This window comes from Pseudoduganella sp. HUAS MS19 (genome assembly GCF_053615455.1).
The window spans coordinates 4,993,173-5,049,712 of sequence record NZ_CM132133.1; the positions used below are offsets into that span (position 1 = coordinate 4,993,173).

General features: G+C 63.0%; 51 protein-coding genes (2 of these 51 cut by a window edge). 12 read left to right on the top strand and 39 right to left on the bottom strand.

The features are described 5' to 3' along the window. Positions 1-535 carry the 5' portion of a sulfite exporter TauE/SafE family protein gene (locus tag ACWBU6_RS22875; RefSeq protein WP_452645641.1) on the bottom strand. It extends 230 nt beyond the left edge of the window, so 535 of the gene's 765 nt are visible here — the first part of the coding sequence; the start codon lies at positions 533-535; the stop codon falls past the left edge of the window. A 72-nt stretch (positions 536-607) separates the two neighbouring features. Between ACWBU6_RS22875 and ACWBU6_RS22880 the strand changes: the two genes are divergently transcribed. Further along, positions 608-1,522, top strand: a complete 915-nt coding sequence (locus ACWBU6_RS22880) for a LysR family transcriptional regulator (protein ID WP_452645642.1) — start codon at positions 608-610, stop codon at positions 1,520-1,522. Here ACWBU6_RS22880 and ACWBU6_RS22885 read toward each other — a convergent pair. Both ACWBU6_RS22885 and ACWBU6_RS22890 read right to left on the bottom strand, forming a co-directional pair. Continuing rightward, positions 1,511-2,347: an HDOD domain-containing protein gene (locus ACWBU6_RS22885; RefSeq protein ID WP_452645643.1), complete on the bottom strand. Its 837-nt coding sequence runs from the start codon at positions 2,345-2,347 to the stop codon at positions 1,511-1,513. The two genes, ACWBU6_RS22880 and ACWBU6_RS22885, sit on opposite strands and share 12 nt — an antisense overlap. An 8-nt stretch (positions 2,348-2,355) precedes the next feature. Then, a complete protein-coding gene (locus ACWBU6_RS22890; RefSeq protein ID WP_452645644.1) occupies positions 2,356-4,383 on the bottom strand; it encodes a methyl-accepting chemotaxis protein in 2,028 nt (675 codons plus the stop codon). Positions 4,384-4,617: 234 nt separating this feature from the next. Here ACWBU6_RS22890 and ACWBU6_RS22895 point away from each other — a divergent pair, with 234 nt between their 5' ends. After that, the gene (locus tag ACWBU6_RS22895) at positions 4,618-5,343 is read left to right on the top strand and encodes a substrate-binding periplasmic protein (protein ID WP_452645645.1); all 726 of its coding nucleotides are present in this window, start codon (positions 4,618-4,620) and stop codon (positions 5,341-5,343) included. Here the strand turns inward: ACWBU6_RS22895 and ACWBU6_RS22900 are convergent. Further along, a complete protein-coding gene (locus tag ACWBU6_RS22900; protein ID WP_452645646.1) occupies positions 5,337-7,544 on the bottom strand; it encodes a TonB-dependent receptor in 2,208 nt (735 codons plus the stop codon). The genes ACWBU6_RS22895 and ACWBU6_RS22900 overlap by 7 nt on opposite strands. Before the next feature lie 135 nt (positions 7,545-7,679). Here ACWBU6_RS22900 and ACWBU6_RS22905 point away from each other — a divergent pair, with 135 nt between their 5' ends. Then, the gene (locus ACWBU6_RS22905) at positions 7,680-10,772 is read left to right on the top strand and encodes a ligand-binding sensor domain-containing diguanylate cyclase (RefSeq protein ID WP_452645647.1); all 3,093 of its coding nucleotides are present in this window, start codon (positions 7,680-7,682) and stop codon (positions 10,770-10,772) included. Positions 10,773-10,789: 17 nt separating this feature from the next. Here ACWBU6_RS22905 and ACWBU6_RS22910 read toward each other — a convergent pair whose 3' ends face one another. From ACWBU6_RS22910 to ACWBU6_RS22940, 7 genes are read right to left on the bottom strand one after another with little or no spacing between them, the layout of a single operon-like run. Next, positions 10,790-11,377 carry a hypothetical protein gene (locus ACWBU6_RS22910; protein WP_452645648.1) on the bottom strand — a complete coding sequence of 196 codons (588 nt, stop codon included), beginning with the start codon at positions 11,375-11,377 and terminating at the stop codon, positions 10,790-10,792. Position 11,378: 1 nt separating this feature from the next. Continuing rightward, the gene (locus tag ACWBU6_RS22915; RefSeq protein WP_452645649.1) at positions 11,379-15,053 is read right to left on the bottom strand and encodes a pilus assembly protein; all 3,675 of its coding nucleotides are present in this window, start codon (positions 15,051-15,053) and stop codon (positions 11,379-11,381) included. A 17-nt stretch (positions 15,054-15,070) separates the two neighbouring features. After that, entirely contained in the window at positions 15,071-15,700 is a 630-nt protein-coding gene (locus ACWBU6_RS22920; protein WP_452645650.1) for a pilus assembly PilX family protein, read from the bottom strand. Then, positions 15,697-16,803, bottom strand: coding sequence for a PilW family protein (locus ACWBU6_RS22925; protein ID WP_452645651.1), 1,107 nt, complete (start codon positions 16,801-16,803; stop codon positions 15,697-15,699). Before ACWBU6_RS22925 ends, ACWBU6_RS22920 begins: the two co-directional genes overlap by 4 nt. Before the next feature lie 8 nt (positions 16,804-16,811). Beyond that, positions 16,812-17,180, bottom strand: a complete 369-nt coding sequence (locus tag ACWBU6_RS22930; protein ID WP_452645652.1) for a type IV pilus modification PilV family protein — start codon at positions 17,178-17,180, stop codon at positions 16,812-16,814. A gap of 11 nt (positions 17,181-17,191) precedes the next feature. Further along, positions 17,192-17,782, bottom strand: a complete 591-nt coding sequence (locus tag ACWBU6_RS22935; RefSeq protein ID WP_452645653.1) for a GspH/FimT family pseudopilin — start codon at positions 17,780-17,782, stop codon at positions 17,192-17,194. Further along, positions 17,782-18,228, bottom strand: coding sequence for a type IV pilin protein (locus tag ACWBU6_RS22940; RefSeq protein ID WP_452645654.1), 447 nt, complete (start codon positions 18,226-18,228; stop codon positions 17,782-17,784). The genes ACWBU6_RS22935 and ACWBU6_RS22940 overlap by 1 nt, the downstream gene beginning before the upstream one ends. A 214-nt stretch (positions 18,229-18,442) precedes the next feature. Between ACWBU6_RS22940 and mutS the strand changes: the two genes are divergently transcribed. Both mutS and ACWBU6_RS22950 read left to right on the top strand, forming a co-directional pair. Continuing rightward, positions 18,443-21,118 (top strand): DNA mismatch repair protein MutS, encoded by a 2,676-nt coding sequence (gene mutS, locus ACWBU6_RS22945; protein WP_452645655.1) that lies wholly within the window; start codon positions 18,443-18,445, stop codon positions 21,116-21,118. Then, positions 21,115-22,062, top strand: coding sequence for a hypothetical protein (locus tag ACWBU6_RS22950; RefSeq protein ID WP_452645656.1), 948 nt, complete (start codon positions 21,115-21,117; stop codon positions 22,060-22,062). Before mutS ends, ACWBU6_RS22950 begins: the two co-directional genes overlap by 4 nt. A 34-nt stretch (positions 22,063-22,096) precedes the next feature. On the opposite strand, the gene ACWBU6_RS22955 is transcribed toward ACWBU6_RS22950, so the two are convergent. Next, positions 22,097-22,648, bottom strand: coding sequence for an FKBP-type peptidyl-prolyl cis-trans isomerase (locus ACWBU6_RS22955; RefSeq protein ID WP_452645657.1), 552 nt, complete (start codon positions 22,646-22,648; stop codon positions 22,097-22,099). 57 nt (positions 22,649-22,705) lie between these two features. On the opposite strand from ACWBU6_RS22955, the gene ACWBU6_RS22960 reads away from it, so the two are divergent. The 3 genes from ACWBU6_RS22960 (at position 22,706) to ACWBU6_RS22970 (ending at position 24,884) form a co-directional block, all read left to right on the top strand. Further along, the gene (locus ACWBU6_RS22960) at positions 22,706-23,830 is read left to right on the top strand and encodes a ribosomal protein uL16 3-hydroxylase (RefSeq protein ID WP_452645658.1); all 1,125 of its coding nucleotides are present in this window, start codon (positions 22,706-22,708) and stop codon (positions 23,828-23,830) included. An 11-nt stretch (positions 23,831-23,841) separates the two neighbouring features. Further along, complete coding sequence (locus tag ACWBU6_RS22965; RefSeq protein ID WP_452645659.1) at positions 23,842-24,312, top strand: DUF7931 domain-containing protein; 471 nt, start codon at positions 23,842-23,844, stop codon at positions 24,310-24,312. Positions 24,313-24,599: 287 nt separating this feature from the next. Further along, on the top strand, positions 24,600-24,884 hold the full coding sequence (locus ACWBU6_RS22970) for a hypothetical protein (RefSeq protein WP_452645660.1): 285 nt from the start codon (positions 24,600-24,602) through the stop codon (positions 24,882-24,884). A 174-nt stretch (positions 24,885-25,058) separates the two neighbouring features. On the opposite strand, the gene bamC is transcribed toward ACWBU6_RS22970, so the two are convergent. The 9 genes from bamC to ACWBU6_RS23015 all read right to left on the bottom strand — a co-directional run bounded on the left by bamC (position 25,059) and on the right by ACWBU6_RS23015 (position 32,995). Beyond that, positions 25,059-26,213: an outer membrane protein assembly factor BamC gene (bamC, locus tag ACWBU6_RS22975; RefSeq protein WP_452645661.1), complete on the bottom strand. Its 1,155-nt coding sequence runs from the start codon at positions 26,211-26,213 to the stop codon at positions 25,059-25,061. Positions 26,214-26,226: 13 nt separating this feature from the next. Further along, the gene (dapA, locus tag ACWBU6_RS22980) at positions 26,227-27,105 is read right to left on the bottom strand and encodes a 4-hydroxy-tetrahydrodipicolinate synthase (protein WP_452645662.1); all 879 of its coding nucleotides are present in this window, start codon (positions 27,103-27,105) and stop codon (positions 26,227-26,229) included. A 74-nt stretch (positions 27,106-27,179) separates the two neighbouring features. Beyond that, entirely contained in the window at positions 27,180-27,737 is a 558-nt protein-coding gene (locus ACWBU6_RS22985) for a class I SAM-dependent methyltransferase (RefSeq protein ID WP_452645663.1), read from the bottom strand. Next, positions 27,730-28,932, bottom strand: a complete 1,203-nt coding sequence (locus ACWBU6_RS22990; RefSeq protein WP_452645664.1) for a tryptophan--tRNA ligase — start codon at positions 28,930-28,932, stop codon at positions 27,730-27,732. Before ACWBU6_RS22990 ends, ACWBU6_RS22985 begins: the two co-directional genes overlap by 8 nt. Before the next feature lie 4 nt (positions 28,933-28,936). Beyond that, positions 28,937-29,602 (bottom strand): site-2 protease family protein, encoded by a 666-nt coding sequence (locus ACWBU6_RS22995; protein ID WP_452645665.1) that lies wholly within the window; start codon positions 29,600-29,602, stop codon positions 28,937-28,939. Between the two features lie 75 nt (positions 29,603-29,677). Continuing rightward, the gene (locus ACWBU6_RS23000; protein ID WP_452645666.1) at positions 29,678-30,301 is read right to left on the bottom strand and encodes an L-threonylcarbamoyladenylate synthase; all 624 of its coding nucleotides are present in this window, start codon (positions 30,299-30,301) and stop codon (positions 29,678-29,680) included. Positions 30,302-30,304: 3 nt separating this feature from the next. Then, positions 30,305-31,174, bottom strand: a complete 870-nt coding sequence (gene htpX / locus ACWBU6_RS23005) for a protease HtpX (protein ID WP_452645667.1) — start codon at positions 31,172-31,174, stop codon at positions 30,305-30,307. 69 nt (positions 31,175-31,243) lie between these two features. After that, positions 31,244-32,077 carry a 3',5'-nucleoside bisphosphate phosphatase gene (locus tag ACWBU6_RS23010; protein WP_452645668.1) on the bottom strand — a complete coding sequence of 278 codons (834 nt, stop codon included), beginning with the start codon at positions 32,075-32,077 and terminating at the stop codon, positions 31,244-31,246. Between the two features lie 42 nt (positions 32,078-32,119). Beyond that, positions 32,120-32,995, bottom strand: a complete 876-nt coding sequence (locus ACWBU6_RS23015; RefSeq protein ID WP_452645669.1) for an alpha/beta fold hydrolase — start codon at positions 32,993-32,995, stop codon at positions 32,120-32,122. Between the two features lie 98 nt (positions 32,996-33,093). On the opposite strand from ACWBU6_RS23015, the gene ACWBU6_RS23020 reads away from it, so the two are divergent. After that, complete coding sequence (locus tag ACWBU6_RS23020) at positions 33,094-33,618, top strand: gamma carbonic anhydrase family protein (protein ID WP_452645670.1); 525 nt, start codon at positions 33,094-33,096, stop codon at positions 33,616-33,618. Between the two features lie 5 nt (positions 33,619-33,623). Then, a complete protein-coding gene (hslO, locus tag ACWBU6_RS23025) occupies positions 33,624-34,571 on the top strand; it encodes an Hsp33 family molecular chaperone HslO (RefSeq protein WP_452645671.1) in 948 nt (315 codons plus the stop codon). A 121-nt stretch (positions 34,572-34,692) separates the two neighbouring features. On the opposite strand, the gene ACWBU6_RS23030 is transcribed toward hslO, so the two are convergent. Together ACWBU6_RS23030 and ACWBU6_RS23035 are read right to left on the bottom strand one after the other, a co-directional pair. After that, complete coding sequence (locus ACWBU6_RS23030) at positions 34,693-35,829, bottom strand: hemin-degrading factor (protein ID WP_452645672.1); 1,137 nt, start codon at positions 35,827-35,829, stop codon at positions 34,693-34,695. A gap of 13 nt (positions 35,830-35,842) precedes the next feature. Next, positions 35,843-38,077 carry a TonB-dependent receptor domain-containing protein gene (locus ACWBU6_RS23035; protein ID WP_452645673.1) on the bottom strand — a complete coding sequence of 745 codons (2,235 nt, stop codon included), beginning with the start codon at positions 38,075-38,077 and terminating at the stop codon, positions 35,843-35,845. Between ACWBU6_RS23035 and ACWBU6_RS23040 the strand changes: the two genes are divergently transcribed. After that, positions 38,076-38,807 carry an energy transducer TonB gene (locus tag ACWBU6_RS23040; protein ID WP_452645674.1) on the top strand — a complete coding sequence of 244 codons (732 nt, stop codon included), beginning with the start codon at positions 38,076-38,078 and terminating at the stop codon, positions 38,805-38,807. The genes ACWBU6_RS23035 and ACWBU6_RS23040 overlap by 2 nt on opposite strands. Here ACWBU6_RS23040 and ftsB read toward each other — a convergent pair. From ftsB to ACWBU6_RS23060, 4 genes are all read right to left on the bottom strand, one after another. Next, positions 38,804-39,112, bottom strand: coding sequence for a cell division protein FtsB (gene ftsB, locus ACWBU6_RS23045; protein ID WP_452645675.1), 309 nt, complete (start codon positions 39,110-39,112; stop codon positions 38,804-38,806). The two genes, ACWBU6_RS23040 and ftsB, sit on opposite strands and share 4 nt — an antisense overlap. A gap of 48 nt (positions 39,113-39,160) precedes the next feature. Continuing rightward, entirely contained in the window at positions 39,161-40,444 is a 1,284-nt protein-coding gene (gene eno / locus ACWBU6_RS23050) for a phosphopyruvate hydratase (protein WP_130310935.1), read from the bottom strand. Positions 40,445-40,549: 105 nt separating this feature from the next. After that, positions 40,550-41,404, bottom strand: a complete 855-nt coding sequence (gene kdsA / locus ACWBU6_RS23055; protein WP_452645676.1) for a 3-deoxy-8-phosphooctulonate synthase — start codon at positions 41,402-41,404, stop codon at positions 40,550-40,552. Continuing rightward, complete coding sequence (locus ACWBU6_RS23060) at positions 41,401-43,086, bottom strand: CTP synthase (protein WP_452645677.1); 1,686 nt, start codon at positions 43,084-43,086, stop codon at positions 41,401-41,403. Before ACWBU6_RS23060 ends, kdsA begins: the two co-directional genes overlap by 4 nt. Positions 43,087-43,222: 136 nt before the next feature. Here ACWBU6_RS23060 and ACWBU6_RS23065 point away from each other — a divergent pair, with 136 nt between their 5' ends. Continuing rightward, complete coding sequence (locus tag ACWBU6_RS23065) at positions 43,223-43,657, top strand: PRC-barrel domain-containing protein (protein WP_452645678.1); 435 nt, start codon at positions 43,223-43,225, stop codon at positions 43,655-43,657. On the opposite strand, the gene ACWBU6_RS23070 is transcribed toward ACWBU6_RS23065, so the two are convergent. From ACWBU6_RS23070 to ACWBU6_RS23125, 12 genes are all read right to left on the bottom strand, one after another. Then, positions 43,654-44,121, bottom strand: a complete 468-nt coding sequence (locus tag ACWBU6_RS23070) for a GNAT family N-acetyltransferase (protein WP_452645679.1) — start codon at positions 44,119-44,121, stop codon at positions 43,654-43,656. The two genes, ACWBU6_RS23065 and ACWBU6_RS23070, sit on opposite strands and share 4 nt — an antisense overlap. Next, positions 44,105-44,953, bottom strand: coding sequence for a hypothetical protein (locus ACWBU6_RS23075; protein ID WP_452645680.1), 849 nt, complete (start codon positions 44,951-44,953; stop codon positions 44,105-44,107). Before ACWBU6_RS23075 ends, ACWBU6_RS23070 begins: the two co-directional genes overlap by 17 nt. A gap of 38 nt (positions 44,954-44,991) precedes the next feature. Further along, positions 44,992-45,909, bottom strand: coding sequence for a hypothetical protein (locus tag ACWBU6_RS23080; protein ID WP_452645681.1), 918 nt, complete (start codon positions 45,907-45,909; stop codon positions 44,992-44,994). A gap of 97 nt (positions 45,910-46,006) precedes the next feature. Then, positions 46,007-48,574: a hypothetical protein gene (locus ACWBU6_RS23085; protein WP_452645682.1), complete on the bottom strand. Its 2,568-nt coding sequence runs from the start codon at positions 48,572-48,574 to the stop codon at positions 46,007-46,009. Between the two features lie 3 nt (positions 48,575-48,577). Continuing rightward, positions 48,578-50,449 carry a hypothetical protein gene (locus tag ACWBU6_RS23090; RefSeq protein ID WP_452645683.1) on the bottom strand — a complete coding sequence of 624 codons (1,872 nt, stop codon included), beginning with the start codon at positions 50,447-50,449 and terminating at the stop codon, positions 48,578-48,580. 19 nt (positions 50,450-50,468) lie between these two features. After that, a complete protein-coding gene (locus ACWBU6_RS23095; protein ID WP_452645684.1) occupies positions 50,469-51,554 on the bottom strand; it encodes a polyprenyl synthetase family protein in 1,086 nt (361 codons plus the stop codon). Then, positions 51,496-52,857 carry a hypothetical protein gene (locus ACWBU6_RS23100; protein ID WP_452645685.1) on the bottom strand — a complete coding sequence of 454 codons (1,362 nt, stop codon included), beginning with the start codon at positions 52,855-52,857 and terminating at the stop codon, positions 51,496-51,498. Before ACWBU6_RS23100 ends, ACWBU6_RS23095 begins: the two co-directional genes overlap by 59 nt. A 39-nt stretch (positions 52,858-52,896) precedes the next feature. After that, the gene (locus ACWBU6_RS23105; protein ID WP_452645686.1) at positions 52,897-53,292 is read right to left on the bottom strand and encodes a hypothetical protein; all 396 of its coding nucleotides are present in this window, start codon (positions 53,290-53,292) and stop codon (positions 52,897-52,899) included. A gap of 13 nt (positions 53,293-53,305) precedes the next feature. Beyond that, entirely contained in the window at positions 53,306-54,226 is a 921-nt protein-coding gene (locus tag ACWBU6_RS23110; protein ID WP_452645687.1) for a hypothetical protein, read from the bottom strand. Further along, on the bottom strand, positions 54,219-54,833 hold the full coding sequence (locus ACWBU6_RS23115) for a papain-like cysteine protease family protein (protein ID WP_452645688.1): 615 nt from the start codon (positions 54,831-54,833) through the stop codon (positions 54,219-54,221). Before ACWBU6_RS23115 ends, ACWBU6_RS23110 begins: the two co-directional genes overlap by 8 nt. Beyond that, positions 54,830-55,468 (bottom strand): hypothetical protein, encoded by a 639-nt coding sequence (locus ACWBU6_RS23120; protein ID WP_452645689.1) that lies wholly within the window; start codon positions 55,466-55,468, stop codon positions 54,830-54,832. Before ACWBU6_RS23120 ends, ACWBU6_RS23115 begins: the two co-directional genes overlap by 4 nt. Before the next feature lie 323 nt (positions 55,469-55,791). Beyond that, positions 55,792-56,540, bottom strand: partial view of an error-prone DNA polymerase gene (locus ACWBU6_RS23125; RefSeq protein WP_452645690.1) — the 3' end only. It continues 2,404 nt past the right edge of the window; the window shows 749 of its 3,153 coding nt (coding positions 2,405-3,153); its start codon lies beyond the right edge, outside the window; it ends in the stop codon at positions 55,792-55,794.

Below are 56,540 nucleotides of genomic sequence, written 5' to 3' on the forward strand. Positions count from 1 at the left end.
TCAAGGTGCGCGGCGCATTCAGGTCCTTCAGGTCGCGCCGGTCGATCAATCCCCACATCGCCATCATCATGATCCCGACCGCACCGCCGAAGTAGCCGCCGTACACCCCCAGCGCAAACTGCACCAGCAGGACCAGCGGGGCCCGCACCTGGCAGCGTGCACGCCAGGCCTCGCCAAGACGCCGCCCGAAGGCCAGCGTAATCGAAGCCGCCAGCAGCAGCCATGGCAATAGATGCGCAAAGGCAGCCGGGGACGTCCGCAGCAACAGCAAGGCGCCGGCCAGGCCGCCGCACAGGGTGGCGGCCAGCAGGACCCGCAGCGCCACCCCGCCCACAGGACGCAAGCCATCGCGGTAGGCCCAGGCGCTTGCCAGCCCTCCCGGAAAGAGTGCGACCGTGCTGGAAGCATTCGCCTGAACCGGTGGCACACCCACAGCAATCAATGCCGGCAAGCTGACAAAAGACCCGCCCCCGGCCAGCGCATTCATCGCTCCGGCCAGCATCCCAGCGAAGAAAGTCAGAATCATCGCATCCATGGCAAGGATCTTAGGCGGCTGGCCGCGCCCCGGCAATCTGGCAATTCCGGTGCTAAACTTCGGAAAATCCGAATGCTGGAGACTTCAATGCGTTTCGACCTGACCGATATGCGACTCTTCCTAACCGTGGTCGAATGCGGCAGCCTGACCCAGGGCGCGCGCACCATGCACCTGGCGCTGGCCTCGGTCAGCGAACGCATTGCCGGCATGGAGGCGGTGCTGGGCGCACCGCTGCTCGAGCGCAACCGCCGCGGCGTACGCGCCACCGCGGCAGGCGAGGCCCTGGTGCGCCACGCGCGCTCGATCCTGGGCCAGGTCGAACAGATGCGCGGCGAGTTGCGCACTTACGCCACCGGCCTCAAGGGCCGCATCCGCCTGCTGTCCAATTCCGCCGCGCTGGCAGCCTTCCTGCCGCCGCACCTGTGCCGCTTCCTCGCCGCCCATCGCGACCTGTCGATTGACTTGCTGGAGCGCCCCAGCGTGGAGATCGTCCAGTCCATGGTGGACCGGCGCGCCGACCTCGGTATCGTGGCCGACATTACCGACTTCGGCCCCCTGCAGACCCACCTGATCGCCAGCGATCAATTAATGGTTGTGGCCAGCCATGCCCATCGCCTGGCCCGGAAAACTGCCGTGACGTTTACCGATATCCTCGACGAGCCGATCGTCGGCATTGCCGATACCGCGCTGGAAACCCACCTCGCGGAACGCGCCTCGCGCCTGGGGCACCAGCTCGACTACCGAATCCTGTTGCGCAACATCGACCATGTGGCCATGCACGTCGAGGCCGGCATCGGCATTTCAATCTTGTCCGGCGCGATCGCGCGCCAGCTGGGGCGCGGCCTGGCCGTTGTGCCGCTGTCGGAAACGTGGGCCACCCGCCGGCTCTATCTGTGCGCACGCGACTTTTCGACACTGACGCCGCATGCAGGGCTGCTTGCCCGGCAACTGCTGGAAGATGCGCCGCCTGCCGTATCAGGCCAGTAGCGCCACACCCATCGAGCGTGCTTCGGCCGCGGCGACGTCCAGCAATTCTGCGAGGTCCGGGAAATTTTCCAGGCATTGCACGATGTCGTAGCGCCGCACCAGGTAATCGTCTTGCGGCACGGGCAGCGGCGACAGCACTGGCGACAGGTGCCGCGCCAGCAGCAGGGTATCGCGCAAGCCGGTTGGCGGCAGGCTGACGGCGCTGTCGCGCAGGGTAATGATGGCGGCGCCCACTGCATCCGGCACCTGCAGCTTGCGCAGCACTTCGCGCGCCACGATTTCCTGCACCGGTCCCAGGCGCGATCCCATGTCATCGAGCAAGCCGGACACCTGGTCGGCCTGCGACAGCAGGAAAAAGTTGCCCGCCTCATGCACAATGCCGGCAAACAGCGCCGTATCGGGATCGGTGCGGGTGATATGGCGTGCCACCTGGTAGGCGATGGCTGCCACGTGGGCGGAATACTTCCACAGCTGTTCGGCGCGTTCGCGCAGCTCCGGGTCGCGGATGCGGGCGCCAAACTGGCGCACCACCATGGCGGCGGCCAGCGAATACAGGTTGCGGTAGCCTAGCCGCAGCACGGCGGCGCGTGCGCCGGTGATCGCCGGCGCGCCATCGCGCCGGAACACCGCGGCATTGGCCAGGGCTACTGCGCGCGCCGCCAGCACCGGCTCGCCCAGCACCTTGCGTACGATTTCATCGTCGTGGCAATCAGGGTCAGCCAGTGCAAGCTGCAATGCCAGCGCGGCATTGACACTGGTGGGGAAGACCAACTCCCCACGCTGCACTTCCGAAATGATGGCGGCTAAGTCCCTGAGCTTCTCCATGCAGGAAATTATACCGATGCCGTCCGCAATGCGCGCACATTGCTTGGCATGCGGCGTTTGGCAGGGGCCGTGCGGGCCGCCATGGCTGCCGAACCGCTGCCCTCATTTCCCAGTGTGAAGATGCTGATCGATTTCACCAGCATCTGCGCCTGGTCCTGCAGGCTGGCCGAGGCAGCAGCAGTCTGTTCCACCAGCGCCGCATTCTGCTGCGTGGTGTCGTCCATCTGCGTCACGGCCATATTGATTTGCTCGATGCCGTTACCCTGCTCGGCCGACGCGGTGGCGATTTCCTGCATGATGGCGGTGATGCTCTGCACGCTCTTCAGCACATCCTGCATTGCCAGGCCGGCCTCCCCGACCAGGCGGTTGCCGGTTTCGACCCGGTCCACGCTGTGGTTGATCAGGTCCTTGATCTCTTTGGCAGCGGAAGCAGAACGCTGCGCCAGGTTGCGCACTTCGGAGGCCACGACCGCAAAGCCGCGCCCCTGTTCGCCGGCGCGCGCAGCTTCCACTGCAGCGTTGAGCGCGAGAATATTGGTCTGGAACGCGATACCGTCGATCACGCCAATGATGTCCACGATCTTGCGCGAACTGTCGTTGATCTCGCCCATGGTCTGCACCACTTGCGATACCACTTCCCCGCCCTTGCTGGCCACGCCGGACGCCGTATGCACCAGCTGGTTGGCCTGGCGCGCATTATCGGCATTCTGCTTGACGGTGGAAGTCAGTTCCTCCATCGACGATGCAGTTTCTTCCAGGTTGGAAGCTTGCGATTCCAGGCGTGAAGAGACGTCTGCGTTGCCGGTCGCAATATCGCGGCTGGCGGCATTGATCTGGTCCACGCTGGCACGCACGTCGGACACGATGCCGCGCAAGCTCTCGCTCATGGATTTGAGGGAGCGCAGCAGCTGCCCTACTTCGTTAGGCGGGCCAACATCGAAATCGCTATCGAGTTTTCCCTTAGCCACCTCGTCCGCCACGGCGATGGCATGTTGCAGCGGCACCGTGACCGAGCGGGCGATCAGCATGCAAATCCAGGCCGCCAGGGAAAACAGCGCCACCATCGAGACGATCATGATCCAGCGCTGCCTGGTAAAGCCGGCGATCTTCTCCTTCAGCATCTCGTCGATGACCTTGGCGGCAGCCTCGTTGACGGCAAATTGCATATCGATCGCCGCCGTCGTCTTGGCCACCCATTCTTCGCCCGAGTATGTCAGCGGATCGGCTTTCACGATCTGCTCCGTGCCCAGGTCGACGATCTTGCGTGCAGCATCGGCCGCATCGCGCAGCTGCGCGCCCAGCTTGGCGTCGATGGCCGGGTTGGCGGTAGCAGCTTTGGCAAAGGCGGTCATGGTCTGGTCCAGGCGGTCGGAAACGCGGGCCATGATGGCCGCCTGGGTCGCACGGTCTTCAGGCGTGGCTTCCTTCTTGGCCAGCAGGCCCGCGCCTTTGGCGCGCGTCTTGCCGGTTTCCTCGGTCAGCCAGGGGAGCTGGTAGAACATCGACTGGATCAACTGGTAGGTGTCCTTGTCGGGATCGAGGCTCAGGCCATACGCATCGCCGATCAGCTCATTGACCTTGAGCAGCTTGGGCATCAGCCCGGTATGCCCGGCATAACTTTGCGGCACGGTAACCTTGCCTTCGGCCACGTTGTTGCGCAGCGTTTCCCACTCCTGCTTGGCGGCAGCAAAAGCGTCAATGATGGCCTTATCGCCCAGCGCCACTACGGCCTTCTCCAGCCTGCCGTAGGCTGTGTCCGCTTCTGCCTGTTTGGCGCGGCGCTTTTCCGCTGCGGCGGTAACACCGCCCAGCACCAGCGCCGACAAGCCGCGGTGCTGCTGCGTGTATTGCACCACCTTGAGGCCGTCCGCCACGATGGGCAAGCCGTCGTGCTCGCCTTCGTAGGCATGCAGTACCTTGCCTGCCTCGCTCATGTAGAGGAAGGCGGGGATGATCGCCAGCAGTGCCGCGATCAGGCCCAGGATCATGAACTTATGACCCAGCTTGAGTTGACCGAGAAGGGAGGTAGGATTCATGGCAGTTTCCCAAAGAGAAGATTGGTAGATAGTGCGTTGCGGCACCGCGATACCTCTTGCTTTGATCATATGCCGATTTATGGTCGGGCGTTACAATCCGTGAGAATTAACCACACAATTCTCTTTCTCCATCACCATTTCTGTTGCAGGCGCGCGAAACAATTGCCAATGAAGAATTTAACTTTCATGATGCAAGTACAAGCACTTTGCTATAGTGCGTCTATGAAATTTCTCATGCCGTTACTGATGCTGTTTATGGCGTTCCTGGCGCCTGCCGCCCGGGCCGAGACAGTGACTGTGTACACCAGTGCCAACTTCGCGCCCCTGGTGATCGACGGCACCCGAGGTATCTATTACGAAGCAATCGACTACCTGAACAAGCAAGCCACCGACGGCACCAGCTTCCGTCTGGCTTACCTGCCCCGCAAGCGCTTGCAGATGAGGCTGGAAGACGGCACGCTGGACGGCATCGTTATCGGCATGATGCCCCAATGGTTTGACGACGTCGCACAGAAGAAATACCTGTGGACCACGGCGTTCGCCATAGACCACTTCGTGCTCGTCTCGCGCAGCGAGCGTCCGGTGCTGCCGGACGCGCATGGCGGGCTGGCCGGCAAAACGATCGGACTTACCCTGGGCTATGTGTACCCGGCGTTTGAGGAATGGATCCAGCGCCACGGCCTGGTGCGCCAGGATGCAATCAGCGAGGAGATCAACCTGGAGAAGCTGCGCCGCGGCCGCATCGATTGCGTGGCCGTGTCGGAATCGGCGGCCCGCTATTTCGTGCGCCAGCACGGCTTGCACGGCAGCCTGACTTTTGTCGACTTGCCGGGCCGCGCGACGGAACGCCGCTTCCTGGTGCCGATGGGCCGCCATGACTTGTTCGACAAGGTGGCCCCCATCGTCAAGCGCATGCGCGAAGATCCGCAGTGGCTGCGCATGACATCGAAATATCAGTAACTGAACCTCAGCTGCACGCCGTAGCTGCGCGGCTCGTTGACAACGCCGGTAAAGTTGTTGAAGTCGATGGCTGCCACGGCCACCAGCTTGTTCGTGGCGTTGCGCACGAAAGCTGCCGCTTCGAAGCGTTCGCGCCGGTCCTTGTATCCCAGCCGCAGGCCACCTTCAAGCAAGGGCCGCGCCTTATATTCCGCCGCCTCGTACAGGAAGAAGTTGTATTTGCCGCGATACGCCCAGTCGGTGTATGCAAACAGCTCGCCATTGCGCCAGGGCTGGCTGTAGCGCAAGGTGGCGTTGGCGATCCAGCGCGGCGAGCGCGGCAGCGGGTTGCCGTCGATGAAGACGTTGTTGGGCGCGCTGCCGCGCGGGTCGCTTACCGTGCAGCCATTGCCGCAGGGGATCACGAACAGGCCGGCATCGCGGATCCGCGTCGCGTTATAGCTGGCGCCAAGGCTGGCCGTCCATTCGCTGTTGGGTCGCAGCAGCCATTCCACTTCGACGCCCTGCCCGCGCACCTTGGCGGCGTTGACCAGGCGGTTCTGGTTGACCACGCCGCTGCCGGCGGTGAGCTGCATATCGTCCACCGCGTAGCGGAACAGGGCCAGGCCCAGGCGCGCGCGGCGCTGCATGAACTCCTGCTTCCAGCCCGCCTCCCAGCTCAGCGCCTGCTCGGCGCGCGCCACGGAAATGCTGTTGCCGAACAGGATGCGGCCCTGCACCGATGGCGCGCGGTAACCGGTTGCAACGCGTGCATACACGTGGCTGTCCGGCGCCAGCGCCTGCGTCGTGCCCAGGTCCCAGCTGAAGTCGTTGCCGCGCGGGGCCGCCGCCAGTCCGGCAATCGGCTGCGCTCCCGGCGCCGGCTGCGGGCGGGCGGCAAAGAAATCCTTGCGGTCCTTGGTGTAGCGCAGGCCGGCGCGCAGCAGCAGGCCAGGCCGGGCGCGCCACGACAAGGCGCCGAAGGCAGCCAACGAACGGCTGTCCTGCTCCTGCCAGGCGTAGGCATTCTGGCGGTTGCCGTTGAAGGTGTCGAAGCTGAAGCTGTCGATCCTGATCTTTTCCTTGAAACCATAAACGCCGGCCAGCCAGCTCCAGGCCTGCGCCGGGTCCGATTCCAGCCGCAGCTCCTGCGTCAGCTGCCGGTGCTGCGGCAACGCATCGGCGGTTTCGGACGGGAACGGAATGCGGCCCGGTCCCATTGGCAAATGCGACAGCGAGCCGTAGCCTGCGTCCACGTCGGCACGGCTGAAAAAGCGCGCCCGCTCCCAGCCAGAAATGGCATGCAGGCTAAGGCCATCGAACTGCCAGCGCAGGCGCAGGCTGGCGCCGTTCGACTTCAGCGACTGGTGATTCATGCCGTCAGTCGGCAGGCTCGCGTAATCAAAGCCGGGCACCAGCGCGTTGCTGCCTTTCTGCAGGATATTGGCGCGGAACAGCGTCGCCCGTCCGCCCATGCGGCGGCCATGCGCGTTCAGCAGCGCGCTGAAGGCCGGCCCTGGCTGGTACAGCAATTGCGCCCGCGCCGCGTTGTCGTGGTAGCCCTCGAATTCCGTGGTGGCTGCATTGGGGCGGTCGTTGAAGACGCGGTTGGCGCGGTGCTGGCTAAGCAAAGAGACGCGCAATGCCAGCGTTTCGCCAAGCGGCGTATTGAATGCGCCCTCCGCATTGCGCAAGCGGTCCTTGCCAAAGCCGGCGCTGGCGTACCCTTCCTGCCGCAATGCCGGCCGCGCCGAATCGAACTTCACCACCCCGGCCGGCGCATTGCGCCCGAACAGGCTGCCCTGCGGACCACGCAGCACTTCCACCTGCTGCAGGTCGAACAGCGGGAAGGATTTGAGCAGCGGGCTTTCCTGCACCACCTCGTCGTACACCAGGCCGACCGGTTGCGCGGCGTTCAGGTCGAAGTCCGTATTGCCCAGGCCCCGCAGGTAGAAGCGCGGGAAGGAACGGCCAAAGTCGGACTCGATATGCAGGCTGGGCATGCGCGCAGCCAGGTAGCGCAAGTCGCGGCCACTGGCCGCCAGCACATCCAGCGCTTCGCCGCGCAGCACGGAAACGTTGAACGGCACATCCTGTAGCGGCTCCGCGCGGCGCTGCGCCGTGACGTAGACGCTTGGCAGCGCGCTCTCTGGCGCCTGCTGCGCCCCCGCCAGCGGCCATGCCGCCAGCCCCGCCACACCGATCGCCCACCATGCGCGCATGCTGCCTCCCGTGTGGTGTCATGCTAGCAGAGTTAACTGAGCATGGCATAATGATAGTTTCAATTTAACCATCCCCAGGCAATGCATCCGCTGCTGCGCTCCTCCATATTGGCCTGCCTGCTCGCTGCAGGCACTATGGCATCGGCGCAACAACGGCCTGGCCTGGTGTCGTTCCAGCGCATCGCCATGGCGGACCAGGTGCCGGCCCACCTCAGCACGGCCATGGTGCAGGACGCCCAGGGTTTGCTGTGGATCGGCACCCAGGATGGCCTGGTGCGCTACGACGGCTATGGCTACAAGGTATTCCGCCCGCAAGCCGGCGATCCGGCTGCGCTGGGCGGCAGCTATATCCGCGCCCTGCACGCTGCGCGCGACGGCCGGCTGTGGGTTGGCACCATCAGCGGCGGCCTGTCCGTGTTCGATCCGCGCACCGAGCGCTTCACGCAGTACCGCCACGATCCGCTGCGCCGGGACAGCCTGGCCAACGACCGCGTGGAAAGCATTGCCGAACTGGCGGGTGGCCTGCTGTGGCTGGCCACCGACAACGGGCTGTCGGTCCTCGATCCCGCCAGCGGACGCTTCACCCATTACCGCCACGTGGAAGGCGAGCCCAGCAGCCTGGCCAACAACCAGTTGCGCGCCGTCCTGCTGGACCGCGAAGGCCGCCTGTGGGTGGCCAGCGATGCCGGCTTGCAGCGCTGGCTGGGCGACGGACGCTTTTCCGCGCCGCTCGGACCGGCCAATGCGATCCGCCTGTTCCAGGACAGCCGGGGCCGCATCTGGATCGGCAGTTCGCGCCAGGGCGCTGCCGTGTACGACCCCGCGGACGGCACGGTGCGTGCCGTGGCCGGCCTGGGCCACTTCTGGATCTACAGTATCGCCGAAGCGCTGCCGGGCGAGATCTGGCTCGGCACTTTCGGCAAAGGCATCGACGTGGTCGACGGCGCCAGCCTGGCCGTGGTCGACCGCCTGCAATACGACAGCACCAGCACCGCCAGCATCGGCAACGACCGCATTGGCGCCCTGCTGCTGGACCGCTCCGGCCTGGCCTGGGCCGGCACCTGGGGCGGCGGCATTGCGCGCCATGATCCGGCGAGCCGTGCCTTCCTCAAGCTGCGCCACAGCCCATCCAACCCGCGCGGTCCCAGCCATCCCGCCATCGTGCGCGCGTTGGAAGCGGCCGACGGCAGGCTTTGGCTGGGAACCAATGGCAATGGGGTCGATGTGCTCGACGCCGGCGGCCAGTTGGTGGCGGGTTTCCGCCCCGATCCCAGGCGCGCCGATGCGCTGGCCGACGGCGCCATTACCTGCCTGGCGCAAGGCCCGGACGGCAGCATGTGGGTGGCGACGCTGGATGGCACGCTGCACCGCCAGCGCCCCGGCCGGCACGGCTTCCAGCGTTTCGGCAGCGCGCAAGGCTTGCCGGGCGGGCCGATCCGCGCCATGGTATTCAGCGCCGACGGCGCATTGTGGACCGGCGCCCAGCAAGGCCTGGCGCGCATCGGCCAGGACGGCGCCGTGCGCGCCTGGCGCCACCGGCCCGGCGACCCGGACAGCCTGTCCGGCCGGGAGGTGGAATCGCTCGCCTTCACCCGCGACGGCACATTGTGGATCGGCACCAATGACGGCCTGAATGCCTTCGACACCGGCAGCGGCAAGGCGCGCCGCATCTACCGCGATCCGGCGCGTGCCGACAGCCTGCCCGACAACTGGGTGCCGGACCTGATGGTCGACAAGGATGGACAGCTGTGGCTGGCCACCCAGTCCGGCGCCGCCATCCTGCGCTCCTTCGACGGCAAGGCCGCGCACTTCGACCGGCTATCGAACCGCTTGAAGCTGCCGCCCCACCCGCCCGAGTCGCTGCTGCAGGATGCGCAAGGCCAGGTGTGGCTGGGCAGCCGCGTGCGCATCGACCCGCTGACCTGGCGCTGGCGCAGTTTCGAGCGCGCCGACGGCAATGAATTCCGCACCCTGTACTACGCCAGCCGCGTGCGCACGCGCAGCGGCGACCTGCTGTTCGGCTCGCCGGAAGGCTTGCTGCGCGTGCGCCCGCACCTGCTGCGCCGCTGGGAATACAAGCCTGCCGTGACGGCAACCGCGCTGACCATCGACGGCATCGAGCAGCCCGGCGCCGGCATCCTGGCCGCACGCACCCTGGCGCCCGGCCAGCGCGACCTGCGCCTGGAATTTGCCGCCCCCGACTTCAGCGCACCGGAACAGCAGCAGTACCGCTACCGCCTGGACGGCTACGACGCGGGCTGGGTCAACGTCGACGCGCGCCAGCGGGTGGCAGCCTATTCCCACCTGCCGCCGGGCGACTACCGCTTGCGCGTCCAGGCCAGCAACCGCGCCGGAATGTGGAGCCCGCAGGAATGGACGCTGGCCCTGCACGTGCAGCCGGCCTTTTACCAGAGCTGGTGGTTCCGTACCGCCTTGTGGCTGCTGGGCGCGCTGGGCCTGGCCTTCCTGTTCCGCCTGCGCCTGCACGCCCTGCGCCGCCGCGGCGAACGGCTGGAGCGCCTGGTGGCCGAACGCACGGCCGAACTGGAAGCGGCCTCGCGCCGGCTCGAGCAAGCCAGCCTGACCGACCCGCTGACCGGCCTGCACAACCGGCGCTACCTGGAGCAGACCATCCAGGCCGATTTCGACCTGGCGGCGCGCCGCCATCGCAGCGTGCCGCCGGAGCCGCAGGCGGACCTGGTGCTGTTCATGCTCGACCTGGACCACTTCAAGCGCGTCAACGACCAGCACGGCCATGCTGCCGGCGACGCAGTGCTGCGGCAGACCGCCGGCCTGCTGCGCGACTGCATGCGCAGCTCGGACCATATCGTACGCTGGGGCGGCGAAGAATTCCTGCTGGTGGCGCGTTTCATCGACCGCAACGACGCGCCTGCACTGGCGGAAAAGATCCGCCTGGCCATCGCAGCCCATGAGTTCGCGATCCCCGGCGGCCAGCTGCTGCGCAAGACCGTCTCGATCGGCTTTGCCAGCTTCCCGGGCATGCCGGGCCGCTCCAGCGCGCTGACGCCGGAAGCGCTGCAGCGCCTGGCCGATGCCGCCCTGTATGCCGCCAAGCACACCTGGCGCGATGCCTGGGTCGGCGTGCAGGCGCGCAGCGGCGAAGCGGGCCTGTCGCGCTTCCTGGCCGATCCGGGCAGCGCCGTGGAAGCGGGCGACGTCGCGCTGCTGGTGCCGCCGCAGCGCGGCCGCATCGTCAACTGGCATTAAGCCGGGCCGCTTCGGCCTTAGAGTCCCGCGTTGCGAACCACCCGCAACTCCAGCTGCAATTGGCTGTGCACGGCCATATGGCCGATGCGGGCCGGCAGGAAACGCACGTGCCGCAAGGCGGCCAGCAGTTTTTCCTCCTCGTCTTCATTGCCGTCGGCGCCGACAACTTGCGCGCGCACCACCTCGCCCAGCGCATTGATCCAGAAGTGCGCGGTGATATAGCCACCGCTGGTGTCGGGCAGCTCGAGCAACTCGCCGCGCGTCAGGCCGCCTGCCACGGTAGGCGGGCTGGTCAAGTCGTGCAATGGGAAAAATTGAGGAGGGGCCTGGTCGTGCTCCGCCTCGACCGGCGGTTCGGGAAGTGCTGCCGGCACCGCTGGCTGTGGCCGGCCCGGCGCTGGGGCATTGACGGGTGTGACGGGAGTGGCGGCCTGGATGGACGCTGCTGCCGGTGCCGGCAGCAGCGCCACCATCAGCGCCGCGCGCGGCGGCTGTGGCTGCGGTCGGGAGGCGCTGCCATCACCACGGGCGCCGAACAGGAAAGCAAGGTGGGCCAGCACCGTCAGAAGCAAGGCGCCGGCCTTGCCCCACGGTGCATGCCGCATCTTACTTGCCCAATTCACGCCACTGCAGGCGCCTGGTCTGGACTTCGTTTCCATTACCGCCATCACCTGGTTTTGGCTTGTTCATGCCAAAGGTTTTAGGGCGTTTGCCATCGGCAGTCACGGCAACGATGACAGGCTTGCCGCTTGGCAGCTTGCTCACGGTCATACCCACAATCGGCGAGGTCAGCCTGGTACCCAGGGGCGCCTTGTCGTTTACCGGGCCACCACTGCCATTGAACTGGTACAACCAGCTATAGCCACCCGGCTGGCAATCCGATGCCGCCGGTACCACGGTCGGCACCAGCAGGGTGCCTTCGAACAGTTGCGGATCGACAGCAACCCGTTCGCCGGCGCTTGGCAGCTCGATGTACCAGCCGGAATCGCTCGACCACTCGACTTTTTGCGGGTCGACGCTGCTGCGGCTGACATCCGACGAAGTCATGCGCTGCTTGACGAAGGAGTTCAGCGACAGGTTCTTGGTGTCTTTCAGGTCATCCTTCAAGCCAACCACGATCTGCGGCACCACCGAAACGTTCTCTTTCGGCACCACCAAGTCGGTAGTGCCCAGGAAGCGGCCGGTACCGAAGTACACGATCACCGACTCGTCCGGACCTTCCGTCAGATCCGGCGCCGCCATGATGGGCCGGCTCTCACCGACGTTGATCAACTGGGTCGCGGTGCCGGCCTTCAAGTCGAAGCGCCACATATTGCCCAGCAGGTCGCCGCCATACGCTGCAACTGCCGTGTTGTCGTCGTTGAACTTGAGCGCAGCGATGTTGATGCGGGCCAGCCCGCTCGGGCTGGTCTTGGAACCGGCGCTGGTTGCGATGTCCCTGACGCTGGCCTTCATCTTCGGATCGGACAGGTCCAGCACAAAGACGTGGCCCTTGCCGTCGCCGTCGTACTTGCCGCCTTCCGCGATATTGTTGTAGCCGGAGGTGATGACCGCTACCCATTTGCCATCGACCTTGGTGATGTGCGCCGGGCCAAAGCTGTAGCCCAGGTTCGGGTTGTCTTCGGCAGTGTAAGTCCACAATACTTTCGGCGTTGCCGGGTCGGTGATGTCCAGTGCGTAGTAGCCGCGGCCACCCTTGCCCATGGCGCCGATCAGGACAGTCCGCCACTCGGTGCCGATCTTGACGTCGGAGACGGTCAGTGCGCCGTCCAGGTAATAGCGGTGGCGGTCGGCATAATCGTTGTTTGCCAGTTGCCACAGGTCAGGCAGCACCATCGGCGGAATATAGGCCCAGCGCTCTTCGCCGGAATCGGCGTCGAAAGCGTGCAGCATGCCATCGTTGGCGGCAGCATAAACGGTACCGGCGCGATCGGCGTGCTTGGACACGAAGTCGGCATAGCCGGCATCCTTGAAGCCGAACGGCGGATCGCGCACAAACACCGGCTGGGAGTGAACGAAGTCGCCCAACACCTTGTCGCGCTCACGGTACAGGCGCTTGTTTTCCTTATCGACCAGCACTTGCGGATCCTGCCCGCGCAGGAATTTCACCAGCGCGTCGGCATTGCCGGCCTTGACTTGCTCTGGGGTCCAGGTCTTGTATTGGCTCAGCGACTTCTGGACTGCTTCGTTGAAGAAGTCCTCCTGAGCTTGCGCCATACCGGCCGTGGTGAATGGCACCAGGGTATTGGTGGCATCCGAGGTCCAAATCGTGCGGGTGTCGCCATCCGCCGTGATCTTGGCACGCAGCTTGACTGCCGCCTGCCATTTCGGATCGCCCATCACCTCGCCGGTCGTGGTGTTCATGGCATAGGCGCTCAATTCGCCATCCCATGCGCCGGTGCGGTAGTTGGCGATATAGATGCTGTTATCGCCTTCGGTCGGCTGCAGGTTACTGGTGGCCGCCGCGGCGCCGCTACCGTCGGACTGGCCGATGCTGCTCATGGCCTGGTGCAGGCTGTCTTGCAGTGCCGCCGGATCCTTGGCGCTGAAATAGGTGCCGCGGCCGCTGACGGCGGCGTGCCACAAGTCGTCGATGGTCTCCGGGGTATTCTCGGTCGGCGCCGGCCAGTTCTGGGTGCCTTGCAGGATCTTGAAGTACTCGCCCGCCTTGGCCGTCTTGTAGTCGCTGCGGAAAGGCAGCGTGCCTTCGAGCCCCAGCCCGAGGGTAAAGGTCGTCATGTGCTGGTGGTTGGCCACGTCGCCGATGTTCGCTGCGCCGCCCGCACTTGGGACGATGTTCTCCATATTCGGACGCAGGTCATTGTTGTAATAGTAGAAGGCCACGTCGGCCAGCGAAACCTGGTCGGCAGCGACATGTTTCGAACCGGTCTTGTACGGGGCATACGATGGCCGCGGGGCCTTGCTGATGTCGCCGTCCTGGTCCGCCATCACCACGGTCCGCTTATCGTCGATATGCAAGGCCGCATTGCCGTTCCAGTAGCCGTCCGTGGCCAGGATGGCGAAGTTGCGCTGGCACGCCGCCTGGATCGGGTCAGGACCGTTCGGGAATGCCAGGTTCTTGCCGAACTTATACAGGCGGCCGACTTCGTTCAGCGCCGCGCGCAGCGGCGTGCTGGTGTCGGGGTTGAGCTTGTACAGCTCGCTGTAGAACGATTTCTTATGATCGCCTTCAAACGGCTCGATCGGAACCGCGATGGTGGCGTTATCAATGGTCATCATGCCCATGCGAGCATGGAAGAAGTTGGCGTCAGTCTTGTCTTCCGTGACCGGCTTCGGCGTGCCGCGCACGTCCTTGAACGCCAGGCCGATTGCCGATTTCGCCATTTGCGCGCGCGTACGGTACCAGGCGTACCAGCTGGCAAAGTTGGTGATTTCCTCCTCGAAGCTGCAGCTGCTTGCGGCCTTGCAATCGGTGCGGCTGGCCGCCTTCGGATAGCTGCTGCGGGAAGGAACAATGTCGACCCGTTCCCATTGGCTGAAATTGACCATCGTGTGGGTGTTATCACGGGTCGCCTGGCAATTGCCGCCGTTGGCTTCGCACCACTTCACCGTCACGTTGTAATAATACGGCGCGCCCGTAACAACGCTGGCTACATAGTTCGTCCCGTTCGGATAAGCGTAGGTCGATCCATTCAGCGCATTAACGCAGTTTCTGCCGTTTCCATCGCACCAAACGCGGTCAGGGAAGTTTGCCTTCTCGCTGCCGATTGTGGCCAGGTTGATGGTGTCGCCCGCCTTCAGCTTGGGACAGGCAGTGCTAGGGCCGCAGGGGTAGCCCAGGTCAGTCTGGCCATAAGTCCATTCGACGCGCTGCTTGCCGTAACCATCGCTTGGAATCCCTGCCCATGGCGAGTTGTAGGCTGTCCGTGCCGCCTTGGTGGCGTCGGGCCGACGGGTACCATCGTGATCGACCGGCCAATCGTAACGCACCGCAGGGTTGTAATAGATCTTGTTGAAGGCGCTGGCTGCAAACGGCGGATCGCCGTCATTGCAGACGGCAGTCAGCCTGCCGTCCGTGTTGCGGCAATACTTTTCAAATTGGTTGCCCGACTTCATGCGAACGTAGTCGGGCATGTAGTTCCACAGCATACTGCCGGAGTTATCCAGGTCAAGCATGATGTTCGGCAGCAGCACCGCCGTCGTGGAATTTGCCAGCGGCTTGTCCGCCAGGTCCGTGCTGGCAGCGCGCGACAGGGCGGCGCCCAGCACGCTGCCGGCAAACAGCGCCGCCAGCATGAATTGTTTAAAGAGTGGCCTCATCGATAGGTCTCGCATACTCATTGTGAAATAACCGCCTGTACGAAACTGACGTTGGAACGCGGGCCGACCACCCGCACCGTGATACGGTAAAGTGCGACCGTGCTGCCGCCCAGGGCGCTACCGTTCAGGGGCTGGTAAGTCAGCATGGGACGCAGGGTGCCGATACTGTTGTCGCCAATAGGCGGCAGTCCCGAGGGTGCCGTGGAACACTTGGCGGGATCGAACTCGCCTGCCACATCGCACATGCGGTGGATCACGTAGGACACCTGGTTGCCAGCCGCATCGACCGGCAGCTGGGCCACCGCGCCTGCGTCGCTCCAGTCCAGGTCGTCCTTCGGGTCCGTGGTGTCGTTCCCGGTCAGGTCAAGCGCCGCCTGGCTGCTGGCGGAATAGCCTTTGCCGCCGGCGTCGACGTCCAGCCCGGTCGGGTTGCCATGCACCCAAGCGATGGCAGCCTCCACGCCGGCATCGGCGCTGATCGCGGCACTTTGCTTGAATGCCAGGTTGCCCGCGATCAGGGACGACGTGTCGACCGAACGCATCATGGCCAGGCCGGCCAGGGTCATGGCAACCAGCACGATCAGCGCCATCACCAGCGCCACACCCTGCTGCCGGCGGCGCTCTCCTACTTTGACTACCGATTTCATATACGCCCCCAGATCACGTTACGCAGTGGAATGACCGTCTCATACACCTGGTAGCGATAGCAGCCCCAGTCGCTGGGGTAATTGTCGGTTTTAATCGTCGCCCAGCTGGACTTCAGCGAGGTGGTTGCTTTGCACTTCTCGCCAGCGGGCGGCTTTTCGTACTGGCTGGCGCGGGTGACCAGCGCAACGCGGATTGCCTTGATACGCGACCAGTTAGCCGGCGTCGGATTATCCCAGCCTGCATCCGCTGCGCTGACCCATGTGTCAATGGTCTGGGTGTTGGCAGGCGCCACGCCGTACTGGGCCTGCAAGTCAACCACTTCGGACATCACGAGTTCGTTGACGACGGCCGGATTCTGCGAATTGTCGCTGCGCTCCAGGTCGTGAGTGGCCATGTTGACCGAATAGGTCTTGCGGAAGATCGGCCCGTTCGTGGCCGGCTTGAAACAGGTCACGTTGGCGCCAACCTGGTACTTCGGCCATTCGGCGGAAAAACTCGCCGGCGGGTTGTATTCCCCGTGCGCGCCGGGGCTGTGCTGCAGCCGGGACGCTTCTTCCTGCACTTCGGTGATTTTCATCACAGTGCAGTTGCCGGCCTGGGATACCAGGGCCAGGTCGCCTTCCGAGCACGCCGCCGGGTTGGCGACATCCAGTTCGGACGATGGCTGCGGCATTTTCTTGCGTACCACGGTGGAGCCGGAGGGCAAGGAGGACGACAGGTTGGGATCGGCAAAATACTGGATGGTCAGGGTGTCAGGCTTGGTGCCGCCATCCTTGATCAGCGCCGGAGCGAAATTGACGTCGGTCAGCGCGCCTTCCACGCCGCCGCAACCCGCACTCTTGTCGCAGTAGGCATACACCTTGGTGCATCCGGAATAGGAATTGGGGCCGGCAGCCATGCCCCAACCCGCCGCCTTGGCATCGCGCTCCAGCATGTACAAAGCGATGGCGCCGTTGGCTTGGGCATCGGCGCTGCTGGTGGTGGCGCGCTTGCGCGCTTCGTTATTGGTAAATGCCTGCGCCACGATCAGTGTGCCCAGCATGCCGATGACCAGGCCAACCATGACCTCGATCAGCGTAAAGCCTTTTTGTGAGCGGTACATATATTTCCTCAACCGTTGATCTGGGCCACGGCCTGGTAGGTATGGGCCTTGGATTCGCCAGGAAGCTGCCAATTGATGGTGACCGTTACCTGGTTGCCGTTGACCACTACCGTGCGCTTGCCGTTCGGCAGACCGGGCACGGCCTGGTTCGTGGTGGCGTAGGCAGCCAGGCTGGTGGGATGCACCCACATGTCGCCCAACAGCTGGTTGGCCGCAAAGCTGGCCTCCAGGCGGTACTTGGAATCGGTGACCTGGCGCGTGGCCGAGGCCTGCATCCACAGGAAGGCCAGGATGCCGAACGAGAAAATCAGGATGGCTGCCAGCGCTTCAAGCAATACGATGCCGTCCTGGCTGCCAGGTTTCAAATTGCGAATCATGGGATAGCTCCTTAAGTACAGCCTTGGGGCGTGCCGTTCAGTTTGGTGTTCGGGTCGCACATGCGGACCTGCCCGCCAGCGCCAACGGTCACCACATAACGGCGGGAGTCGGTGGTTTTGGCGTTGGTGATGTCGATCCGGCTGATTTCCGTACCTGCGGCAGCGGCAACCCGGCCGAAGCTGTCGAATGTGACAACGGCCGGTTCGTCGAGGCCGGCGCCGGCCGCCAGCGCGGTGCTGAACGTGTCGGCCTTCAGCGGCTTGGGCAAGGCCACCTTGCTGATGCCGAGCCGCGCGTTGCCGCCGCCTTCGTCCGGCCCATGCTCCTGGATCGGCGCCGGACAGATATTGGCGTTGACGCAACCCACGGTCCAGGCCACCTTGCCGTCCTTGTCAGTCAGGCTGAAGCGCACCGGCGTATTGCGCCGCAGCGCTTCCGTGCGCGCCAGCTGCAGGCCGTTCAGGACGGATTCCGCAGCCGTGCGGTTCTGCGCATCCTGGATCATGCGCGAAAAGTTCGGTATCGCCAGCGCCAGCAGGATGCCGAGCACGCTGATGGCCACCATCAGCTCGATAAGGTTCACACCACGTTGCTTACGCATCAGCAACGCCCGCCCTTCCCGGTTACCCAGCACGTGTCGGATTTTGCCCAATCGGTGCCGGTCGGCACGGCGGACGTCTTTTTGACGTTGCTCTCATTGACTTCGTAGGTGAAGCCCTTCATCGGCCCCTTGCCTTCCGCCTTCAGGCCGTAGCTCATGCCGCCGGCGGCGATTTCGCAGGTGAACGTAAAGTCGGGGTTGGTCGACGGTGCCGCTGGCTGGCCCTTGTCGCAGGCGCCGGCATACGTGCGGTTGTCCTGGAAGTACTGCTCCAGCTTGATGCGCATATCGGCCAAGCCATTGGTGGCTTGGGGAATGTGGCCACGGATGACATAATCTTTATAGGATGGCAATGCCACCGCCGCCAGGATGGCGATGATGGCGATGGTAACCATCAGTTCAATCAGGGTAAAACCACTGCGGCGGTGCTTGAATAGTTGCTTCACAAGGATTCCTTAACCAGCAGAACAAGTCTTGCTGAAAAATAATGTGACGGAAGTTTAACTGCATTTGGGAAAGAAGTCTCGCACAATTCGTTGCCATAAAGCATCATTAGAACGGTTTATCTACGAATTGGCGCAGTCGCCGCACACCCGCCCCGTGGGGTAAAATGCAACGTTTTCCCGCGCCCGGCGCGACGCCCGAACGAAATTCAGAAAAATGACCACCCTGCCTTCCGAAATCAATCCTGACGCCGTCAAAAACAGCCCGGCCGAAAAAGTCACGCCGATGATGGCGCAGTACCTGCGCATCAAGGCCGATTACCCGAACATGCTGGTGTTTTACCGCATGGGCGACTTTTACGAGCTGTTCTTCGACGATGCCGAGAAGGCTTCGCGCGTGCTGGGCATTACGCTGACGGCGCGCGGCACCCAGAACGGCGTGCCGATCAAGATGGCGGGCGTGCCTTTCCATTCGCTCGATGGCTACCTGGCCAAGCTGGTCAAGGTGGGCGAGTCCTGCGCGATCGCGGAGCAGATCGGCGACCCGGCCCTGGCCAAGGGCCCGGTCGAGCGCAAGGTGGTGCGCGTGGTCACGCCGGGCACCCTGACCGATTCGGACCTGCTGCCGGAAAAATCGGAGCGCCCGCTGCTCGCCATGACCATGATTAGCAACCGCAAGGTGGTCACCTGCGGCCTGGCCTGGCTGTCGCTGGCTTCCGGTGCGCTGCGCCTGATGGAGTTCTCCGGCGACCAGCGCAGCGTCAACACCCGCCTGGGACAGGAGCTGGAGCGTATTGCGCCGGCCGAAATCCTGCGCGGCGACGATGCCGACATGTTCGACGATATTTCGCTCTGCCACGTCAACAACGTGCCGGCCTGGCACTTCGACGTGGTGCACGGGCATAAGGCCTTGCTGGACCAGTTGGCTGTCGCCACTCTGACCGGCTTTGGCGCGGAAGGCCTGGGCGCGGCGTTCGGCGCGGCCGGCGCCCTGCTGCGCTACGCGCAATCGACACAGGGCCGCGGCCTGCAGCACGTCAAGAGCCTGTCCTGCGAAACGGAAAACGAATACATCGGGCTCGATGCGGCCACGCGCCGTAACCTGGAGCTGACCGAAACCATCCGCGGCCAGGAATCCCCCACCCTGTTCTCGCTGCTGGACCACTGCCGCACCGCCATGGGTTCGCGCCTGCTGCGCCACTGGCTGCACCACGCCAGGCGCGACCAGTCGGTGGCCCGCGCGCGCCACGACGCCATTGCGGCGCTGATGCAGCACGACACCACCGGTTCGCTGGCCTATCACCTGGCGCAAGTGCCGGATATCGAACGCATCACCACCCGCGTCGCCCTGCTGTCGGCGCGTCCGCGCGACTTGTCCGCCCTGCGCGACGGCCTGCAGCAATTGCCCAAGCTGCAGCATGCCATGCTGCGCGCCCTGGGCCACGACAATGCGGACGGCCTGCTGGCCAAGCTGCACTTTGGCCTGAACGAGCCGCAGGAATGCGTGGACCTGCTGGTGCGCGCCATCATGCCCGAACCGGCCACCATGGTGCGCGACGGCGGCGTAATCGCCCGCGGCTACGATGCGGAGCTAGACGAACTGCGCGGCCTGTCTGAAAACGCCGGCCAGTTCCTGGTCGACCTGGAGACCCGCGAACGTGAACGCACCGGCATCGCCAACCTGCGCGTGGAATACAACCGCGTGCACGGCTTCTACATCGAGGTGACCAACGGCCAGGCCGACAAGGTGCCGGAAGATTACCGCCGCCGCCAGACCCTGAAAAACTGTGAACGCTACATCACGCCTGAGCTGAAAGCCTTCGAAGACAAGGCCCTGTCGGCGCAGGACCGCGCCCTGGCGCGCGAGAAGATGCTGTACGACGAGCTGCTGGGTGCGCTGGCACCCTTCATCGGCCCGCTGCAATCGATCGCCCAGGCCCTGGCCCAGGTTGATACCCTGTGCGCCCTGGCCGAACACGCCCTGCGCAACAACTGGTGTGCACCCAACCTGGTGGCCGAGCCCTGCATCAATATCGTGGAAGGCCGCCACCCCGTGGTGGAAAACCAGATCGAACGCTTCATCGCCAACGACTGCAAGTTCATGGCCGACCGCCGCCTGCTGCTGATCACCGGCCCGAACATGGGCGGTAAATCGACCTACATGCGCCAGGTTGCCCTGATTACCCTGCTGGCCTATGTAGGCAGCTATGTGCCGGCCACCAGCGCCACCATCGGCCCGATCGACCGCGTGTTCACCCGCATCGGCGCCACCGACGACCTGGCAGGCGGCCGCTCCACCTTCATGGTGGAGATGACGGAAGCGGCCACCATCCTGAACGGCGCCACCGAGCACTCGCTGGTGCTGATGGACGAAATCGGCCGCGGCACCTCGACCTTTGACGGCCTGGCGCTGGCGTGGGCGATTGCACGCCACCTGATTGAAGCGAGCCGCAGCTTCACCTTGTTCGCCACCCACTACTTCGAGCTGACCCAGTTGCCGGAGGCGCATCCGACTGCCGCCAACGTGCACCTGTCGGCGGTGGAGCACAAGGATTCCATCGTCTTCCTGCACGCGGTCCAGAACGGCCCAGCCTCGCAGAGCTACGGCTTGCAGGTGGCGCAGCTGGCAGGCGTGCCGCAGCCGGTGATCAAGGCGGCGCGCAAACACTTGGCGCGGCTGGAGGCGCAAGCGCTGGATGCGACGCCGCAGCTGGATCTGTTCGCCGCACCGGTGACCGACGCCAACGACGATGAAGCACCGGTGGCAACTGCCGCCGCCGACCCGCGCGCCGAAGAACTGCTGGCGGCGCTGGACGATATTGATCCAGACGCCATGACCCCGCGCGAAGCGCTGGACCGCCTGTACCAGCTCAAGCGCCTGGCACAGGCATGAAACGGCGGCTTGCCCTAGGCACGCTGGCCGCCACGGCCGCGATGATGGCCGCCATGCTTGCCACACCGGCCCTTGCACGCAGCGACAAGGCCGCGGCGCGCAAGGGCGAATTCAGCTTCGCCCTGCTCGGCCATCACTTCAGCCAGGGCGAAGGCGACACCGAGTTTCGCCGCATGCTGGCGGAGGCAAGCCGCACCGAACCGGCCTTCCTGATTGCCACCGGCGTCAAGGCGGCCGACGAGCCATGCACGGATAGCCTGTACCAGGCGCGCCGCGACCTGATGAACAGCGCCGAGCGCCCGCTGGTGCTGCTGCCTGCCGGCAGCGACTGGACCGGATGCCGCAACTCCAACGGCAAATCAAACGCCATCGAACGCCTCAACCGCATTCGCGAATTGTTCTTCCGGGAGCCCGATGCGCTGGGCAAGGGCAAGCTGGCATTGAATCGCCAGTCCAGCATTGCCAAGTTCCGCGACTACGCCGAAAACACTTATTGGGAATACGAAAACGTCCTGTTCGTCACGCTCAACGTACCCGCCCGCAACAATCACTACCGGACCGAGGCTGGCCGCAACAGCGAGTACGAGGACCGCATGGTGGCCAACCGCGGCTGGCTGCACCGCACTTTCCTGCACGCCAAGCGCAAGAACCTTGCCGGCATTGTGCTGCTAATGGATGGCGACATCGGCGCCCATGTGGAGCAAGGCTTCTTTGCCCGCCTGGCGCAACAGCGGGACGGCTTCACCGAAATCCGCCGCCTCGTACGCTCGCAAGCCGACAAGTATCACGGCCAGCTGCTGCTGGTGGATAACGGCAAGCAGGGCAAGGCCGCGCCGGTCATTGAGTGGACCAGGAACGTCGGCCACCTGGCATTGGGTGCTGAATGGACTGCGCTGCGCGTGATACCGGGCAGTGCCTCGCTGTTCGTCCTGGGCAGCGAATGATGTAAAAAAGCCCTGCAGTGCAGGGCTTGGAACCTTAGTGGATCGGGTGGCTGCGGAAGTGATCGCCTTCCTCGCCATCGTCGCCTTCATCATCGCCTTCGTGATGATGGTGGCCATGCGGTCCGTGCACGTGCTCGTGGGCGATTTCCTCTTCGGTGGCGGCGCGTACGTCGACCACTTTCAGTTCGAAGCGCAGGGCCATGCCGGCCAGCGGGTGGTTGCCGTCCAGGACCACTTTGTCTTCAGCGATCTCGGTAACGGTGAAGATCATCGCGTCGTCTTCTTCGCCGCCTTCCGGCAAGCCCTCGAACTGCATGCCGATTTCCAGCGGCTCCGGCAGGCGCGCACGCTCTTCCACTTTCAACAGGTTCGGGTCGTAATCGCCAAAGGCGTCTTCCGGTTCAATCTGGATCGTGGTGGCGTAGCCGTTCTCCTTGCCGTCCAGTTCTTCCTCGATCTTTGGCAGGGTGTTCTCGTAGCCACCGTGCAGGTAGACCATAGGCTGGCGACCGTCTTCGATCAGATTGTTCTGTGCGTCGGACAGTTTGTACTCCACCGTCACGACGGTATTCTTGGCGATCTTCATTGAGCTTCCTTTCATATCTAAGCTGGAAGGATTATACCGCTTGCTATAATCGGCCCCATGAAAAAACTGACACTCCTGGGCGACATCACGCCCGAACAATTCCTGCGCGATTACTGGCACAAGAAGCCGCTGCTGATCCGTCAGGCCATCCCCGGCTTCAAGCCACTGCTGCCTTTCGACAAGCTGGCCGAACTGGCCACCAAGGACTACGTGGAAAGCCGCCTGGTCACCAAGAAGGACGGGAGCTGGGACATGCAACACGGCCCGCTCAAGGAACTGCCTGCGCGCAAGGAGCGCGAATGGACCATGCTGGTACAAGGCGTCAACCTGCAGGACGACAGGGCCGACGCGCTGCTGCGCCAGTTCCGTTTCCTGCCCGATGCCCGCCTGGACGACCTGATGGTGAGCTTTGCCACCGACGGCGGCGGCGTCGGCCCGCATTTCGATTCCTACGACGTGTTCCTGCTGCAAGCCCAAGGCCAGCGCCGCTGGAAGATCAGCGCGCAAAAGGACCTGACCCTGATTGAAGGCTTGCCGCTGAAGATCCTGAAGAAATTCAAGGCCACCGAGGAATTCGTGCTGGAACCGGGCGACATGCTGTACCTGCCGCCGCATTACGCCCACGATGGCGAAGCGATCGGCGATTGCCAGACCTATTCGATCGGCTTCCGCTCGCCGTCCTACCAGGAACTGGGCGAAGCCTTCCTGCAATTCATGGCCGACTCCATCGACCTGCCGGGCCGTTATGCCGATCCGGACCTGGAGCCGACCAGCAAGCCTGCTGAAATTCCGAAAGCCATGCTGGGCAAACTGGCCGATGAATTGAACAAGGTCAGTTTTACCGAAGACGACTTCGCCATTTTCCTGGGCGAGTACCTGTCCGAGCCAAAGCATAACGTCTTCTTCCAGCCTGTGGAAAAGCCGCTAACTGCCGGCAAATTCCAGCAAGCCGCCGGAAAAAAAGGCGTCTCGCTCTCGCGCAAGACGCAGATGCTGTATCGCGGCAAGAACGTCTTCATCAACGGCGAATCGTTCGCCATGAACAAGGCCGACAAGGCCACGCTGGAAACCCTGGCCAATACCCGCGGCCTGGATGGCGCAGCCGTGGCCGGCGCGTCGGAAGACGTGCTGGAAGCCTTGTTCGCCTGGTACAGCGACGGCTGGCTCGAACTGAACAAATAATCGGAGATAGCATGGAGAAGCAGCTTTTTGACAGCCGTACCCAGTTCCAGTCCCTGCTGCTGGACTGCATCGCCCAGGCCCGGCTGACGCTGCAGATGTTCGACCCGGACTATGCGTGGTGGCAGTTGGGGCATTCGAAGACCGATGCCCTGCTGCGCCACTTCCTGCAGCACAAAGGGCGCATCCAGCTGGTGGCCCACCGCAATGCCCACCTGGAGCGCAATGAACCGCGCTTTCTGAAGCTGCTGGAGGATTACAGCCACCAGATCGAATGCCGCCTGACCAGCCGCAGCATCAACACCCTGACCGATTCCTTCTGCGTGGCCGACGGCGTGCACATCGTGCGCCGCTTCCATGCCGACCACTTCCGCGGCGAAGCGGATTTTGATGCTCCCTCGTCAACCCAAACCAGTTTGGAGCGTTATGAAGCTATCTGGGCTGAAACCCAGCCGGGCCTGCGACCAGGAACGACTGGATTGTGAGCCAGAAAAATGTAAAATGTTGCAGTTCGAGGTAAGACGGTAATCGCTGCAGATGGCAGTAGAACGGCGCGGAAAAAAAATATTGCGTTTTCGCAAAATAGTTGTGTAAACCGCCTGTTTTGCTATTGCGACGCAGCAGAAAACGCTATAATATCCGGTGTGTTTCTGTGTCTGGTCGACCTTTTTCTGAAGGTTGGAAGGGCCGACGAAACGCCGTACGAGCGATAATTACCGGTAATTATTCATCGCAACATTGTTTAATTTTTGTTGTTATTTAAGGAAAACAAATGAAAAAATCCCTGCTGATCGCCTCCCTGCTGGCTGTTGCTCTGGCTGCTTGCTCCAAGAAAGAAGAAGCTCCTGCTGCTCCAGTAGCTACCCCAGAAGCAGCTGCTCCAGCAGCCGCTCCTGCAGCTCCAGCAGCTGACGCTGCTGCTGCTCCAGCTGCTGCTCCAGCCGCTGACGCTGCTGCTGCTGCTGCTTCCGCTGCTACCGACGCTGCTGCTGCTGCTTCCGCAGCTGCTTCCGCTGCTTCGGCTGCCGCTTCCGCTGCTTCCGCTGCTGCTAAGTAATTCCTTGCAGGGAAAAGAAACCAGCCTCCGGGCTGGTTTTTTTTCGCCTTGAGTTTTGAAAGTCGGGGTCAGCTCCGGCAATCGGACATTTATGTCCGATTGCCGGAGCTGACCCCGACTTTTAATAAAAAAGCCGGCTTGCGCCGGCTTCTCTCATTGAAAAAGGCCCGGGCCTTATTTCAACTGTTCCTGCAGCAGGGTCAGGATCTTTTGGCCTACCGGGGAGTCTTCCGGCTTGTTCTGGTTGTTCCACACCGAAACCTGGGTGGTGTTGACCGAATCCGAACGCACCGAGATACGGTAGCGCTGCGCTTCCTTCTCTTTGTCCGAGGCGCCGAAGCTGAACAGCTTGCTGAACCAGCCGCGGGTATCGGTGGCATCGTTTACGAAACGTACGAAATACACGCCCTGCACACGGTCGCGGTCTTCCACGGTGAAGCCGGCACGGTCCAGCGCCAGGCCCACGCGGCGCCAGGTGCGCTCGAAGCCTTCGTCGGTCTTGATGTAGGCGTTGGCGCCCTCGCCCACCAGGGTGGCGTGCTGCGCCTGTACCGCAGCATTGTCGACCGAGGTGCGTGCCGCCGCCTCGTCGGCGGTGCCACCCAGCTTGGTCATCAGCTTGGCCAGGAAAATTGCCTCGAGGTTCGGGTCGCTATTGCGGTTGGTCCACATGGTCGACTCGTTCTGCGCGCCGGTCACCACTTCCTTGGTGCCGCGGTGGCTGATGTAGACCTCGGTGCCGCCAGCCGGATTGCGCTCCAGGCGGGTGCGGTACTTGTCGCGCTCGCCGCTCGAGTACAGGCCGTCGAACACCTTGCCGATCGTGCTGCGGATGAAGTCTTGCGGGATCTTGGCGCGGTTTTCATTCCATTCGGTTTCCATCACGCCGGCAGTGGCGTCGTCCACCGCCAGGGTAAAGCCCGACTCTTCCCAGAACGTTTTCAGTTGCGGCCACAGCGCTTCAGGGGTCTGCTGCACCACCAGCCAGCGCTGGTTGCCGGAACGCTCGACGCGCACCGCGCTGTTGCCGGTGCTGGCCACTTCATTGCTGCTCACCTGGGCGCCAGGGGCGGTGCCGCGGGCAGCCTGGTAGCCGGAAGCCGTCGCCACGCCGCGGTCGTTGCTTGGCAGCGAGTAACGGTTGTCCTTCGACAGCTGGGTCAGGTCCGGCGGCACGTCCAGCGTGCTGGCCTTCTTGGCCGATTTGTAATCGACCTTGGTTTCGCCTACAACGGACTGCACCATGCCGCAACCGGTCAGGCTCAGCATCAGGGCGCCAACGACGAGCCCGCGCTGCGGGGTCTGGGAAACGATCTTGCGAATAGTCATGTGAAAAAGAAGATTAGTTCAGCACACCGGATTCACGCAGGGCAGCGCGGACGGTCTCGTGATACTGCGCTGCCAGCGACACCAGCGGCAGGCGGATACCTTTCGGCATCTTGCCCATTTCCGCCAGCGCCCACTTGACCGGCACCGGGTTCGGTTCAATGAACAGGTGCTGGTGCAGCGGCAGCAGCTGGTTGTTGATGGCAGTTGCCTTGGCGGCATCGCCCGCCATCGCGGCTTCGCACAGCTCGTGCATCTGGCGCGGCGCCACATTGGCCGTCACCGAGATATTGCCCTTGCCGCCGGCCATCATCAGGGCGATGGCAGTCGGATCGTCGCCGGAGTATACGGCGAAATCGGCAGGCGCGCGGCGCAGCAGGTCGTAGCCGCGGGCGATATTGCCGGTCGCGTCCTTGACACCGATGATGTTCTTGATCTGGGCCAGGCGCAGGATGGTGTCGTTGCTCATATCGGCAACGGTGCGGCCCGGCACGTTGTACAGGATCAGCGGCAGGTCCACCGCTTCGGCGATGGCCTTGAAGTGCTGGTACATGCCTTCCTGGGTTGGGCGGTTGTAGTAAGGAACCACTTGCAGCGAAGCGTCGGCGCCGGCGTTCTTGGCAAAACGGGTCAGCTCGATGGCTTCGGCAGTGGAATTGCCGCCGGAGCCGGCAATCACCGGGATGCGGCCGGCAACGCGCTCCACGGCTGCCTTGATCAGCTCGCAATGCTCGGCCACGCTGACGGTGGCGGATTCGCCGGTGGTGCCGACGATGACGATGGCGTCCGTGCCTTCGGCAATATGCCAGTCGATCAGCGCGTTCAGGCCTGGATAGTCCAGCGAGCCGTCGGCGTGCATCGGGGTTACGATTGCTACAATGCTACCCTTAATCATAGGAAACCAATTGCAATAAGAATTAAAACGACGATTGTAGAGCATACCCTGCACCCGTGGTGCATTTTGGTCGCTCAAAATGACGGCAACAGCGCCGCCTCCCTTGGAAACTCCTCTTTCACGGCGCAAATCCTCTGCACCATGGCCGGCTTCGGTGTATTAACGACCCCATCCTCGAATGCGATGACACGCAAAGCATGCATTCTAGCCAATTCCAATAATTCGCCCGGCTGTAACAAAAAGGCTGGATTTGATGGTTTGCCGAAGGCAGCATTGCCGTCGGCAAAGGTCTCATAAATCAATATGCCGTTCGGCGCCAGGCTGCCCAGCATGTCCGCCAGCAACGGGCGATGCAGGTAATTGGTGACGACGATGCCGGCAAAGCGCAGCGGGCCAAATGGCCAGCAGCCCCCCTCTTCTTCCAGGTCGATCTGGCTGGTGACGATGCCGGCGCCGGCGGTCGCGGCCAGCGCTTCGGCGTCGCGGTCCACCGCAATCACGGCGTGGCCCAGCGCTGCCAGGTGGCGCGAGTGACGGCCGCTGCCGCAAGCGAGGTCCAGCACCTCGCCATTTGGCACCAGGGGCGCGAATCGCTCGACCCAGGCCGATGGCGGCGTAAATACGTCAGCCATAATTCAATCCCATTGCTTCGCGCACATCGCGCATGGTTTCCTGCGCCAGCCTGCGCGCTGCTTCATTGCCATCCGCCACGATGGCGCGCACCAGGGACGGGTCGTCCAGGTAAGGCTGCGCGCGCTCATGCATCGGCTCCTGCTCCTTGACGATGGCGTCGATCACCGGCTGCTTGCATTCGATGCAGCCGATGCCGGCCGACTTGCAGCCCTGCTGCACCCATTCCTGGGTCGGGCCGTCCGAATACACCACGTGGAATTGCCAGACCGGACAACGTTCCGGCTCCCCGGCATCGGTGCGGCGCACGCGCGCCGGGTCGGTCGGCATGGTGCGGATCTTCCTGGTGACCGATTCCTTGTCCTCGCGCAGAGCAATCGCATTGCCGTAACTCTTGGACATCTTGCGGCCGTCCAGCCCCGGCAGGCGCGCGGCTTCGGTCAGCTTTGCCTGCGGTTCGACCAGGATCAGTTTGCGCGCGCCTTCCAGGTAGCCGAACAGGCGCTCGCGGTCGATCATCGACAGGTTCTGCGCATCGTCTAGCATGGCCTTGGCCTGCTCCAGCGCGGCGTCGTCGCCTTCCTGCTGGTAAGCGGTGCGCAGCTCGTTGTACAGCCTGGCGCGCTTGCTGCCCAGCTTCTTGACCGCGTCCTGCGCCTTTTCCTCGAAGCCCTTCTCCTTGCCGTACAAGTGGTTGAAGCGGCGCGCGATCTCGCGCATCATTTCCACGTGCGGCACCTGGTCGTCGCCGACCGGCACTTCGCTGGCGCGGTAGATCAATACGTCGGCCGCCTGCAGCAGCGGGTAGCCGAGGAAGCCGTAGGTTTGCAGGTCCTTGTTGGCCAGGTTGTCGATCTGGTCCTTGTAGGTGGGAACGCGCTCCAGCCAGCCCAGCGGGGTGGCCATCGACAGCAACAGGTGCAGTTCGGCGTGCTCCGGGACTTTCGACTGGATGAACAGCGTGGCCTGGGTCGGGTCGATGCCGGCAGCCAGCCAGTCCACCAGCATGTCCCAGGTGGACTGCTCGATGATGGACGGATCGTCGTAATGCGTGGTCAGCGCGTGCCAGTCGGCCACGAAAAACAGGCAAGGCTGCTCGGACTGCATCCTGATCCAGTTCTTCAGCGCACCGTGGTAGTGGCCAAGATGCATGCTGCCTGTCGGGCGCATGCCGGAGACTACGCGGTCAGGGTACATGGTGTCAGCTCAGAAATGGTAGGAATGGCAGCTCGATCAAGGTCATCACCATGCCCACCAGGGCACCCACCATGGCTCGGAATGGGCCAGTGTTCAGCAGCAGGATAATGCCGATGAAGATGATCGGTCCCAGGCGCTCGATGCTGGCGAATTTATCGGCCAGGTCGCGCGGAAGCAGCGACGTCACGATACGACCGCCATCAAGGGGCGGGATCGGAAGCAGGTTAAAGGCGCACATGACGGCATTGGCGATGACACCGGCCTTGCACACCTCAATCGGAAAACGCTCCGTCACGCCCAGTTTGAGCATCAGCACCAACATCAGCATCCATCCCAGCCCCATTGCAAAATTGGCGGCCGGACCGGCGGCGGCCACGAAGCCCATCTGTTTTTTCGGATTGCGCAGGCGGTTGAAATCGACCGGTACTGGCTTTGCATAACCGAATGCCATATTCAGTGGCGACAGCAGCAGCAGAATCGGCAAAATGATCGTGCCGAACAAGTCTATGTGGCGCATCGGGTTGGGGGTCAAACGGCCCAGCTTCTCGGCGGTGTTATCGCCGAAATAGCGGGCCACATAACCGTGGGCAGCTTCGTGCAGAGAGATCGCAAACAGGACGGGAATCGCGTACACCGCGATGTTGCGGATGATCTGGTCAAAATCGTTCATGACTGGGATTCTATCAGAGGGCTTCTACCGTCCCGCCAGCTGCCTGCGGCGTGGGCGAGGCCATCGATCAAGGGTTCAGAGGCCAAGGGCGGCGGGGTCGCCGCGGCCGGTTCGGACCAGTTCCGGCTCATCGCCGGTCAGGTCCACCACGGTGGTGGGTTCCAGGCTGCAGGCGCCACCGTCGATCACCAGGTCGACCTGCTTGCACAAGCGTTCCAGCACCATATCCGGGTCGGTCAGTGGCTCGTCGTCACCGGGCAGGATCAGGGTGGTGCCGAGCAGCGGCTGGCCCAGTTCGGCCATCAGCATCTCAGTAATCGGGTTCTGCGGCACGCGCAAGCCGATCGTCTTGCGCGAAGGGTGGGACAGGCGGCGCGGCACGCAACGCGTCGCCTCCAGGATGAAGGTGTACGGTCCTGGCGTAGCCGCCTTCAGCAAGCGGAATTGCTTGTTGTCGACGCGGGCGTAGACGCCGATTTCGCTCAGGTCGCGGCACAGCAAAGTCAGGTGATGCTTCTCGTCGATGCCGCGGATGCGGCGCAGCTTCTCCACCGCAGCCTTGTCGTCCAGGTGGCACACCAGTGCATAGCAGGAATCGGTCGGCAGCGCGACAATGCCGCCGCCGTGAATGATCTGCGCCGCCTGCTTGATCAGCCGAAGCTGCGGATTGTCAGGGTGTACCTGGAAAAATTGGGTCATGTTTTAGCGCAGCTGTTGCAGAGCCGCGATGCGTTCTTCGATCGGGGGATGGCTGGAGAACAGCGCCGCCCAGCCGCTTGGCGAAGTGATGCCGGATGCCGCCAAGCCTTGCGGCAGTTCGCCCGGGTGCACGCCGCCCAGGCGCGCCAGCGCGTGCTGCATCGGCACGGCAGAACCGAGCAGGCGCGCCGAGCCGGCATCGGCGCGGAACTCGCGCTGGCGCGAGAACCAGGCAACAATCATCGAAGCGACCAGGCCAAACAGCAGCTCGCACACGAAGACGGTGACCATATAGCCAATGCCCGTGCCGCGGCGCTCTTCGCCCCTGCTCAGCATGCCGTCCACCACCGAACCGACGATGCGCGCCAGGAACACCACAAAGGTATTGACCACGCCCTGGATCAGGGTCAGGGTCACCATATCGCCGTTGGCGATGTGCGCCACCTCATGGCCCAGCACGGCCTCGACTTCTTCCTTGTTCATCGACTGCAGCAAGCCGGTCGAAACCGCCACCAGGGCGTCATTCTTGAAAGCGCCGGTGGCGAAGGCATTGGCGTCGCCTTCGTACACGGCCACCTCCGGACGGCCGATGCCTGCCCTGTCGGCCAGCGCGTGCACGGTGCCGACCAGCCACTGCTCGGTGGAGTTCTGCGGCTGCTCGATGACCCGCGCGCCGGTCGACCATTTGGCCATCGGCTTGGACATCAGCAGCGAGATGATCGCGCCGGTGAAGCCCACCACGGCGGAAAACGCCAGCAGGCCACCCATGCTGGTGCCGGAACCTGGACGTCCGATACCCAGCAGGGACAGAACGATGGAAAGCACCAACATCACGGCGAGGTTGGTGGCAATGAAGAGGATGATGCGTTTCATAGAGCGGCCTCCGGTCAGGTCTACCGAGCAATAATCTATGGTCGGCAGCAGGGTTTTGCAAGCCTCCCGTCAGAACCAGTCATGCCAGACCGGCGTTACATTGCCCGGCAGTGGCGGCAGCAGGCGGAAATCGACCCGCGCCTCGCCCGGCGCATGGAAATCGGTCCCGCGCGACGCCAGAAAGCCGTAGCTGTTGGCCAGATTCGCGTATTTCGGATACTGGTCCGGCGTATGCGAGCCGGTCACCACCTCGATCGCCGTTCCGCCCAGCTGCTTGAATTCATCAAACAGGATACCTTCCTGCATCGGCGTGAACTTGTAGCGCCCCGGATGGGCAATCACCGCGATCCCGCCCGCGCCCAGGATCCAGCCCACCGCATCCTGCAGCGAAGCCCAGCGATGCGCGACAAACCCCGGCTTGCCCGGCGACAAGTACTTGCGGAACACTTCCGACACCGAGGAACAGACGCCCTGCTCCACCAGGAAGCGGGCAAAGTGCGTACGCGACATCAGCGCCGGGTTATCGACGTAATTCAGCGCGCCTTCGTAAGCGCCCGGGATGCCCGCCATGTCGAGCTGGCGCCCGATCTCGCGGCCACGGTTATCGCGCCCGGAACGGGTAGCTTCCAGCCCCTGCACCAGGGCCGGATTGTTTTCATCGATCTGCAAGCCGACGATGTGCACCGTCTCGTTGGCCCAGGTGATGGAAATCTCGACACCGGTGACAAAGCGCATGCCGTAGAGCTGCGCGGCCGCACGGGCAGTCGCGACGCCGCCTACTTCATCGTGGTCAGTCAGGGCCCAGACATTCACACCCGCCTTATGGGCATGCTCGGCCACTGCCGCGGGGGGCAGCACGCCGTCGGACACGTTCGAATGGCAATGGAGGTCTACGTTCAGCATACGAATTGCAATATTGCGAAGCTTTCATTGTACGCTGAAAGCTCAGGCCAGGAATTCCTCCAGCATTTGCGCCAGCAGTTCCGGCTGGTCGTGGTGCAGCATATGGCCGGCATCGGGCATCATTTTCGGCGTCACCTTAGCCAGGTGGGCCAGGCGGCGGTCGATCTCGGCGCGCGCCTCATCTTTTGGGCCCATCCACAGCCACATATTGGTGTCTTCCGCCTCCACCCACAGCACCGGCGCCGTGATTTTCTTCCAGCAGGCCAGCACTTCCTCCACCCGGTAAAGCGAAGGGCCGGGACGCTTGTGCACCGGGTCGCCCAGGATCTCCCAGCGGCCCGCGGCATTCTGCGCCGACCAGTGGCTGGCCAGGAAGGTGGCCCGTTCGTCCGACAGGCGGGGGTTGGTCTTTTGCAGGCGGGCCGCCACGGCGGCCTGTGAATCGTAGCTGCGCATTTCCGGCTCCACCAGCAATTCATCGAGCCACTTGCGCAGGCGCGACGGCGCCTGCTGCGGCACGGTCGCCTTCAGGCCGAACCCTTCCAGGTTGACCAGGCGGCGGATGCGCTCCGGCCGCACGCCCGCATACAAACTGACAACGTTGCCACCCATGCTATGGCCCAGCAAATTGACCTCCCCTTCCGGCTGGTAATGGCGCAAGATGGCGTCCAGGTCGGCCACATAGTCGGGGAACCAGTAAGTATCCGTGCCATTGCGCTCGCTCAGGCCAAAGCCGCGCCAGTCCGGCGCGATGACATGCCAGTCGCCCTTCAGGCAATCGACTACGAACTGGAAGCTGGCGCCCACGTCCATCCAGCCGTGCACCATGAAAATCTTGGGCGCGCCATCACGGCCCCAATGCAGCACGTGGGTGCGCTTGCCGCGCACTTCGATAAAATCGGAACGGGATGGAATCATGGTGCCTGCCTTGAAATGGGTGAACCAGAATAATAGCACGACCGTTCTAAAATCTGCTTGGCGTACAATAGCGCCACTTCCCTCCTACCGGACCATCCATGACAATTTACCAGCTTGGCGAACACGCGCCAGAGATTGATGCCTCCGCTTTCGTGGCGGAGAATGCGACCTTGATCGGCAAGGTGAGCTTGCACGCGAACAGCTCCGTCTGGTTTGGCGCAACCATCCGCGGCGATAACGAGCGCATCACAATCGGTGAAAACAGTAATGTGCAGGAAGGTACGGTGATGCACACCGACATGGGCTACCCGCTCACAGTAGGCAAGGACGTGACCATCGGCCACCAGGCCATGCTGCATGGCTGCACCATCGGCGACGGCTCGCTGATCGGCATCCAGGCCGTGGTGCTGAATGGCGCGAAGATCGGCAAAGGCTGCCTGGTCGGCGCCGGTGCCCTGGTCACCGAGGGCAAGGAATTTCCCGACAACTCGCTGATCGTCGGCGCCCCCGCCAAGGTCGTGCGCCAGCTGACGGCGCAAGACGTGGCGCGCCTGGCCGGCAGCGCCGACAGCTATGTCAAACGTGGCCAGCTGTTCAAGTCGCAACTGAAAAAGATTGGATAACAATAATGACGAACACCCCGGATACCCTGCAGAAGTTTGTTTTCGAAGACGCCGCCGTGCGCGGTGAGCTGGTCGACATCTCCGCCACCTGGCGCGAAATCGTCGCCCGCCACCACTATCCGGCAGCCGTGAAACGCCTGCTCGGGCAAATGGTGTCGGCGGCCGCCCTGCTGTCGGCCAACCTCAAGTTCAACGGCTCGCTGATCATGCAGCTGCACGGCGATGGGCCGGTGCGCCTGCTGGTGGTGGAATGCGATTCCGCGCTGCGCATGCGCGCCACGGCCAAGATGAATTCCGAGTTCGCCATTGCGCAAGACGCAGGCCTGCAAGCCCTGGTCAACGCACACGGCCACGGACGGTTCGTGATCACGCTCGATCCGGCCGAGAAGGTGCCGGGCCAGCAGCCCTACCAGGGCATCGTGCCGCTGGACGGCGAAGATGTGGCCACCGTCATCGAACACTATATGCTGCGTTCCGAGCAGCTCGACACCAAGCTGTGGCTGGCGGCCGACGACCAGGTCTCGCGCGGCCTGCTGCTGCAAAAGCTGCCGCTGCATGGCGGCAAAGCCGAAACGACGGCGCAGGCTGTCGAGAATTCGCAGGAAACCTGGAACCGCGTGGTCATGCTGGGCGATACGCTGAAGGAAGCGGAGATGCTGGAGCACGGCATCGACGAATTGCAGAAACGCCTGTTCTGGGAAGAGACCCTGCGCATCTTCGAACCGCTGCAGCCGGCGTTCCACTGCTCCTGCACCCGCGAGAAGGTAGGCAATATGCTGAAGATGCTGGGCCAGCAGGAAGTGGAAGAGGCCTTATCCGAGCAAGGCAAGCTGGGCATCAACTGCGACTTCTGCGGCAAGCACTACGAATACGACGCCGTCGATTGCGCCCAGCTCTTCGTCAGCGACGCCCCCGCCGAAGCCCTGATCCACGGCTCCGAAGCCAAGCACTAACGACAGCCGAGCCCGTGTCACACCATGGGGTCACACCCCAAAGGTGACACGGGCTCGTGCGTCCCGTGGATCAGCTCGTGTCACACATAGGGTGTGACCCCATGGTGTGACACGGGCTCAACTATAGTGAGAGGCTGCGTGTCAGGTCCAGCCAGGCTTGCGGTTGCGGCTTGGCGCGCTCGCGAACGCCGAAGAATGTGACCACCAGCTCGCCCTCCTTGTCGAAGAATTCCACCGATGTGACGCCGGCGCGCTGCACCACGTACCCACTCTTCAGCGCAGTTTCGCGAATGTGCAGGTTGAACTCGGGATCGAGCACGTTGTACCAGTCCCCGCTGGCTGCAGTCTTGTTGATCTTGCCGCTGTAGATCTGCGTCGCGGCGCCATTGCCCAGGAAAGCCATGATCGGCATCTGCTGCTTCGCCGATTCGTCCAGCAGCTTGCGCAGCGCTTGCGGGCCGATCTGCTGTACCACACCTTGCGGCGCAAGGCGCATCGCCTGCTCGCGGGTCAGCTTGAATTCACTGACGATGCGATTGAACTGGTGCACGTCGGTCATCTCTTTCCAGGCAAGCTGGAATTCCTTCACGTCCACCGCGCTGTCGGCCAGTTCTGCCGCTTTCGGTGCGGCCGCGGCGATCTTCAGTTCTCCCGCCTGCTGCGGGTGCTTGAACTCCGCCACGATCTTGTCGAATACGGCCACGCCGGCCTCGCTCTTCACATAGACCTTGTGCGCCGCATTGCCCTGCGCGTCAAAGAACTGCAGGCTGCGGCTGGTCGTGCCATCGCGCCCCGGCTGCACGACCGCAAACGCGTGCTTCCAGTTCGCGAAGTGGAAGCGCATGTCGATCTCGCCGCCCAGGTAGCCGCCGCCCACCGCGCGGAAGCGTTCCTTGTCGGTGAAGGATTCCGGCTTGGCCTTGGTGGCTACACCGGTGCGTTCCAGCACGCCGTTCTCGTTGCGGGTCAGTGCCATCACGGTGCCGAGGTCCAGGGCACGGATCATGATGTCGTTCACGGCATGGTCGGCGTCGGACAGGCGCGTCACGGTCTTGCCAATGCCGGTTGCCAGCAGCTCCGCTTCGGAAGCGCCCAGCGTGCGCGCGGCATCGCGAATCTGCAGTTTGGGCTGCTCGGCGCGCAGCGTGTTCCAGCGCTCAGCCAGCGAAGGCGCCGGCGTGGCGGCGCTGACGGTGCCGGCAGCGATTGCGATGAGGCCGGTAAGCATCAGCAATGCGTAAATCTGCTTCGTCTTCATGTTCTTCTCCTTGTCAGTACATCAGTTTGAAATTGACGGCCAGGTGGCGGCCGGGACGCGCTTGTCGTTCGATTTCGGCCTGCGCGGCAGCCGTAGTACCGGCGGCCAGGGTGCGCACGGCGGCGTAATCCCAGTACTTCCTGTCGCCCAGGTTGTAGATGCCGGCATTCAGTTCCGCATGTTTGCCGATCTTCCAGTAGCCGGCCAGGTCGACCACCGTGGCGGATGGCACTGCGAAGTAGGCGGCCGGCTGCGACTGCGCCGCTGCCACTTCGCTCCCGGCCTGCTTGCCGCGCATATGGAAGGCCGTCAGCGATGCGCCGGCCCGCTTCTGCGCGTCATCCCAGCCCAGGCTGGCGGTGGTCTTGTAAGGCTGGATGGAGTTCATGCCTGCCCTCTTGCCGGTGCGCTGGTTCTCCAGCGTGCCGCGCGAGGCACCTGCTGCCAGCGAGGCGCTGAAGCCTTGCAGCGCAGGGGTGAGCTTGCCCAGGTCGGCCAATGCCGAAAATTCGCCGCCCCAGCTGCGGGCCTTGCCGATATTCTCGGGGCGGAACAGGCCAAAGGTGATGGTCGGGAAGTTGACCGGGTCGGCCGGCTGCGCCACGTACTCGATGAAGTCCTTGTAGCGGTTGTAGAAGGTGGACGCGCTCACGACCAGCCAGCGCGATGCATGGCCGCGCAGGCCCAGTTCGAAGGCATTGCTGCTTTCCTTGCCCAGGTTCGGATTGCCGAGCGTGGCGTAGCCGTTGCCGGCGCCGGTGTAGCTGAACGAGTCGTAGGTGCCGGTGCGTTCGGCCGCGGTCGGCATGCGGTAGCCGCGCGTGAATTTGCCGTACAGGTCGAGCTCCGGCGCCAGTGCCACCGTCAGGCCGAGGCTTGGCGACAGGTAGCTGTCGCTGTCTTCCCTGATCTCCCTGGCGGCGCCCGGCACGGCGATCACATAGTTCTGCAGGTTCTTCGGCTCCAGCTTGCGGTATTCTGCACGCAGGCCTGGCGCCAGCGTGGCGCGCAGGCCTGCCAGCGGGAACACGTATTCGCCGCGTACGAAGGCTGACAGCTTGAGCGTGTCCATGTCCGCCATGCGGTTTTTGTTGGTGACCTGGTGTGCACCGGTTGCCAGCACCGTGCGGTCTTCACGCCATGGGCGGCGCGATTTCTGGTCTTCCACTGTCACGCCAAACGCCATGCTGTCGGTGCCGAACTGGCGGGTGGCGCTGGCCGCCAGGCCCTTACTCTTGTTGAGGAAGGCGGTGTCGATGCTGCGCGCGTAACGCTGGGGCCCCACCACGTATGCCGCATTGGTGTGATCTTCCACGCGGGCATCCTGCACGTAGGCGCGGCTTTCCACCATCCATGGGCCGGCTGCCAGTTCATGTTCCACGCTGATGCGGTTGCGGCGCGTGCGCGATGACTGCATGGCGCCTTGCGGGTAGGAGGTGCCCAGCTTGTTGTCGAACTCGCGTCCGTGTTCGGAGCGGAAGCCGTCGAAGGTGAAACCGAGCTTCTGCCCAGGCGCCAGGCGCCACGCCAGCTTGGCCAGCAGCGCATCGGAACTCCAGTCGTCCGGATTGGGCGGCACGCTGCCTTCGCTCTCGGCCTGTTCGCCGCTACGGTGCACGGCCACGGCCAGCGCCTGCAGGACGCCAAATTGCGCAGCTCCGGTCAGTGCGTGCAGGCGCGCACGATTGGCGCCGTGATAGCCCGCTTTGTACTCGCCGTACACAGGCCGCTCGGCGCTGACGTAATCGGAAGGCGCCTTGGTCACGAACGACACCTTGCCGCCCAGGCCAGCGCTGCCGCCGTCGGCCGCCGTGCTGCCTGCGCCAATGCGCACTTCGCGGAAGGTCTCGGGATCGAAATAGTCGCGTCCCACACCAAAGCTGTTCAGCGTCGAGCTGTCGGGCCGCGGCGCGGCATCCGGCAGCGCAATGCCATCAAGGTCGAGGCCAATGCGGTTGCCTTCCACGCCGCGGATATTGAACCCCGTATTGCCTGCGCCGTCCCAGATGTTGGCGCCGCCGCTCAGGGCCGCCGGCACGGTCACCAGCGTCTCGTAGCGTGCGATTTGCGACATATCCGTCACGCCCCGCTTATCGAGTTCGCGTGAATTGATGGTCTTGGTTTCTTCAGGCTTGGCGGTGACGAGGATTTCGCCGAGGCGGGTCGCCTCCTGAGCGTGGGCGTGCGCGCCCAGGGCGGCAGCCAGCAACAGCGCGAGGCGCCGCGGCCGCAATATGGATGCAGTCATGATGGTCCAGTCGAGAGTCAGTCAAATGCTGGCTCACGGCTGGCACGGGGAATCGTATTCTAATGCGAATAATTCTCATTCGCAAGAGCTGCCTGTGCTGGGGCAAGCGCTGCCTGGGGCACGCATCAACGCTGGTTCGCGCGCACCAAGGGCAACCAGGCCACGTGAGAATCCGCGTATCTCTTGGCTGTGGGCAAGTGCTATGCTCGGCGATATGAAAACAATAATCCTTTCTCTCGCCGTTATCCTTGGCAATGGCATTGCCGCCAACTGCAAGGCGCAAAGCACCGCGTCCGACTACACCATCAGGCAGGATGAGCCGGGCCTTGGCTCGCATATCCGGCGCACACTCATGGAGTCCAAAACGATTGCAGTCAACAAGCGCTATCATGAACTGAGCGCTGAAGACCGGGCCAAGCTGCATTCCTGGTGGGAGTCGGTGCCCGAGGGGGATGAACCGCCCTTTCCAGCCAACGGGCTGAAGCCGATTCATTCGGCCATGCTGGAAGCCCAGTCGATGCTTATGGTCGAAGGAGAGCTGTATTTGGTGGCGACGGTCGACAGTAACGGAGAGGTGAGCCAGGTGAAAGCGGTTGGCTCACCCAGCCCGGAAATGACCAAGTTCGCCGCCTCGGTAATCGGGCTGACGAAGTTCAAACCAGCCATTTGCGGCGGCAAGCCATGCCGCATGGACTACCCGTTTTCCTATAAGTTCACGGTCCGGCATTAAGGCCTGGTTTCGGCGGGGGCCGGCCTGGCCTGGTCCTTGCCGAGGATTTGAACGTAGATTTCGTTCTGCTTGATCATGCTCAGCTCGAAGCGCGCCCGCTCTTCGACGGCGCCGGTGCCGTCTTTCAGGTCATTCACTTCAGAAGCGAGCTTGGCATTACGCTGGCGCAGGCCTTCATTCTTTTCCTGCGCTGCCGCAACCTCCTGTTCCAGCTCCGCCACGCGCAGCCAACCGCCCTTCCCCAGCCAGAGCGGGTATTGGATCAGCAACAGCAACAGAGCAAGGGCAAGGGAAATCAGGCGCATTGGGTCACAACTGAACCGGCCGGGAAGTCCCGGCCGGTGGGTACTTAATTACTTCAGATTATAGAACGCATCGCGGCCCGGGTAGGAAGCGATATCGCCCAGGTCTTCTTCAATGCGCAGCAGCTGGTTGTACTTGGCCATGCGATCCGAACGGGACATGGAGCCAGTCTTGATCTGCAGCGCGTTGGTGCCGACAGCGATATCGGCAATGGTCGAATCTTCGGTTTCGCCGGAACGGTGCGAGATCACGGCGGTGTAGCCGGCGCGCTTGGCCATTTCGATGGCGGCGAAGGTTTCGGTCAGGGTGCCGATCTGGTTGATCTTGATCAGGATCGAGTTGGCGATGTCCTTCTGGATGCCTTCTTTCAGGATCTTGGTGTTGGTGACGAACAGGTCGTCGCCCACCAGCTGCACTTTCTTGCCCAGGGCCTGGGTCAGGTGTGCCCAGCCGGCCCAGTCGCCTTCGTGCATTGCGTCTTCGATCGAGATGATCGGGTACTTGTCGCACCAGGTCGACAGCAGGTTGGTGAATTCCTCAGCGCTCAGCACCATGCCTTCGCCTTCCAGGTGGTACTTGCCGTCCTTGTAGAACTCGGAGGCGGCGCAATCGAGGCCGATGGCGATCTGGGTGCCCGGCTCGTAGCCGGCTTCTTCGATCGCTTGCATGATCAGCTTGATCGCTTCTTCGTGTGAAGCCAGCGAAGGAGCGAAGCCGCCTTCGTCGCCCACGGCGGTGTTCATGCCCTTCTTGTGCAGGATCTTCTTCAGGGTGTGGAACACTTCTGCGCCGTAACGCACGGCTTCCTTGAAGGATGGAGCGCCAACCGGGATGATCATGAATTCCTGGATATCCAGGTTGTTGTCGGCGTGCGCGCCGCCGTTAATCACGTTCATCATCGGCACCGGCATCTGCATCGCGCCGGAGCCGCCGAAGTAGCGGTACAGCGGCAGGCCGGCTTCTTCCGCGGCGGCCTTGGCCACCGCCATCGACACTGCCAGCATGGCGTTGGCGCCCAGGCGCGACTTGTTCTCGGTGCCGTCCAGCTCGATCAGGGTACGGTCCAGGAAAGCCTGCTCATTGGCGTCCAGGCCCATGATGGCTTCCGAGATTTCGGTGTTGATGTTTTCGCAGGCTTTCAGCACGCCCTTGCCGAAGTAGCGCTTGGCATCGCCGTCACGCAGTTCGATCGCTTCGCGCGAACCGGTGGAAGCGCCGGACGGCACTGCGGCACGGCCCATGACGCCGGATTCCAGCAGGACGTCGCATTCCACGGTCGGATTGCCGCGCGAATCGATTACTTCGCGGCCGATGATGTCAACGATTGCACTCATGTGTTTTCTCCAAAGTTAAAGCAAATATCTGGGGCAAAATTGTTGCAAGAATAACAGACGGGGCCAAAAAAAGGCCGCAAATCAAGCGGCCCTTTTGGATAAGACTTAATTGAAGTTGGACTCGAGGAAGCCAGCCTTCTTCGTGACGCGGTCCAGTTCGATCAGAACGGACAGCAGTTCTTTCATGCGGCCGAGCGGCACGGCATTTGGGCCGTCCGACAGCGCTTGTGCGGGAACCGGGTGGGTTTCCATGAACAGGCCGGCTACACCCACCGCCACGGCAGCGCGCGACAGCACAGGCACCATGTCGCGCATGCCGCCCGACGAGCCGCCCTGCCCCCCCGGCAGCTGCACCGAGTGGGTCGCGTCGAACACCACCGGTGCGCCGGTTTCGCGCATGATGGCCAGCGAACGCATGTCCGACACCAGGTTGTTGTAGCCGAAGGAAGCGCCACGCTCGCAGGCCATGAAGTTGTCTTCATTCAGGCCCTTGGCCTTGGCGGCGGCACGTGCCTTGTCGATCACGTTCTTCATCTCGTGCGGCGACAGGAACTGGCCCTTCTTGATATTGACCGGCAGCCCGGATTCGGCGCAGGCGGTGATGAAGTCGGTCTGGCGGCACAGGAAGGCCGGGGTCTGGATCACGTCGACCACGGACGACACGGCGGCGATTTCTTCCACGGTGTGCACGTCGGTCAGCACCGGCACTTCCAGCTCGCGCTTCACGTCGCCCAGAATTTCCAGGCCCTTCTCCATGCCCGGACCGCGGTACGAGGTACCGGAGGTGCGGTTGGCCTTGTCGAAGGAAGACTTGTAGATGAACGGGATGCCCAGTTCAGCGGTCATTTCCTTCAGCGCGCCCGCGGTGTCGAACGCCATCTGGCGCGATTCGATCACACAGGTGCCGGCGATCAGGAAGAACGGTTTATCCAGGCCAATTTCAAAACCGGCGAGCTTCATGCTGCATTCTCCTTGGTTTCGACTGCCTTCAGGGCCGGCTTGCCGGCGGCTGCTTTATGCGCCAGGGCTGCCTTGATGAAGGAGGTGAACAGCGGGTGGCCGTCACGCGGGGTCGATTTGAATTCAGGGTGATACTGCACGCCCATATACCATGGGTGCGCATTGGCGCCGGTGCGCGGCAGTTCCATGATCTCGCACAGGTTCTCGTTCGGCGTGCGCGCTGCCACCACCAGGCCGGCTTCTTCAACGCGGGCCAGGTAATGGTTGTTCGCTTCGTAGCGGTGGCGGTGACGCTCGGTGACCACACTGCCGTAGATCTCGGAGGCCAGGGTGCCCGGCTTCACTTCGCAGGTCTGCGCACCCAGGCGCATGGTGCCGCCCAGGTCGGAGTTGGCGTCGCGTTTCTCGATCTTGCCGTCTTCGTTCTGCCATTCGTCGATCAGGGCCACCAGCGGCTGCTCGGTGTCCGGCTCGAACTCGGTGGAGTTGGCCTTGGTGAAGCCGGCCATGTGGCGCGCGTATTCGATCAGCGCAACCTGCATGCCCAGGCAGATGCCCAGGTAAGGCACCTTCGATTCACGGGCGAACTGCGCCGCCTTGATCTTGCCTTCCACGCCGCGCTTGCCGAAGCCGCCCGGCACCAGGATGGCGTCGAACTTGGCCAGTTCGGCAGTGCCCTTGCTCTCGATCTCTTCGGAGTCGATGTACTCGATGTTGACGCGCGACTCGGTGTGCAGGCCGGCGTGGCGCAGCGCCTCGGTCAGCGACTTGTACGATTCGGTCAGTTCGACGTACTTGCCCACCATGCCGATCGACACTTCGGCCTTCGGGTTTTCCAGGTTGTGGATCAGCTTTGCCCACATCGACAGGTCGGCCGGCGCCGGGTTCAGGTCCAGTGCTTCGCAGATGATCGCGTCCAGGCCCTGGTCGTGCAGCATCTGCGGCACTTTGTAGATGGTGTCCACGTCCCATACCGAGATCACGGCGCGTTCTTCGATGTTCGAGAACAGCGAGATCTTCGCCACTTCGTCTTCCGGGATCTTGCGGTCGGCGCGGCACAGCAGCGCATTCGGGGAAATGCCGATTTCGCGCAGCTTCTGTACCGAGTGCTGGGTAGGCTTGGTTTTCAGTTCGCCGGCCGATGCGATGTACGGCACCAGGGTCAGATGAACGAAGGCGGAATTCTTGCGGCCGGCGCGCAGCGACAGCTGGCGCGCGGCTTCCAGGAACGGCAGCGATTCGATGTCGCCGACGGTGCCGCCGATTTCGCACAGGGCGACATCGTAGCCTTCCGCGCCACGGCGGATGTAATCCTGGATTTCATTGGTGATGTGCGGGATCACCTGCACGGTCTTGCCCAGGTACTCGCCGCGGCGCTCCTTGCGGATCACGGATTCGTAGATCTGGCCGGTGGTGAAGTTGTTCACCTTGCGCATGCGGGTGGAGATGAAACGCTCGTAGTGGCCGAGGTCCAGGTCAGTCTCAGCACCATCATCGGTAACGAAAACTTCACCGTGCTGCATGGGGCTCATGGTGCCTGGGTCCACGTTGATGTACGGGTCCAGCTTGAGCATGGTGACTTTGAGGCCACGCGATTCGAGGATCGCGGCGAGGGAGGCGGCGGCAATCCCTTTACCAAGGGACGACACAACGCCACCAGTGACGAAGACAAATTTGGTCATTGCGAGATCGGCGCCGGGGAGGCGCGCAGCGGGAAATTGAAATTATAGCTCATTTTGGAAGCAAATGCGTGCGCCACCGAACAGACCCCCGCCCCGCCAAGCAGCAACAATGACTTTATTTCAACAGGAGGCCACCATGAGTCTGGAACGCGACGAATATGGCAACTATGTCGACACTGGCCACCAGGGCCCAGGTCCCCGCCTGATGGGCGCGGACACCCTGATCGGCGACCATGTCCATAACCTGCAGAATGAACATCTGGGCACGGTCAAAGAGATCATGCTCGACATGCAAACCGGGCATATCGCCTATGTGGTGATGGCCTCCGGCGGCGTGCTGGGCATCGGCGAAAAGCTGTTTGCGGTGCCGTTCGAGGCGCTATCGCTCGACACCGCCAACCACCGCATGACGCTGAATATCGAGAAGGAGCGCATTGAACAGGCGCCCGGCTTCGATAAGAACCACTGGCCGGACATGGCCAACCAGACCTGGGCTACCGAACTGCACAACTTCTACGGCACCAGCAGCACGACCAGCGGCCCAAGCCACCTGGACCAGAGCTCCCGCTAGAGCTCCAGCCGCATCGGGATAAAGCGTATCCCGTGCATCTCCGCCACCGGGCCGGTAGCCGCAAAGCCCAGGTGGCGGTACATGGCTTCGGCAAAAGTTGACGAGTTGACGGTGAAGCTGCCCGGGTTGCCGCGCGCCAGCGCGCTATCGCGGGCATGCTCCCATAGCCGCTTGCCGATACCCTGCCCGTGCCATGGCGATCCCACGTAAAGACTGAACAAGTGCGAATTGTCGCGCACAGCGACCACGCCTGCCAGCACATCGCCATCGAAGGCCAACTGGTAGCGGTAGTGCTCATCTAGCAGGTTGCGGCGGATGATATCGGGCGAAAACGATACCAGGAATTCTTCCGCACCGCTGCCATCGGGTTCAATGGTCAGGTAGGGCTGCAGCGACAGGATCAGCGCGCTGATCGCCGCCGCATCATCGACCACTGCCGAGCGAATTTCAAACTCCCGGGACAATGTTCTCGCCCTCCACCAGCACATAGCGGCCGCCATCGAATTTATAGCGCGCCATGCCGGCCACGTCCTTGCGCTGGCGCGCCGCCGTTTCCGGTGCATCCCCCGGCTTATCCTCTTCATGCCCGGTAAAGCGCACGACCAGGTCGTCGTACGCGGCGCCCGCGCGTTTTTCAAATTGCCATTTGCCTTCGACCGACCAGCAGTGCGTCCGGTCATCGCCGCAATCGCCGTCGTTGTTGGAAAACATGGAGATGCCATTCTCCGTCAGGTCGTGCATGGAGCCATCGCTCAGGTCGAAAGCCGACAGCGAGCCGATCGTGTGGCCCATCCAGGTGCCGCCGTGCATGACAACAAACCCCGGCTTTCCTTCACCCAGCGCGACCCACTGCACTTCGTCAAAGCGCCCGCTTGAACCAAGCGCGGCAACGTTCTCATGCCGCGCCTCGACCTGCCATTGGCCGCCCTGCTTGCGCAGCACGTAGGCGCTGAGCAAACCGGGCGAACTGTGGCCGCTCATCGTTTCGCCATCATCGCCCAGCAGTTCTGCGTTGGCCACGACAACTGCCCGTCCATCCGGCAACTCCTGCATGGCGACCGGCACCAGGCGGAACTTGAGCATTTCGCTGCGCTGCTCGGGATCGGGCAGGTCCACTTCCATCCAGCTCGCTTGCGCCCCTTGGCCGCCATATACCGCCCGCAGCAGTTCCATCATGCGGACCAGCTTGGGATCAACCGGCTGTTTCGCTGCCACCACGGCTTGCGGCGCCTGCGCCGTTGCAGCCTCCGGCGCTGCCTGGTCAAGCTCTTTCCTGGCGCAGGCAGCCAGAACCAATGCCCCACCCAACAAAATCAAGAACCTCGCGCTCCGCATCAAATTTCCTCCGCCGCATTGCGTCCGCCAACAAGGCGCAAACCCTTCTCGCTCAAGGCATATTGGGCCGTTGATTTGATCTGGCGCTTCTCGCGCTGAGGAATTTCGCCAGCCTCGCCATCTTGCGCCGCTTCGGCGGCGAAGCCATCTTGCGCCGCCTCCATCACGGCCTCAGGGGCCGCCTTCTGCTCGTCGATTACGCCGGCAAAGTCGATTTCCAGGTCGGCGAAGGCCTGCCCCTCCTTTGACACCAGGCGCCATTGGCCGCTGACGTTCCAGCAGCGCGGCCCCTCCCCTCCGCAATCGTCGTCATTATCCGAATGGATAAGGACAGTGTTTGCAGGCAGGACGCGCATATCCTTTGCGTTCAAGTCGAACAGGTTGAGCATCTTGAGTTTCAACCCGCGGTTGCCGGTCTCGCCGACGATGGCAAAACCGTGGCGGCCAGGCCCCAGCGTCACCCAACTGAATTCGCCCGGTTCACCGTGACTGCCGACGCCGTCGATCGCATCATGCCGCCGCGCGATCTTCCATTTGCCGTCCACTTTGTCCAGCAGGTAGGCGCTGATCACGGCAGGCAAGGCCATGTTGCGCTCGCCCGGTGCCTCCGCACTGTCCGGAGGCAGTGCGGTCGTTACCAGCGCCGCCTGGCCATTGGGCAGGATTTTCACGCCCAAAGGAATAATCTGCATTGGACTGAGCACATTCCGATTGCCAACGTCGGGCAATTCGGCGAACGCCAGCGCTTGCCGGCCCTCCAGGCGGACTGCAGCGCCAAACACGGCGCGCATGACGGCCAGTTCCAGCTTCTGTTCCTCATTCAGGGCGGCGGCGGCAGCAAGTTCTGCAGCAGCCGGCTTGGTTTCCGCGGTACGCTGACAGGCGGCCAGCAGGCATAAAGCAAGAAGTGATATCAATTTTCCATTCATGCAAAAATTTTATCACTAGCCAGCCGCGTACATTGTCATCAAAGCTCACCAGTGCGCGTTCCCATCGATTTTGGCGGGCCGGCGCTCAGGGCAACAGGTTCGATGCGTGCTCAACGGCGCAGCCGAAGGCATTCCCGACCCAATCTTCGGCCTGCTGCAGATCGTAGCCCAGCGCCACCATGACTTGCTGCACCTCGGCCGCCGGCGCGCCCAGCCCCTTGAGCAGGTTCACCAGCGCTGCCTCCACCTGCTTGAACTGGTTCTTCAGGACTTGTCCAATCGCCTGCAAGCCGTTGACGAAATTGCGCCATTGCTGCTTGGCCCACGCCAGGAAGGCATCCAGGTCTTGCAGCGCTTCCTGCAGCAATGCCGCGGCCTGTTGCTTCACCAGCGCGAGCAGCGCGCTGGCGATATCCTCCAGTTTGCTGATAACGCCGCTGATGTTGACGTTGAGCAGGGAACAGGGGCTGGCGCTGCTGCCCAATGCCAGATGCAGGCCCAGCAAATCGAAATCGAAGAAGCCGGTAACGACCAATTGTTTGCTGGAAGCGGACAGGCTCAGGCCCGCCGCCACGCTGAAATCCGGCAAGGAGAAGGCTGGAACCACGGTGACGCCCCATAGCGCGATAGCGCCGAACTGGATATTCTGCCAGCCGAAATTGAAGGAAAACGCGGCGCTCAATTGGTAAGCGGCGGGATCGAGCTTGAACTGGATGCTGTCGCCGCTCCAGGCCCCGCAGCCGCCCGCCTGGCTGCCATCCTGCACCGCGTAATCGATCTCGAATTTCTGGTCGGCAGTGGCCAGGGCATACAGGTGCTCGCTGACCACGTCAAGGAAACTCAGGTACAGCGATGAATAGAAGCGTACCGGCTGCCCCTGGTTTACCCCAGGCACCACAATCCCATCCGGCGTGGCGGCAATGGCCAGCACCGGTCCTTGCTGCGCGGGCTGGCCGCTTTGGGTATCCCAGCCGGAGAGCCGGAACACGGATCCCCATACCACCGGCTGGCTCACTTCGATGAAGCCGGAGAAGCCGGCATCGGCATTGGCCTTTTCAGCCAGTGTCAGCGAGACCTGCACGTCGGCCTGCTGCAGCAGCGTCAACTGCGCCTGCAAGCCGAAACCCGGCGCAAACGGGCCCAGCGCGCCGATCTTTTGCAAGCTGGCGCCCTCGACAAACCAGGCGGTGAACTGCTCAATGCTGACCAGGTCGTCGAGGAAGGCCACCACGTCAGCCACCTCCGGCTCGCCGGCCCGGGTCAGCGCCTGGGGCGAGAAGTCCAGCGCGAAGGCGGCGTCCAGCACATTTGACAGCGTCATCGGTTGCTGGTCGGCCTTGGTCCAGAGCGCGATGCCATTGGGTACCTCGAAATCCACCACTTCCACTTCAAACCCTACTTCGAACTCATACTGGGGCGAGGTTGGATTGCTGAGCTTGATGTCACCGCCGAAATTGAGCGTCACGCCAGCCGCCTCGGCCCCCATGCTGACCCCGCCCTGCAGGTCTTCGATCTGCACCGTAGACCAGCCAAACGGCTGGTTCCAGTTCTGCAGCTTGAGCGTCAGGTTCAAGTCGCCTTCCGATGGCAGCAGCTGTCCCTGCAAGCTGAGGTCGATCGCCGTCTGGGCATCCGGATGGAACTGGCCGGCGGCGGTGGCGGTGATGCTGCAATTGCCGTGGTTGCCTGAGCCGGCCAGATCCCACTCCAGGGTCAGGCCGTCAAAGGTGAACACGCCGTTGTTCTTTGCACTGAAGCTGTCTTTCAGCACCGCCTGCACGGCAATGGCGCCATTGCTGCGGGCATAGCTGGCGAACAAGTCGAGCTGGCTGACATCGCCCATGAACTGGGCAATCGCCGCCAGGCTATCGGTCAACTGCAGCGAGGTGAAGAACAGCAGTCCGGCCTGGATATCGAAATCAGCTTGCGTGGCGGGCACGTCCTGTGCGCTCAGCAGCCCCAGCGTCACCAGGCTGCCCGATTTTCCCGGCACAGTGGACACCACCAGGCCCGAATGGCTGAACGTTAGCGCCGACAAGGGCGCCCATAAGCTGCCCGGCGACCATTGCGGCGCCACCACGGCAAACATCACCCCGGTGGCGCCCGCCGTGTGCTGCACGCTCATGGCGGCGTTCAGGAAGTCCTGGTGGTCATACAGCATGCTGCCCAGGCCCTTGAATGTAACGGCCAGGTCGGGCGCCAGCACGAGATCCAGCTTGCCGTTAGCGAACACGACCTGGTTGGCGGGCGACCAGGCCAGCATTTGCGGCCAGAGCGCCTGCAGCGGCCACTGCAAGCTGGCCCCCATGTCGGCCGCCAGCTCCAGCTTCACCCCACCGTCGACCGGGCTAAAGGTCAGCACGACTTGCGCATCCGGATACTGGGTGCTGCGCAAGGTCAGGGTGGCGCCATCCGCCGTGGCCTGCAGTGCCAGGTCGGCCTGGCCAGCCTGCGCTTGCACGCTCAGTTGCTGGCTGGACGGGTCCACCGTCAGCGTGGCAACGCTGCCCAGCTGCAGGCTGATGCCATTCAGGTAGTCGTTCAGCACATCTTGGATCGGCCCTGGGAATTGCTGCTTGGCCAGTTGCAAGACTTTCTGCCCGGTGTCGGATTTGAGCAAGCCCTGCAGCGTAGAAAAAATGTTGTTGCTCATGACTTAGCTCCCCAAGCTATCCAGGGCATTGCGCGCGAACTGGGTGGCCGCCTGGCTGATCTGGTCAAGGTGAGCGCCGATGTAATCGTTCAACGCGGACAGGATCGCCTCCTTGACCTGCCCCTGGTCGAGCACCTCGTTGACCAGCGGGCTGAACGACGCCCCCATCGGTCCGTCCAGCTGCACGGAGATGGCCAGGTCGCCATCTGCCGCCACCAGCGTGATCGCGCTGTAGTGCAGACTCATTGCATCCGGCGTGTCGCCGCTCGAAGTCAGGGTGGTATCCACCCCCAGCGTGCCGCTGTTGTTTTGCAGGGTCAGGGTTAGCTTGCCGGACAACGGTATCGGTGTGTTGGCGCCGACCTGCACATTCAGCCGGAACGGCGTGGTGGCGACGGCGGGTGGCGAGGGCACCGTCATCGGATGGCCCTTGACGTTCAGCATCGGCCCCGGATTCATGCAGCCCAGCAGCAGATTGGCGCTGGCTTGCTGGTTGCTGCCAAAGGCGATGCTGTCGGCCGGGGCCAGCAGGTTGGACAGCCCGCTGATCTCCAGGCTGGACAAGGCGATCTGGGACAGCGTCAAGTTCTGCCCCATGACGGACTTGCTGAACGGGCCATCGAGCGACAGATTGAGCGCGGTGTAAGGTTCCAGCACTGGCGCCGTGGAGCCCAGCACCAGCGTTGGCACGTACACATAGCTGGACTGGTCATTGAGCGCGGCGCGGGCGCGGTTGAACAGGTATTTGTCCACCGCGTTGCTATCGCTATCGACCGCGCTGCTGGCCACCTGGCTACTGCCGAAAATCGAATTGAAGGCGCTGGCCAATTGCTGGTTCAGCAGGCTTTCGACCTGGCCCAGGTTATCCGGCGAGTTCAAGGCTGCATTGATATTACTGGTGAGCAGCGCTGCAGCCTCGGGCGTTGCCAGCAAGTTCTTGTAGAACGTGGTCCAGATGTCGAAGTAGATCGAAAAGTCGGCCGAGAGCGTCGGCGCCATCGATTGCCATTGCAAGTTTTGCAGGGCAAACACCGGCGCGGCGCTGCCATTGCCTCGCAATGCCAGCTGCTGCAGGCCAATTTGCAGCAGCTTGCCATCAGGACTGACGGTGACGGTGGTATTGGCCACGATTTCGGCATTACTGATCTGCAGCAGTGCCAGGCCGCTGGCCTGGCAATCGAAGCCGTTTGGCTTGCCCGGCGTTGGCGTCAGGGGCAAGGTGGGCGGCAATGGCGCCAGCGTGCTGCTGCGCCGCGCGAAAAAGCCCAGGCATTGGGACAGCGAAAAACGCAAGCCGAGGAAGGCCTGCTGGTTGCTGGAATCGACTCCGGCCTGGCTGCCGCCCAACGCCAGCGCCTGGTTCCAATCCTGCCCGGTGGATGGATAGGCGTTGAAATCGAGCTGGATCTGGACCTGATAGCCCGCATCGCTCACCGTGACCTGTGGCGCCGCGCCGCTGATGGAGACATTGGATAGCCCGTCAATCTCAATTTGCTGTACGTTCAGGTCAGGGCCGGCACCGGGGTAGGGTTGCGCGCTCAGGTTGGGCCCGTCCATGATCACCCCGCAGGCAGTCTTGGCGTCGTCAATCATCTGCTGGGTCACCGCGGGCGGATTGGGCGTTGCCTGGCTCAGCAGGTATAGCTGGTTCCAGAAGGCATTGAACCAGCTGTTCGCCATATTGTTGGAAATGTCCTGCGCCCCGCTCATATTGTTCAGCGTCCAGTCATCGGCCTGGATCGGCAGGTAGGGCTGGCCATTCGAACCGGTCATCCCGGCCAGGGCGCGCGGCAGGAACAGGCTGTTGTTCGGGGTATCGCTGTTGGCTTTGCCTAACAGCGTGTTATAGACGAAGTTGAACAGTTGCAGGCCCATATCAGCTCCAGTAAGAGGTTTAATAGGATCGGTTCACAACAAACATGGTGATGTCGTGCAGGGCGCGGCGATACGGGCTATCGGGCAATGGCTGCAAATGTTCCACCGCCTGCAGTGCGGTGGCGCGCGCCTCGGCGTACGCCAGCGCGAACGCGTCGGAGCGGCGGATCTCATCGACCCAGGCGTTGACCTGCTCTGCCGCCACGCTTTCGCTATTGCGCAGGAAACGCACCATCGGGTGCAGGTCGCCGAACAGTTTCATGGCATGGATGATGGGCAGCGTGAGACGGCGCTGGTGCAGGTCGAGGCCTTTGCATTTGCCCGACTCCTGGTCCGACTGCGACAGGTCGAGGATGTCATCCATCATCTGGAACGCGCGCCCCATGTGCCGCCCGAAGGCTCCCAGCCGGCGCAAATCGGCGGTACGCGCACGCATCAGCGCCGCCCCCGACTCACAGGCCAGGCCGAACAGCACGGCAGTCTTGCGGTCGATGGTGGTCAGGTAGCGCCCGTGCAAGGCGTCCGGATGCCAGTAGGGCTGCGTGGTCATTTCGTCGATCTCGCCGCGGCAGATGTCGAAGGCGGAATCGAGCACCCATTTCACCAGCTGCATATCGTGTTCGTCCTCGATCGCCTCGACAAAGCAGCGCACCGCCTGCAGGAATTGCATATCGCCGATCAGGATCGCCATCTCCGTGCCGCGCGCCGCATTGACGCTGCCCTGCCCGCGGCGCAGCGCGGCATGATCGACGATATCGTCATGGATCAAGCTGGCGACATGCAGCATCTCCAGCGAGGCCGAGGCGCGCAAAACTTTGGGCGGTAACTGCCCCTCGGCCTGGAACAGACGCGCCGTGAGCAGCAGCGTCAGCGGACGTAACTTCTTGCCGGCCCGGTACAGCGCCATTTCCGTGTCCGTCAGATAGCCTTGCTGCGGTTCCAGCGCGCGCGCCAGTTCGCGCTCAAAGCCCTGCATCTCGCTTGCCATCAAGTCCTGGATGATCATGCTGACCGGGTCTTGCGTGGGCGTCGCGATCTTCACCATCTCAGCGTGCGCCCAGCAGCACACCAGCCAGGGCCGGCACCAGCGCCCGTTCCAGCGCATCGGCCACCCGGTCGTGCAGCAGGCTCTTGATGAAGCGCGCCTGTACCAGCGCCGCACGCGCCGTGGCGGCCAGCTGCGCCCCCAACAGCTCGTCCCAGCGGCTGTCGTCGAACTCGAGGTCGAAGCCATCCAGTTCGACCCGGCCATCGAGCAGGCGCAGCCCACCCGCCAGCGCGAAACGCAGCGACACATAACAGTCGAGATCGGCCGACAGCCTGCCCTGCGCCAGCGGCACCGGCCGGACGGCCGCCAGGCGGGCGATATGCTCGGCCTGCTCCGCCTGTACCTTGCGCACGAAGGCGCGCTCGTCCTCGCTCAACACCATGGTCCAGGCCTTGCCTTGCGCGTCGCGCCCGCCGATCGGATTGCCGCTCAACAAAGTGTGCACATCGGCCACCGAGACCGCTGTGGCGGGCGTGCCGTTGGCCACCATGCCGTACACCTGGTCGCGGGTCAGTTCCGGCACATCGGGCAACTGGGTGACATTGGTGTTTTGCATTACGGTGCTGGAAAAAGTCACCGCACTGGCGGCCGCCTGGTTGTAAGGATTGCTCGGGTCGGCCGGGTTTTGCGGATTGGCGTTGGCCGCCATCCCGGTCAATACGGTCGCCAGCGCCAGTTTCTGGGTCAGCGCGTTGCCGTTATAGGTGGTGTTGCCGTAGATCTTGGTCTGGCTGTTGATCACGGCGTTGTTGTTGACATTGTCGTTGGTGTCCTGCGCCATTTCCGAAATGGCGTCAGTGGCCCAGCCGTTCTGGAATGACATCGCTATCGGCAAGGTGAAGGCATCGGTGAATGCGGCGCGATGGGTGGAGTAGGTCGAGAGCAAGGTCGCGCCGTTTCCACTTGGCAGGTTTTGCAATACCGCCCGCTGATTATTGGCGGTGGCGATCCAGGTCGGGTGCACATTGCTGTCAGCGCCGCCGGCGCGCCGGGCCGCTCCCAATCGCAGGCCGGTGCCGGCACCGTCGATGCCGCTTTCCCAGATTTGGCTTCCCTGCACTTCTTGCATGCCGTCCAGACTCAAACCGCAGACCTGCAGTTCCACGGTGCAGTGGCCGGCCTCGACGCTGGCCTGCTGAATGCGCAACGCTGCCGGGTCTTCCAGCGTCACCCGCAGCGCCCCCAGTTTGAGGCCAAGGTCGCCGCGCGCATAGCCGGCCTGGGGCGGCATGTCTTGTGCCCGGGCCAAGGGCAGCGGCGGCACCTCGCCAATGTCAAGGTGGCGTGGCAAGGCGGCGCCCAGATGTGCTGCGGTCAGATGTGCCCAGCCTTCGTGAGCTTCCTGCAATTCAACACGCATAAGATTCTCCTGATCCGTATTCGGTGTATGACAGTCTGGCTACGCGATACTCACGCTGGCGGTGACCAGTACATGCTCGCTGTCAGCGGTGGAAATATTCAGCTTGTCCGGCGTCAGCGTCAGCTTGATACCGTCAAACTCGATCGGGATCGCCGGCACCGTCACCGCCATGCCGTCGAGGTAGCTTTGCGCCGTCGACTGCAAGGTGGCAGTGATGAACGGCGTTATCACGCCAATGATGGTGGTGGCTGCGTTCCTGAGCGTGTCTGCATTGAACTTCTCCCAACCGCTGCCATCGGGCGTGTAGCTGATGGTAAAACTGGGTAGTGGCTGCAACTGCAGCTTGACCTGGTTCGAGCCCACCACCGCTGGGGCCACCGTGATTGTCAGGGGGCTGGGATTGGTGCCGAAATCGGCCTTGGCAAAATCGACCATGAGGATTCTCCTGTCATAAGAGATTGGACGCCGCTTCCAGGGCGCAAGCACCCGGCACCAGCCACCACGACACGCCAACGCTGGCGGTGGCGCTGAAGGTGGCTGAGACATTGATATCGGGCAGGGTCGAGGCCAGCGCGATGGAAGCGCTGCTGATGCCGCCACTCAGTGCATAACTGCCGGCCCAATTGCTATCGCTATGGTTCACGCTGGCGCTGTCCATCTTCTGGACGATGGCGGTGCTGTACTGATTCAGCAGCGCGTTCAATACATTGCGTCCCAGCAGGATTCCCAGCGCTTGCTGCGGCCACACCACGCCGCTGATGTCGAGCGGCTTGCTGGAGGTCAGGTTGCTCGCCACGGCCAGGTAGCCGGCGCTGATCGTCATCGCAGGCGGCGTAAAGGTCTGTCCTGCCACATTGATGCTTGACGGGATCTGATATCCGGCCAGCAGGTCTGTCACCTTCTCATACACAATGCCGCACACCACTTGCAAATAAAGCTCTTGCACGCCACCGACATTGAGCGGCTGCACAGCCACCGAGCTCAAGGCGATGTGATCGCCGGCGATACTGACCTGGGCAAACACCACCATCTCGAAGGTGAAAGGCAGCGGCGGCCCTTGCTCCAGGTTGATGGTGGTGGTCAGCGACGGCAATTTGACCTGGAACATCTGGTCGCTAGGCGTTGCCGGCTTGGGCTTGCCGCTGGGGGAAAAAGTGTTGGGGTCGTTCCATTGCGTCGAGTCAGGCGGGGCCAGCACGAATTGCGGCGCGGCGCCGATGGCCCAGTCCACTGATACCACGCCCAGTTTGCCTATCGTTTCAAGGCCCTTGAACAGCGTGGCTTGCGCTGTGGGATTGGCGTATAGCTGCGTCATCCCGGTGTTGAGGGTGCCGGCGTCAACCACGAATGCCACATCGTAATTACTCATCTTCAGTCTCTCCTCGCACCAGATAAGGGTTTTGCGTCCAGTAGGTTTCCATCCACTCGCCACCGTGCCGGTAATGCAGTGGAAAGTCGTCGAAACCGGCGCAGAAACGGCCATCCTGCGGATCGACGCCATACAGCATCCGGCCGTGGCGGCAATAGCCATCGAGCAGTACGTAGTGCTGCGAGCCGGTGCGCCACCTGATCGCCACCGCCAGCGGCCGGCCGCTGTCCAACTCCCGGATCAGCCGCCGGAATGGCGGCCTGCCGCTGCTCCATCCGGCCAGGCAATTCACATAGCGCAAGCTGCGTTCGAGCGGTGCCTGCTGGTTGTAGCGTTCTTGCTCCAGCAAGCCGGGCGGCGGCGCGCAGTTGGGGCGGACCTGGTCGGGGCACAGGATGCGCCAGGCCAGGGCGGGCTGCTGCCAAGAGCCGTCGCCGTAATAAGCTGCAATTGCGCAGGTGACTGCGGCCCAGCACCAATTGGGCCGCCGCTGCGCCTCAGTCGGGACCAGCAGCTGCACGCCGGCCGCCTGCGCCAAGGCGGGTGGCGCAGGCGCCGCCAGGCCTGCGCCGTGGGGGCGGGCCAGCGGTTCGATGCGCACTTTCATGTGAGGTTCACGCACTGCGGCAGCAGTTTGCCGACCTGCTCACTCACGATGTCGTTGATCTGCGCTGAAATCAAGTCGCTGATGGCCCCTTTGGCGGCGTCGAGTATCAGGTTCTCAATCGGACCGAGCAAGTAATTGAGCGGGCCCAGATCATCGATCCAGATGTTGGCGCTGCCATAGCTGAATTGCGCGTTCATGTTGGCGACACTGTTGACACACAGGCTGGCGCCGTTGACCGCGGCCTGGAAACCAGCTGTGCCGGCGATGGCGCCGCCATCGATGCGCAGGTTGCCCGAAATACCGGGTTCGACAAACAAGATCTTCACACTGCCGCTGGCCTGCGCTGCCAGGGAGCTGTTGAGCACAGCATGAAAATTCAGCTGGCCGCTCAAGTTGGTCCCGGAAGGCGTCAGATTACTGACCACCATGTCTTGGAGTTGGACGGAAGAAATGCCGGTCAGGTTGTTGACGGCATAATTTGCGCTGCCAACGCCGATGCTCGATGAACCCGACGCCACGTTTTGGTAAGGGTCATAGCCGGCCCCGCGTATGGCCCCACCGATTTCACTATTAAGTTGTGAAAGCAGTCCTTGCAAGAGCTGGTTGATAATCTCGGTAAATGGATCATTGCTCATGCGCATCTCCCAGGTCGGATTATTTAACGTTCAAAATAAAAGGCAAAGCACGGCCCTGACTTAATTCATTTAAGCCAATATGCTTTAAATAAGGCTGGTAAAAAAACGCTGAAGTAGAAACTTGTTTCTTGCGAGTCCGCCCTACTGCCCCTTCGATGGCCACTCCCTGCGCGCGACGGTTTTTATCGCAATCTAACATTAAAAATTTTGAAGAATGATCTCAGATTGTCACCACTGAAAAATATATTCTCAAATAAAGTTACTGGCGACCGCTATCTCAATAAAAGGGAAATGGGTAATTAACTTACCAAGTAAAAAATAATTCACTGGAAATCTCGGCTGGCGGTGGGCAGGCGGCCGAGCAGGTGGGACAGGTCGACCAGGCGGCGCGCGACCAGGTGGCGCACGATGCCTTCCTGCTGCCACACACCGTACACCCCGAGCAGCGAAGAACCCAGCACCTCGCGCCGGTACTGCTCCACCAAGTCGGGCCAGACGATCACGTTGACATATCCGGTTTCGTCTTCGATGGTGACGAACAGCACCCCTTTGGCGGTGCCGGGGCGCTGGCGGCCGGTGACGATGCCGGCGCCGCGCGCCAGCTGGTTGTTGCTGAAGGTGTTCAGCACTTCGGCGGGCAGGAAGCGCTTGGCCAGCAGCGCCGGTCGCAGCAGCGCCAGCGGATGGCGGCCAAGCGTCAGCCCCTGTGCGCGGTAGTCGCCCAGGATTTCTTCGCCTTCGGTGGGTGGCACCAGTTGCGGCGCCAGTTCCTCCACCTCGGTCGGCCGCAGCAGATCCTTGTCCGGTACCGCGCCGGCCGCATCCCAAAGCGCCTGCCGGCGATTGCCCGCCAGCGAACGCAAGGCATTGCCGCCGGCCAGCACCTGCAGGTCGTGCCGGTCCAGGTCGGCGCGCCGCGCCAGCTCGGTCACGCTGGCAAATGGCCGGATGGCGCGCGTTTCCTCTATGCGCAAGGCCGCCTCGGAACGCATGCCGCGCAGGAGGGACATGCCGAGCCGCACCGCCGGCTGTCCCTCGCCTTCGCGCTCTTCCAGCGAGGACTCCCAGCCGC

What these genes read in the sequence shown, in the direction of transcription:
- ACWBU6_RS22880 (WP_452645642.1), top strand. Translation starts at nt 608, where the DNA reads ATGCTGGAGACTTCAATGCGTTTCGACCTGACCGATATGCGACTCTTC.
- ACWBU6_RS22885 (WP_452645643.1), bottom strand. Translation starts at nt 2,347, where the DNA reads ATGGAGAAGCTCAGGGACTTAGCCGCCATCATTTCGGAAGTGCAGCGT.
- ACWBU6_RS22890 (WP_452645644.1), bottom strand. Translation starts at nt 4,383, where the DNA reads ATGAATCCTACCTCCCTTCTCGGTCAACTCAAGCTGGGTCATAAGTTC.
- ACWBU6_RS22895 (WP_452645645.1), top strand. Translation starts at nt 4,618, where the DNA reads ATGCCGTTACTGATGCTGTTTATGGCGTTCCTGGCGCCTGCCGCCCGG.
- ACWBU6_RS22900 (WP_452645646.1), bottom strand. Translation starts at nt 7,544, where the DNA reads ATGCGCGCATGGTGGGCGATCGGTGTGGCGGGGCTGGCGGCATGGCCG.
- ACWBU6_RS22905 (WP_452645647.1), top strand. Translation starts at nt 7,680, where the DNA reads ATGGCATCGGCGCAACAACGGCCTGGCCTGGTGTCGTTCCAGCGCATC.
- ACWBU6_RS22910 (WP_452645648.1), bottom strand. Translation starts at nt 11,377, where the DNA reads ATGCGGCATGCACCGTGGGGCAAGGCCGGCGCCTTGCTTCTGACGGTG.
- ACWBU6_RS22915 (WP_452645649.1), bottom strand. Translation starts at nt 15,053, where the DNA reads ATGAGGCCACTCTTTAAACAATTCATGCTGGCGGCGCTGTTTGCCGGC.
- ACWBU6_RS22920 (WP_452645650.1), bottom strand. Translation starts at nt 15,700, where the DNA reads ATGAAATCGGTAGTCAAAGTAGGAGAGCGCCGCCGGCAGCAGGGTGTG.
- ACWBU6_RS22925 (WP_452645651.1), bottom strand. Translation starts at nt 16,803, where the DNA reads ATGTACCGCTCACAAAAAGGCTTTACGCTGATCGAGGTCATGGTTGGC.
- ACWBU6_RS22930 (WP_452645652.1), bottom strand. Translation starts at nt 17,180, where the DNA reads ATGATTCGCAATTTGAAACCTGGCAGCCAGGACGGCATCGTATTGCTT.
- ACWBU6_RS22935 (WP_452645653.1), bottom strand. Translation starts at nt 17,782, where the DNA reads ATGCGTAAGCAACGTGGTGTGAACCTTATCGAGCTGATGGTGGCCATC.
- mutS (WP_452645655.1), top strand. Translation starts at nt 18,443, where the DNA reads ATGACCACCCTGCCTTCCGAAATCAATCCTGACGCCGTCAAAAACAGC.
- ACWBU6_RS22950 (WP_452645656.1), top strand. Translation starts at nt 21,115, where the DNA reads ATGAAACGGCGGCTTGCCCTAGGCACGCTGGCCGCCACGGCCGCGATG.
- ACWBU6_RS22955 (WP_452645657.1), bottom strand. Translation starts at nt 22,648, where the DNA reads ATGAAGATCGCCAAGAATACCGTCGTGACGGTGGAGTACAAACTGTCC.
- ACWBU6_RS22960 (WP_452645658.1), top strand. Translation starts at nt 22,706, where the DNA reads ATGAAAAAACTGACACTCCTGGGCGACATCACGCCCGAACAATTCCTG.
- ACWBU6_RS22965 (WP_452645659.1), top strand. Translation starts at nt 23,842, where the DNA reads ATGGAGAAGCAGCTTTTTGACAGCCGTACCCAGTTCCAGTCCCTGCTG.
- ACWBU6_RS22970 (WP_452645660.1), top strand. Translation starts at nt 24,600, where the DNA reads ATGAAAAAATCCCTGCTGATCGCCTCCCTGCTGGCTGTTGCTCTGGCT.
- bamC (WP_452645661.1), bottom strand. Translation starts at nt 26,213, where the DNA reads ATGACTATTCGCAAGATCGTTTCCCAGACCCCGCAGCGCGGGCTCGTC.
- dapA (WP_452645662.1), bottom strand. Translation starts at nt 27,105, where the DNA reads ATGATTAAGGGTAGCATTGTAGCAATCGTAACCCCGATGCACGCCGAC.
- ACWBU6_RS22985 (WP_452645663.1), bottom strand. Translation starts at nt 27,737, where the DNA reads ATGGCTGACGTATTTACGCCGCCATCGGCCTGGGTCGAGCGATTCGCG.
- ACWBU6_RS22990 (WP_452645664.1), bottom strand. Translation starts at nt 28,932, where the DNA reads ATGTACCCTGACCGCGTAGTCTCCGGCATGCGCCCGACAGGCAGCATG.
- ACWBU6_RS22995 (WP_452645665.1), bottom strand. Translation starts at nt 29,602, where the DNA reads ATGAACGATTTTGACCAGATCATCCGCAACATCGCGGTGTACGCGATT.
- ACWBU6_RS23000 (WP_452645666.1), bottom strand. Translation starts at nt 30,301, where the DNA reads ATGACCCAATTTTTCCAGGTACACCCTGACAATCCGCAGCTTCGGCTG.
- htpX (WP_452645667.1), bottom strand. Translation starts at nt 31,174, where the DNA reads ATGAAACGCATCATCCTCTTCATTGCCACCAACCTCGCCGTGATGTTG.
- ACWBU6_RS23010 (WP_452645668.1), bottom strand. Translation starts at nt 32,077, where the DNA reads ATGCTGAACGTAGACCTCCATTGCCATTCGAACGTGTCCGACGGCGTG.
- ACWBU6_RS23015 (WP_452645669.1), bottom strand. Translation starts at nt 32,995, where the DNA reads ATGATTCCATCCCGTTCCGATTTTATCGAAGTGCGCGGCAAGCGCACC.
- ACWBU6_RS23020 (WP_452645670.1), top strand. Translation starts at nt 33,094, where the DNA reads ATGACAATTTACCAGCTTGGCGAACACGCGCCAGAGATTGATGCCTCC.
- hslO (WP_452645671.1), top strand. Translation starts at nt 33,624, where the DNA reads ATGACGAACACCCCGGATACCCTGCAGAAGTTTGTTTTCGAAGACGCC.
- ACWBU6_RS23030 (WP_452645672.1), bottom strand. Translation starts at nt 35,829, where the DNA reads ATGAAGACGAAGCAGATTTACGCATTGCTGATGCTTACCGGCCTCATC.
- ACWBU6_RS23040 (WP_452645674.1), top strand. Translation starts at nt 38,076, where the DNA reads ATGATGGTCCAGTCGAGAGTCAGTCAAATGCTGGCTCACGGCTGGCAC.
- ACWBU6_RS23035 (WP_452645673.1), bottom strand. Translation starts at nt 38,077, where the DNA reads ATGACTGCATCCATATTGCGGCCGCGGCGCCTCGCGCTGTTGCTGGCT.
- ftsB (WP_452645675.1), bottom strand. Translation starts at nt 39,112, where the DNA reads ATGCGCCTGATTTCCCTTGCCCTTGCTCTGTTGCTGTTGCTGATCCAA.
- eno (WP_130310935.1), bottom strand. Translation starts at nt 40,444, where the DNA reads ATGAGTGCAATCGTTGACATCATCGGCCGCGAAGTAATCGATTCGCGC.
- kdsA (WP_452645676.1), bottom strand. Translation starts at nt 41,404, where the DNA reads ATGAAGCTCGCCGGTTTTGAAATTGGCCTGGATAAACCGTTCTTCCTG.
- ACWBU6_RS23060 (WP_452645677.1), bottom strand. Translation starts at nt 43,086, where the DNA reads ATGACCAAATTTGTCTTCGTCACTGGTGGCGTTGTGTCGTCCCTTGGT.
- ACWBU6_RS23065 (WP_452645678.1), top strand. Translation starts at nt 43,223, where the DNA reads ATGAGTCTGGAACGCGACGAATATGGCAACTATGTCGACACTGGCCAC.
- ACWBU6_RS23085 (WP_452645682.1), bottom strand. Translation starts at nt 48,574, where the DNA reads ATGAGCAACAACATTTTTTCTACGCTGCAGGGCTTGCTCAAATCCGAC.
- ACWBU6_RS23090 (WP_452645683.1), bottom strand. Translation starts at nt 50,449, where the DNA reads ATGGGCCTGCAACTGTTCAACTTCGTCTATAACACGCTGTTAGGCAAA.
- ACWBU6_RS23095 (WP_452645684.1), bottom strand. Translation starts at nt 51,554, where the DNA reads ATGCGCTGGAACGGGCGCTGGTGCCGGCCCTGGCTGGTGTGCTGCTGG.
- ACWBU6_RS23100 (WP_452645685.1), bottom strand. Translation starts at nt 52,857, where the DNA reads ATGCGTGTTGAATTGCAGGAAGCTCACGAAGGCTGGGCACATCTGACC.
- ACWBU6_RS23105 (WP_452645686.1), bottom strand. Translation starts at nt 53,292, where the DNA reads ATGGTCGATTTTGCCAAGGCCGATTTCGGCACCAATCCCAGCCCCCTG.
- ACWBU6_RS23110 (WP_452645687.1), bottom strand. Translation starts at nt 54,226, where the DNA reads ATGAGTAATTACGATGTGGCATTCGTGGTTGACGCCGGCACCCTCAAC.
- ACWBU6_RS23115 (WP_452645688.1), bottom strand. Translation starts at nt 54,833, where the DNA reads ATGAAAGTGCGCATCGAACCGCTGGCCCGCCCCCACGGCGCAGGCCTG.
- ACWBU6_RS23120 (WP_452645689.1), bottom strand. Translation starts at nt 55,468, where the DNA reads ATGAGCAATGATCCATTTACCGAGATTATCAACCAGCTCTTGCAAGGA.